This is a genomic window from Rhodanobacter aciditrophus (genome assembly GCF_050026795.1).
In the GTDB taxonomy this organism is placed as follows: domain Bacteria; phylum Pseudomonadota; class Gammaproteobacteria; order Xanthomonadales; family Rhodanobacteraceae; genus Rhodanobacter_A.
This window is the reverse complement of the sequence record NZ_JALBWP010000011.1, coordinates 613,423-667,377: the sequence shown is the minus strand read 5'-3', so window position 1 is coordinate 667,377 and position 53,955 is coordinate 613,423. Positions and strand designations below refer to the sequence as shown.

Here is a 53,955-nt window from a genome sequence, read left to right as displayed (position 1 = left end):
ACACCGCCAAGATCCCTTCGCTGAAGCCCGCCTTCCGCAAGGAGAACGGCACCATCACCGCGGCCAGCTCCTCCAGCATCTCCGACGGCGCCGCGGCGGTGGTGCTGCTGTCGGCCGACGACGCCAAGGCCCGCGGTGTGCAGCCGCTGGCCCGCATCGTGGCCCATGCCACCCATTCGCAGGAGCCGGAATGGTTCACCACCGCCCCGGTGGGTGCGATCCAGAAGCTGCTGGAGAAAACCGGCTGGAAAATCAGCGACGTCGACCTGTTCGAAGTCAATGAGGCTTTTGCGGTGGTGGCCATGGCGCCTATCAGGGAACTCGGCATCCCGCACGCCAAACTCAACGTCAACGGCGGCGCCTGCGCCCTCGGCCACCCGATCGGCGCCAGCGGCGCCCGCCTGGTGGTGACCCTGCTCAATGCCTTGAAAACCCGCGGTCTCAAGCGCGGCATCGCCAGCCTGTGCATCGGCGGCGGCGAGGCCACGGCGATCGCGGTGGAATGCGTCGATTGAATCACGCAGCCGTAACGGCGGCGTCCTGATACTGCCCCGCTGAAAGCGCGTTGAACCGGCTATCAACGGAGTCTGAAGCGACCCCGCGAAAGTTATGGCGCAGAACGCGGGAAAGCGCTATTAATAAACGGCCATTCGGCATTCCACGGCAAAGGAGATCCACCATGAAGTTTACGCGTACCCTACTCGCCTCCGCGCTCGTCGCGCTGCTGGCGGCTTGCAGCAACGGCGCGCAGGATTCCGCGCAGAACGCCCAGCAGTCTGCTGACCAGGCTCAGCAGTCCGCCGACCAGGCCCAGAAGGCTGCCGAGCAGGCCGCCCCGGCCGCTACCGCCGCCGCTCCGGCTTCCACCGCCGCCGCCCCGGCCTCCACCGCCGCTGCCCCGGCCGCCGCCGGCACCGCCGACAACGCGATGGACAAGATGAAGAGCGCCGCCAACAACGCCGCTGACGCCGCCGGTAAGGCTGCCGATGCCGCGAAGGACGCCGCTGGCGCCGCGAAGGACGCCGCGGAAAAGACCAAGGATGCGATGAAGCACTGATCCGCTTTGTCACCGTTCCAGAACGGCCGCCTCGCGCGGCCGTTTTTTTGTGCACGGCCTTGCGTCCATTATTCGCCCCGCGACACAACCGCTATCATCCACGGTTTCATCCCGACGGCAGCCGCGCATGAGTGTCATCGTCTCGCAGATCGATTCGCGTACTTCCGAATTCCAGGCCGGCAGCGCACGCCTGCGCACGCTCGCCGATGAACTGCGCCGCGAACTGTCGCGCACGGCCGAAGGCGGCGGCGCCAAGGCGCGCGAAAAACACACCGCACGCGGCAAGCTGCTGCCGCGCGAGCGCATCCGCGCCCTGCTCGATCCGGGATCGCCGTTCCTGGAGCTCTCGCCACTGGCCGCGCACGGCATGTACGACGATGCCGCGCCGGGCGCCGGCATCGTCACCGGCATCGGCCGCGTGCACGGCACCGAGGTGATGGTGGTCGCCAACGACGCCACCGTGAAGGGCGGCACCTACTTCCCGATGACGGTGAAGAAGCACCTGCGTGCGCAGGAAGTGGCGCTGGAGAACCGCCTGCCCTGCATCTACCTGGTCGATTCCGGCGGCGCCTTCCTGCCGCTGCAGGACGAGGTGTTCCCGGACAAGGAGCACTTCGGCCGCATCTTCTACAACCAGGCGCGGATGTCCGGCCTGGGCATCCCGCAGATCGCCGTGGTGATGGGCAGCTGCACCGCCGGTGGCGCCTACGTGCCGGCGATGAGCGACGAGACCATCATCGTGCGCGAACAGGGCACCATCTTCCTGGGCGGCCCACCGCTGGTGAAGGCCGCCACCGGCGAAGTGGTGGATGCCGAGACGCTGGGCGGCGCGGACGTCCATACGTCCGTCTCGGGCGTGGCCGACCACTACGCCGAGAACGATGCGCACGCGTTGTCCATAGCTCGCGAAGCGGTGGCAAGCCTCAATCGCCGCAAGGTCATGCCGCTGGCACTGAAGACCCCGGTCGAGCCCAGGTACCCGGCCGACGAACTGTACGGCGTGATCCCCGAGGACACCCGCCGCCCGTTCGACATCCGCGAGGTGATCGCACGCATCGTCGACGGCTCGGAGTTCCACGAATTCAAGGCACGCTACGGCAAGACGCTGGTCACCGGCTTCGCGCACATCCATGGCTATCCGGTGGGCATCGTCGCCAACAACGGCATCCTGTTCGCCGAGAGCGCGCTCAAGGGCGCGCACTTCATCGAGCTGTGCAACCAGCGCAACGTGCCGCTGGTGTTCCTGCAGAACATCACCGGCTTCATGGTCGGCAAGAAGTACGAGCAGGCCGGCATCGCCAAGGATGGCGCCAAGATGGTCACCGCGGTGGCCTGCTCGCACGTGCCGAAGTTCACCGTGGTGATCGGCGGCAGCTTCGGCGCCGGCAACTACGCCATGTGCGGCCGCGCCTACGGCGCCCGCTTCCTGTGGATGTGGCCGAACGCGCGCATCAGCGTGATGGGCGGCGAGCAGGCGGCCAGTGTGCTGGCCACCGTGAAGCGCGATGGCCTGGAGGCCGCCGGCAAGGAATGGAGCCGGGAGGACGAAGAAGCCTTCAAGGCGCCGGTCCGCGAGCAGTACGAGCGCCAGGGCCACCCCTACTACGCCAGCGCGCGGCTGTGGGACGACGGCATCATCGACCCGGCCGACACCCGTCGCGTGCTGGGGCTGGCGATCTCCGCATCGATGAACGCACCGATCGAACCGCAACGCTACGGCGTGTTCCGCATGTAGCGCCGCGGCACCGGGCGGCTCAGAAGAACTCGTATTCCAGCTGGGCCAGCCAGGTGCGCCGCGGCGCCGCCGCGTTGATGCCCAGCAGCACGCCGAAACGGTATTCCACGTTGCCGGTGCTGTGCGGCACGTGCCATTCGCCGGCGACGATCGGGCCCGCCTGGTAGGCGTCGTCGTCGGGCCGGCCATAGGCTTCGAGACCTGGGCGGAACGCCCCCGACACCGCGTAGGTGCCCTGGTAGCTGTAGCGGAATTCGGTCTTGGACGCCGCGCCCGCGCCGATCTCCTTCTCCCAGACCAGGTTGACCCGGTGGTCGAAGCGGCCAACCGTCTTTTCGATCAGCGGGCCGAACTCCAGCTCGCCGGGACCGCCACCCTTCGGATGGCCGTAGGATGCGAGCAGGCCGATGTCGGCCCAGTACCGGCCCGGCTCGCTCAGCTGGAACGTGTTCTCGAACTCGTAGCCGACCAGCTTGCCGACCTCGCCCGGCTCGCGCTCATACTCGGCCAGGTACAGCTCGGCCTTCCACCAGCCGTTGAAGGCATGGGCCACGGAGAGTTCGGCGGCGCGCTCGCCGTCGTAGTCGCCGCGGCCGTCGGTAACGCTATATCCACGCAGTTCGATTTCGTTCTGGGTGGCGACGACGTGTGGCGAATACACGATGAAGTCATCCGCCTGCGCGCGCCTGGTAACCGCCAACGCGGCAGCAGCGAGCAACACCAGGCCGGCAGTGCGGCAGCCCCGGATGAGGGAAGTCATGACAGGATTCCTTGGGGTCGGATCGATTTCTCTGGGACGCACCGCGCCGGCTCGCGACAGGACGCCGCGAGGCCTGGGCGACGCGCGTGATTCAGGGTTGCGTCTGCGCCATGCGGGCTGCCGACGCCTCGCCCACGCGGGCTGGCGCCGGGCGCGCGGCCTTGCGCATGCCGCCCAGCAGGAGCAGCAACGTGGCGCCGTAGAACACCAGCTGGATGCCGGCCGGTGAGGCGTCGTAGCCGATCAGCACGCCCAGCGTCTTGCCGGCGAGCGAGCCGTTGGAAAGCAGCCAGGAGCTGTCCCACAGCTGCTCGCCCAGTGCCGGCAACCGGTTGGCCTGCAGCAGGAAACGCGCCGCACTGGACGCCAGCCCCGCCGCCAGCAACACCAGCATCGCGTTGGTGGCGCCGAAGAAGTGCTTGAGCGGGATGCGCAACAGGCCGAAGTACAGTGCGAAACCGAGCAGCACGCCGCCGCCCACGCCGAGCGCGATGCCGCCGGCCAGGCCTGCCGCGCCGATGCCGCCCATCGCCATCGAGTAGAGGAACAGCACCACCTCGGAGCCCTCGCGCAGCACCGCCAGCGCAACCACTGCCAGCAGCAGGGTGAGCGAGCTGGAGCCGGCCTTCACCGCCTGCCCGACCGCACTCATGTGCTTAGCCAGCTCGCGCGCATGGCGCGACATCCACAGCACGTGCCAGCCGATCATCGCCACCGCGGCAAGCAGCACGCCGGCATTGAACAGCTCCTGCCCCGAACCGCTGGCCAGCCGTGCGATGGCACCCGCGCCCAGCGCCACCAGCATCGCACCGGCCAGGCCCAGGCCGATGCCGCCGGCCACGTACGTTCCGCGCCAGCGCACGCCGCGCGTGGCGGCGCAGACGATGGAGACGATCAGTGCCGCCTCCAGCACCTCGCGAAACACCAGCAGTGCTACGCCCGGCATCACATCACTCCACGATCAGCCGGCCCTGGGCCGTGTCCTGGTGGAAGTCGCCGAAAAACCGGTAGCTGCCGGGCTTGAGCGGGCCGATGAAGACATCGGCCGTGCTGTTCGGCAGCACGATCTTCTCGCGGCCGAACTCGGTGCTCTCGAACTCCTCGGGCGCCGCGTCGCGGTTTTCGACCACCAGCTTGAACTTGGTGCCGGCCGGCACCTTGAGCTCCGTCGGCTGGAACGCGTGGCCCTGGATCGCGAGATGAAACTCGGGAACCTCGCCGGCGTACGCAGCGAAGCCCGAGAGCAGCAGGATGGCGAGGATGGCGAGGATGGCGAGGATGGCGGAGCGATTCACGCGGCAAGTCCGGACCGGGAAGATGCGAAAATGATAATTGTTCTCATCCTTCGCCGCAATTTGCCGCCTGCCTCCACGAGGCATTTCGGTCACGCTCCAGATGCGGCGAATCCGCGCAGGGACCTGCATACGGCGCCAAGGACGGCCCTTGTCCACGATCCAGCCGCTCCGCGGGAGGCTCGGCGCAAACACGCGTGTCGCGCCAGAAACGCCGTGGCCGGGGGTCGCCGTCATGCGCCACGCGATGCATGCCGCAAGCATCGCTGCACGCGACGCCTGGCCTACTTCCGGCGGGGGCGGAAACCGAGCGGCATCGGCTCCGCGGCGGTCGACGGATGCGCGGCAGCGGGTGGCTTCGGACCGCAGGCGCCGCAGGTATCGCAGCCGTCGCTGCAGTTGCCGGTGGTCTGTTTCGGTTGCAGCATGCGCGCCAGCGCGCGCTTCCAGACCGGGACATCCGGCCGGTCCAGACGCAAAGCGGCGGCGGCCAGCCAGCGCGCCGTGAGTCGCGGCGCCAGCTTGCGCAGCACCACCAGCAGGCTGACCAGCACGATCAGGCCGACGGTGACGTACTGCAGGACCAGGCCCGTGCTCATGCCAGCGCGCTCGCGATCTGGTAGGTGAGGAACGACGCCGCATAGGCCATCGCGAACATGTAGCCGAACGAGATCGCCACGTTGCGCCACGACGCGGTCTCGCGCCGGATCACCGCCAGCGTGGACATGCACTGCGGCGCATAGGCGAACCACACCAGCAGCGACAGCGCGCTCGCCAGCGAGATCTGGCTTGCCAGCGCATGGGCGAGTCCGCCGCCGGCCGCATCGCCGCCCACCATGTACACCGTGGCCAGCGCAGCCACCGCGGTTTCCCGCGCGGCGAACGCGGGAATCAGCGCGAGGCTCATCTGCCAGTTGAAACCCAGCGGCGCGAACAGGTGGGCCAGCCACTGGCCGATATGACCGGCGAAGCTGTAGTCGATCGCCGGCAGCGTGGCACCCGGCGGCGGCGCAGGGAACGTGGAGATGAACCACATCAGCACGGTCAGCGCGAGGATCACGCCGGTGAGCCGCTTGAGGAAGATCGCGCCGCGCTCGTACAGGCCGATCCCCACGTCGCGCAGCTTCGGCAAACGGTACGAGGGCAGTTCCATCAGCAGCGCATGCTCGCCGCGGTCGCGGCGCAGGTGCTTCATCACCCAGCCCACCGCCATCGCGCCGAGAATACCCGCCAGGTAGAGCGCGAACAGCACCAGGCCCTGCAGGTTGAACAGGTCGAACACGCGGTGCGCCGGAATGAAGGCGGCAATCAGCAGCGCATACACCGGCAATCGTGCCGAGCAGGTCATCAGGGGCGCCACCAGGATGGTGGCGAGGCGGTCGCGCGGATCCTGGATGCTGCGCGTGCCCATGATGCCGGGGATCGCGCAGGCAAAGCTGGAGAGCAACGGAATGAACGAGCGCCCGGTCAGTCCCACCGACAGCATCAGCCGATCCAGCAGGAAGGCCGCGCGCGGCAGGTAGCCGGACTCCTCCAGCGTGAGGATGAAGAAGAACAGCACCAGGATCACCGGCAGGAAGCCGAGCACCGTGCCCAGGCCGCCGAAGATGCCGTCCACCACCAGGCTCTGCAGCGGCCCCGCCGGCAGCAACGCGGCGACATGTCCGCCCAGCCAGCCGAAGCCTTCCCCGATCAGGTCGCTCATTGGCTTGCCGGCGGCGTACACCGCCTGGAACACCAGGAACATCACCAGCGCAAGGATCGCGAGGCCGAACACCGGATGCAGCGCCCAGCGGTCCACCGCGTCGTCCAGCGCCGCGGTCCGTCGCGGCATGCTCACGGTGGCGGCAAGCAGTGCACGCACTTCGGCGTGCAGATCGGCGCGGCTGGCCGCGTCGTCGGCCTGCGCCGGGGCTGGCCGCGGCAGTTCGCCATCCACGCGCTCCACCAGCGCCTGCGCGCCGCCGCGTTTCACCGCCACGGTCTCCACCACCGGCAGGCCCAGCCGGCGCGACAGCTCCGGCACGTCGATCACGATGCCGCGCCGGCGCGCGGCGTCCATCATGTTCAGCGCCAGCACCACCGGGCGGCCCAGCCGCCGTACCTCCAGCAGGAAGCGCAGGTGCAGGCGCAGGTTGGTGGCGTCCGCCACGCAGACGATCAGGTCGGGCGGCGCCTCGCCGGGATAGTTGCCCTCCAGCACGTCGCGGGTGATCTGCTCATCGGGGCTCACCGCATCGAAACTGTAGGCGCCGGGCAGATCGAGGATCTGCAGCACGCGCCCGGACGGCGCCACGAAGCGCCCTTCCTTGCGCTCGATGGTGACGCCGGCATAGTTCGCCACCTTCTGCCGGCCGCCGGTAAGCAGGTTGAACAACGCGGTCTTGCCGCAGTTCGGATTGCCCACCAGGGCGATGCGCAGCGCATCCGCGCTCATGCCGCCACCCCGGACCGGACGGCGACCCGGGCCGCCTCGGCGCGGCGCAGCGCGAAGCGGGTGAAGCCGATCTGGACCAGCAGCGGATCGGCACCCAGCGGCGCACACGCCACCACCCGCACCGCCTCGCCGTCGACAAAGCCGAGGTCGCGCAGGCGCTGCGCGATCGGATCGTTCGCGTGGGCATCGTCCACGCGATCCACCACGGCGGCGGTACCCTTCGGCAAATCGGACAGGCGCACGATCGATCCGGCCACAAATAAGAATTGTTCGCATTGTAGCCGTATTTCGCGCTCCCTGCAGCCGCGCCCGGCCGGCGTTGCGCGACGGTTTAACATGGTGGTTTGCCCCTGCAGGATCCGCCGATGAGTACCGCCGTCCTGACGACCGACCGCGCCGGCGTGCGCACGCTGGCCATGCACCGTCCCGAGGTGCACAACGCCTTCGATGATGCGCTGATCGCCGAGCTCACCATCGCCGTCGAGGCCGCGGGCCGCGATCCGGCGGTGCGCGCACTGGTCCTCACCGGCAGCGGCGCCAGCTTCTCCGCCGGCGCCGACCTGAACTGGATGCGCGGCATGGCCACGGCCAGCGAGCAGGAGAATCTCGACGACTCGCTGCGCCTGGCGCGTCTGATGCGCAGCCTGCAGTTCTGCCCCAAACCCACCCTCGCCCGCGTCAACGGCGCGGCCTACGGCGGCGGCGTGGGCCTGGTCGCCTGCTGCGACATCGCGATCGGCGCGGCCGGCGCGAAGTTCGGCCTCACCGAGGTGAAGCTGGGCCTGGTGCCCGCGGTGATCTCGCCCTACGTGGTCGCCGCGATCGGCCTGCGCCAGGCGCGCAAGCTGTTCCTCACCGGCGAGGTGTTCGACGCCGCCGAGGCGCAGCGCATCGGGCTGCTGCACCAGGTCGTCGCACCGGACGCGCTGGACGAGGCGACGGCGTTCGCGCTGAACCTGCTGGCCAAGGCCGGCCCCGAGGCGCAGCGCGAGGCCAAACTGCTGGCCTTCCGCATGGGCGGCCTCGCCGAGGCCGCGACCGAACGCATCGACCGCGACAACGCCGCGCTGATCGCCCGTTTGCGCGTGTCGCCGGAAGGCCAGGAAGGACTCACTGCCTTCCTCGACAAGCGCGCGCCGGCGTGGATCGCGTCCTGACGCCCACCCGGGCGAGCCGCGCGTTTGCTGCGCTGCGCATCGGCGCGGCGACGCCCATCTGCTAACTTTCCGAGGCTTTGCCCCGGCCCAGGAACCCGCATGTTCGAACGCGTACTGATCGCCAACCGTGGCGAAATCGCCTGCCGCGTGATCCGCACCTGCCGCCGGCTCGGCATCCGCAGCATCGCGGTGTATTCGGAAGCGGACCGCGACGCCCAGCACGTGCGTCTCGCCGACGAGGCCTGGCCGATCGGCGGCGCGCGTCCGTCCGACTCCTACCTGCGCATCGACGCCATCCTCGATGCCGCGAAGAAGAGCGGCGCGCAGGCCATCCATCCCGGCTACGGCTTCCTCTCCGAGAACACCGCGTTCTCGCGTGCCTGCCAGGACGCCGGCATCGTGTTCATCGGCCCCGACCCCGAGAGCATCGAGGCGATGGGCTCGAAGTCGGCAGCCAAGACGCTGATGGCGAAGCACGACGTGCCGCTGGTGCCCGGCTACGGCGGCGACAACCAGGACAACGCCTTCCTCGCCGAACAGGCGCACGCCATCGGCTACCCGCTGATCATCAAGCCCTCCGCCGGCGGCGGCGGCAAGGGCATGCAGATCGTGCGCTCGGACGCCGAATTCCCCGAGGCGCTGGCCACCGCGCAGCGCGTGGCACTGGCCGCGTTCGGCGATGCCAGCATGCTGCTGGAACGCTACGTGGAGCATCCGCGCCACATCGAGTTCCAGATCTTCGGCGACCGCCACGGCCACGTGATCCACCTGGGCGAACGCGAATGCTCGGCACAGCGCCGCTACCAGAAGGTGCTGGAGGAAACGCCCTCGCCCTTCCTCACCCCCGAACGCCGCAAGGCGATGGGCGAAGCCGCCGTCGCCGCGGCGCGCGCGGTGAACTACGTGGGCGCGGGCACGGTGGAATTCATCGTGGGACCGCAGGGCGATTTCCACTTCATGGAGATGAACACGCGCCTGCAGGTCGAGCACCCCGTCACCGAACTCACCCACGGCATCGACCTGGTGGAATGGCAGCTGCGCGTGGCCGACGGCGAGCCGCTGCCGCTGACGCAAGACGGAGTGGTCTCGCACGGCCACGCGATCGAGGTGCGCCTTTACGCGGAAGACCCCGAGCAGAACTTCCTGCCCGGCTCGGGCAAACTGCAGGCGCTGCGCCTGCCCGCGCCGTCGCGCCACGTGCGCCTCGACGGCGGCGTGGCACAAGGCGACACGGTGACGATCTTCTACGACCCGATGATCGCCAAGCTGATCGTGTGGGACGAGGATCGGGCGCAGGCGCTCGAGCGCCTGCGCGAAGCGCTGGCGGAATGCGAGATCGAAGGCCCGAAATCCAACATCGCCTTCCTCGAACGGCTGGTGCGGCATCCCGCGGTCACCGAGGCGCGCATCGACACCGGCTACCTCGACCGCCATCTCGACGAATTCGTCGCCGGCGGCAGCGAACCCGGGGTGCGCACGCTGTTCGCCGCCGCCGCCGCCGCACTGCTCGACGACGAGGCGCGCGTGGCGGCGGATGCCGCCGACCCGCATTCGCCCTGGGCCAGCGCCGACGCCTGGCGCGTGGGTCATGCCGGCAGGCGCGTCGTGGCGTTCACGCGCGGCGCGGCGCGTTTCGAGATCGACGCGCATGGCCACTCCGGGGACTATCGCCTGCGCCTGGGCGACAGCACCTGCGAGGTGCGCGGTGCGCGCCTGGACGACGCTTCGCTCAATGCACGCTTCGACGACGAGGCCGAGCGCTTCAACCTGCGCGCCGATGCGCGCCGCGTGCTGCTGCACGACGCCGCGGGACGCCGCTGGCGCCTCGACCGCGCACCGGCCTATGCCTGGGAAAGCAAGGACACCGCCGGCGGCAGCCAGGTCGTCGCGCCCATGCCCGGCCGCATCGTGCTGGTGAAGGCCGGCCCGGGCGACAGTGTCGAGGAAGGCCAGGAACTGCTGGTGATGGAAGCGATGAAGATGGAACTGGCCTTGAAGGCGCCGCGCGCCGGCACCATCGAACACGTGTCGGCCGCGCAGGGCGATTTCGTCGAGGCCGATGTGGTGCTGGTGCGCTTCGCCAGCTGATCCTGCCGAGGAACCTCGCCGTGGCCGAACTGTTCTACAGCGATCCCTACCTGCGCGCCTGCGAGACGCGGGTATTGCGTCACGACGAGGCCGGACTGGTGCTGGCCGACACGGTCTGCTACCCGGTCGGCGGCGGCCAGCCGGGCGACACCGGCACGCTGCGCCTGGTCGATGGCCGTGCGTGGCCCGTCCTCGACACCCGCCGCGACCGCGAGACACGCGAGATCCTGCACCAGTTGCCGGCCGACGCGCCGCGGCTCGCCCCCGGCACGGCCGTCACCCTGAGGCTGGACTGGGAACGCCGCCACCGCCACATGCGCATGCACACCGGCCTGCACCTGCTGGGTTCGCTGATCAAGGCCGGCGTCACCGGCGGCAACCTCACCGACCGCGGCGGCCGGCTGGACTTCGACCTCGGCGGCCTCGACATCACGCTCGACGCGGACGAGCTCGACGCGGGCCTGCAGCGCCTGGTGGCCGCCGACGCGCCGCTGCGCATCGGCCACATCAGCGGCGCCGAACTGGCCGCGCGGCCGGAGCTGATCCGCACCATGTCGGTCACGCCGCCACTGCACCTGCCGCAGATCCGTCTGGTGGAGATCGAAGGCGTGGACCTGCAGCCCTGCGGCGGCACCCACGTGGCGCGCACCGGCGAAGTCGGCGCGCTGCGCGTGAGCAGGATCGAGAACAAGGGCAGCCACAACAAGCGCGTGGCCGTGACCTTCGCGGATTGAGCCAAGCCATGAACCCAGACCAGCACGTACGCATCGTCGAGGTCGGCGCCCGCGACGGCCTGCAGAACGAGAAGACCCTGCTGCCGGCCGCGGTGAAGATCGCGCTGATCGACCGGCTCTCCTCCACCGGCCTCAAAACCATCGAGGCGACCAGCTTCGTCAGCCCGAAGTGGGTGCCGCAGCTGGCCGACGCGGCCGAGGTGTTCGCCGGCATCCGCAAGGTGCCGGGGGTGAGCTATCCGGTGCTGGTGCCGAACCTGCAGGGCTACGAACGTGCGCGCGAAGTCGGCGCCACGGAGATCGCCGTGTTCACCGCCGCCAGCGAGGCGTTCAACCGCAAGAACGTCAACGCCTCCATCGACGAATCCATCGAGCGCTTCGTGCCGGTGCTGGAGCGCGCCAGGGCCGACGGCGTGGCGGTGCGCGGCTATGTTTCCACCGTGCTCGGCTGCCCCTACCAGGGCGACGTGCCGTTGCGCGACGTGGTGCGCGTGGCCAGCCGCCTGCACGCGCTGGGTTGCCACGAGATCTCGCTGGGCGACACCATCGGCGTGGGCACGCCGGCGAAGGCGCGCGCGATGCTGCACGCGGTGGCCCAGGCCGTGCCGATGAGCGCGCTGGCGGTGCACTTCCACGACACCTACGGCCAGGCGCTGGCGAACATCCTCGCCTGCCTGGAGGAAGGCGTGCGCGTGGTCGACAGCGCCGTCTCCGGCACCGGCGGCTGCCCGTATGCCAAGGGCGCCACCGGCAACGTGGCCAGCGAGGACGTGGTCTACATGCTGCACGGGATGGGCATGGAGACCGGCATCGACCTCGACCTGCTGGTCGCCACCGGCGCCTGGCTCGCCGCGCAGCTGCACAAGGACACCGCCAGCCGGGTCACGCGGGCGCGCACCGCCGCCGGGTGAGCCACCCGGCGGCGCCCGCTATCATCGGCGTCTCCACTGGCGAGGGGACGGAACGATGCGCGCAAGCCCGATGATCCGGCGGACGGTGGCACTCCTGCTGCTCCTGCTTTGCTCGCTGGCAGCGGCCGCCAGCACGCCCAAGGGCGACTGGCTGCTGCTGCCCGATCGCGTGTGGACGGCCGACGGCAACGCCGCGCACGCCGGCTGGGCGGTGCTCGTGCACGACGGCGTGATCGCTGCGGTGGGCCCGCGCGCAGGCATCAACGCGCCCGCCGGCACGCAGCGCATCGAGCTGCCCGGCGCCACGCTCACGCCCGGCCTGGTCGACCTGCACTCGCACCTGTTCCTGCATCCGTACAACGAGACGTCGTGGAACGACCAGGTGCTCACCGAGCCGCTGGCCTACCGCACGCTGGAAGCCGCCGCGCACGCCAGGGCCACGCTGCTGGCCGGGTTCACCGCGCTGCGCGACCTGGGCACCGAGGGCGCCGGCTTCGCCGACGTGTCGATCAAGCACGCCATTGACGAAGGCCTGATCCCCGGCCCGCACATGTTCGTCGCCACCCGCGCCATCGTCGCCACCGCCAGCTACGGTCCGGGGCCGCGCGGCTTTCGTCCCGACCTCGACCTGCCGCAGGGCGCGCAGCCGGTTACCGGCGTGGACGCCGCCGTGGCCGCCGTGCGCGAGCAGGCCGCGCGCGGTGCGGACTGGATCAAGCTTTACGCCGACTACCGCGTGGGCGACCACGGCGAAACCATGCCGACGCTGTCGCCGGCCGAGATCAGGGCGATCGTCGAAGCCGCGCACCAGATCGGCCGCCCGGTCGCCGCGCATGCCGCCAGCGAGGCCGGTGTGCGCAATGCGGTGGAGGCCGGCGTGGACACCATCGAGCACGGCTACGGCGCCAGCGAGGCGACCTTCCGCCTGATGAAGCAGAAGGGCATCGCCTACGAGCCCACGCTCACCGCGGTGGAAGCGACTTCCGAATACTTCCAGCACTACGTGCCCGGAACGTCCGCGCCCACGCCCGCGATGACCGAAGCCGAACACGCCTTCCGTACCGCGCTGAAGCTGGGCGTGACGATCGGCAACGGCAGCGACGTGGGCGTGTTCGCGCACGGCGAGAACTGGCGCGAACCGGCCGCAATGGTGGCCGACGGCATGACGCCGGCGCAGGCATTGCATGCCGCCACCGACGTGGCGGCGAAGATCCTGCGCCAGCAGGCCGTGTTCGGCCGTGTCGCGCCCGGCCTGCACGCCGACCTCGCCGCCTTCGCGGGCGACCCGAGCGTGCACATCGGCGACCTCGCGCATCCGGTGTTCGTGATGAAGGACGGCAGCATCCATCTGCGCCCGGCAACCGGGCAGGAAATCCCTGCGGGTGCGGCGAAGCCGCTCTGACGCGGCCGCGCCGGCACCACGCGGATCCGCTAGGGATGCGCGATGCGCAGGAAGGGCGCCGGCTCGCGCTCCACGAACTCGCGGCGCACGTGCGCCAGCAGCTCGCGCTGGCTGCCGAAGGGCACGAGTCCGGCGGCCGCATCCAGCCGCTCCCAGCGGAACGTCGAGTGCTCGCCGTTGAGGCGCGGCAGCGCGTCTTCGGCCACCCGCGCCACGAACGCCGGCACCAGCTCCACCGCGTCGGCGGAAGCGAGATAGAACTGCTCGCAGAAGCTGGTGGCCCAGAAGCTTTCCGGTACCAGCGCGGTTTCCTCGCGCAGCTCGCGCAAGGCCGCCTGCCAGCCGGTTTCGCCTGCCTCGACGTGGCCGGCGACGTAGCTCCACACGCCATGAAGGTAGCTGCCCGCGCGGCGCGCCAGCAGCATCTGCGTGGCTTCGCCCGCGCCGCGCAGCACCACGATGCTCACCATGCGGCACCGCACCGGCAGCCCCGGCGTGCTCATGCCGCGGCCAGCAGCGCGCGGCTGGCCTCGGCGGCAGGGCGTGCCGCCACGCGCTCGAACCACGGGCCGATGTTCGGCAACGTGCGGTCGAAGGGCTGGTTCACGCCGTTGCCGAAATCCAGCCACACGTAAAGCCAGATGTCCGCCGCCGTGAAGCGCCCGCCGCACAGCCACGGTCCCGCGCCGAACATGCCGTCCAGCCAGGCGAGGCGATCCTGCGCGATGCGCTTCAGGCCGGCGGCCGCCTCCGGTGCCACCGGGATGCGCGACGCGAAGCGCGGCAGGCCCTCGGCGTAGTGGAAGGCGTTGTGGATGAACTCGGTGACGTTGAGCTCTGCCCGCCGCCACCACTGCCGCGTCTGCGCGCGCTCGACGGGCGTGCGGCCGATCAGCGCCGGCTCGGGGTGCAGCTCCTCCAGATACTCGGCAATCGCCACCGCCTCGGCCAGCGTCGAACCGTCGTCGAGCTGCAGTGCCGGCGTCTGGCCGGCCGGATTCACGGCAAGATAGGCCGCCTCGCGGTTCTCGCCCCGCATCACGTCCACCGTCACCGACGGCAGGCGCAGCCCTTTCTCCAGCACGAACATGCGCAGGCTGCGCGGGGCGGGGCTGATGGCATCGTGGAGCAGCATGAAGGGCCTCCCGGATGGTAAAAGGTACCGACACTACACCCGATCGACCACTGCCCCGCCATGACCTGCGACTATCAGATCCGCCCCATCGAACCGCGCGACGACGACGCCGTCGCCGCGATCATCCGCCAGGTGATGCCCGAATTCGGCGCCGGCGGCGAAGGCTTTGCCATCCACGACGCCGAGGTGGACGCGATGAGCGCGGCCTACGCGCAACCGCGCTGCAGCTACTTCGTGGTCGAGCGCGGCGGCGCGGTGGTCGGCGGCGGCGGCGTGGCGCCGCTGGCCGGCGGCGAAGCGGACGTGTGCGAACTGCGCAAGATGTATTTCCTGCCCGCGGCGCGCGGCATCGGTGCCGGCAGCGCGATGATGCAGTGCTGCCTCGATGCGGCGCGCGCACACGGTTTCCGCCGCTGCTACCTGGAAACGCTCACCGGCATGGACGCCGCGCAGGCGCTGTACCGGCGCAGCGGCTTCGCGCCGATCTGCGCGCCGATGGGCGGCACCGGCCACCACGGCTGCGACCGCTGGTTCATCCGCGACCTCTGACAGGCTTCCCGTGACCCATCCCATACGCATCGCCCGCGACGACGACGCCGCCGCCATCCACGCGATCTACGCGCCGCACGTCGAGAGCGGCGCCGCCACTTTCGAGAACACCGTCCCCGGCGCCGACGCCATGCGCGAACGCATCCGCATGCGCCTGCCGCACTACCCGTGGCTGGTGTGGGAGGAAGGTGGCGCGGTGCTCGCGTACGCCTACGCGGGCCGTTTCCGCGAGCGCGCCGCCTACGACTGGATCGCCGAGACCTCGATCTACGTGCATCCCGCCGCGCAGCGCCGCGGCATCGCGCGCCGGCTGTACGGCACCCTGCTCGGCGCGATGCGCCTGCAGGGCCTGACCCAGGCGGTGGGCGTGATCACCCTGCCCGGCGCGGTCAGCGTGGCGCTGCACGAGTCGATGGGCTTCACCCCGGCCGGCGTGTGGCGGCAGGCTGGCTGGAAGCTGGGGCAATGGTGGGACGTGGGCGTGTGGCAGCGGGAACTGCAACCGTCCGCGCCAGCGCCAGCGCCGGTACGGTCGTTCGCCGGGCTGGCGGCCGACCCGGCACTGCGACGGCTGTTCGAGCTCGGCTAGACTTGTCCGCTGGCTTTCCATCCAGCGGACTCCCCATGCAGCTCAATCAGGTCAAGGCGATCATCACCGGCGGCGCCTCCGGTCTCGGCCACGCGGTGGCGCAGCATCTCGTCGCCCACGGCGGCAAGGTGGCGCTGTTCGACGTCAACGAGGAGAAGGGCCAGGCCGCCGCCAGGGCGTTGGGCGAAGCCGCCTGCTTCTACAAGACCGACGTCACCAGCGAGGACGGCGTCGCCGCCAACGTGGCCGCCGCACGCGAGGCGATGGGCGGGCTCAACGTGGTGATGAACTGCGCCGGCATCCTCGGCGCCGGTCGCGTGCTGGGCAAGGAGGGCCCGATGCCGCTCTCCACCTTCGCCAGCGCCGTGATGGTGAACCTGGTCGGCAGCTTCAACGTGGCGAAGGCCGCTGCGGCGCTGATGCAGCACAACGAGGCGGGCGAGGACGGCGAGCGCGGCGTGATCGTCAACACCGCCAGCGTGGCCGCCTACGAGGGCCAGATCGGCCAGGCCGCCTACTCCGCCTCCAAGGGCGGCGTGGTCGGCATGACCCTGCCGATGGCGCGCGAGCTGGCCCGCTTCGGCATCCGCGTGGCGACCATCGCCCCGGGCATCTTCTGGACCCCGATGGTGGGCGGCATGCCGCCGCAGGTGCAGGAGTCGCTGGGCGCCTCGATCCCGTTCCCGTCGCGCCTGGGCAAGCCGGAGGAATTCGCGCAGACCGTGGCCTTCATCCTCGGCAACCGCTACATCAACGGCGAGACGATCCGGCTGGACGGCGCGGTGCGCCTGGCGGCCAAATAAGTGCGCTCCTCCATGCGCGCGAAAATCAAAAAGCGGCCATCCATGTCCGCACTCTTCAAACCAGTGCACCCGTCCATGGGCGCGAAAGTCAAAAAGCGGCCATCCATGGCCGCACTCTTCAAATAGATCGCTACTTCCCGGGCACTTATGAAAGCTTCCGACGTCAAGAAAGGCAACGTGGTCGAACACGAAGGCACCGTCTACCAGGTGCGCGACATCGAGCGCAGCTCGCCCACCGCGCGCGGCGGCAACGTCACCTTCCGCTTCACGCTGTACTCCATTCCGGGCGGGCGCAAGTACGACCTCAGCCTGCGCGCCGACGACGACCTGAAGGAGATGGACCTGGTACGCCGCGCCGCCAACTTCTCCTACAAGGACGGCGACGCCTTCGTGTTCATGGACGCCGAGGACTACACCCAGTACCTGCTCGGCCCGGAACTGGTGGGTGACAACGCCGGCTACATCGTCGAGGACACCGAGGGCTACTACGTGCAGCTGATCGACGACGCGCCGGTGGGTCTGCAGGTGCCCACCAGCGTGGTGCTCACCGTGGTGGACACCGCGCCCGAACTGAAGGGTGCCAGCGCCACCAAGCGCACCAAGCCGGCCAGGCTCAACACCGGCGTGGAGATCCAGGTGCCCGAGTACATCACCAACGACGAGAAGGTGTGGGTGAACACCCTGACGGGCGAGTTCGCCGGCCGCGCCTGACCCGCGCCACCACGGCGGTGCGGGCGGTTTTTGCCATACTCGCCTCTCCCCAGCCATCCGGCGTCGCCCCATGCCCGCCAGCGGTTACTCCCTGCGCGCCCAGCTCGTCGAAAGCCTGACCCTCATCAAGCGGCCGGACGTGCCGCTGTGGGTGGTGCTGCGCAATACCCTCGCGGTGATCCTGCCGCTGGGCGTGGGGTTGGCCACCGGGTATCCGGAAGTCGGCCTGGGCGTGGGCGCCGGTGCGCTGGACACGATGTTCTCCGACCAGCCCGGCCCCTATCGCCAGCGCATGCGCCGGCTGCTGCTGGCGGCGCTCGCGGCGGGGCTGGCGGCACTGCTGGGCTTCACCATCGGCGGCTACTGGTTGCCGATGCTGCTGGCCACTGCCGCGTTCGGCTTCTGCGGCGGCATGCTGGTGGTGTTCGGCGCGGACGCCGCGCGCGTGGGCATGACCAGCATGATCCTGCTGGTGATCGCCGCCGCCACGCCGGTCTCGCCCGGCAACGCCCTGCTCGCTTCCGCGCTGATCGCCGCCGGCGGCCTGCTGCTCACCCTGTTCGCGGTGGCCGCGTGGCCGCTGCAACGCTACCGCCCGGAGCGCCTGGCGCTGGCGGGAGTGTATGCGGGCCTCGCCGCGCTGGCGCGCCAGCCGCACCAGGATGAGCAGGCCAGCCCCGCACTCACCGACGCGATGACCTCGCTGCAGCACACCCTGCTCGGCCGCTACCGCGCGCACGGCCGCGCGATGGAGGCATTCACCGTGCTGCTGGAGCTGGCCGAGCGCATCCGGCTGGAGCTGATGGCGATGTCCGAGCTGCACGCCGACCCCGCGGCGCATGCACGCCACCGCGACGCCGCCGCGCAGGTACTGGAGGCGATCGCGCATGCGCTGGATGCCGGCGAACCGCCGCATTCGGCGGAGCGTGCGCTGGCCGCTTTGCGCGACGGCGCGCAGGACCGCGACCACGGCCCGGCCGCGCACCTGCGCGCGCTGGACGGCCAGCTGGCCGCGGCGGTACGCAACGCGAACTGGGCGGGCGGCCGTGGCGAGCTGCGCGCGGCGGTGGCGGAAACCGAGCTGCCCCGCACACTGCGGAGCGGCTCGGCGCGCGCGATGTTGCGCGCCAACCTCACGCCGCGCTCGGTGGCGTTCCGCCACGCCGTGCGCATGGCGGTCTGCCTCAGCCTCGCGTGGCTGCTTTCGCGCCTGGTCGGGCTGCCGCACGGCTACTGGTTGCCAATGACCACGGCGATCGTGCTGCGTCCGGATTTCGCCGCCACCTTCAACTTCGGCCTGCTGCGCGTGGTCGGCACGGTGCTGGGCCTGGTGCTCACCACCGCGCTGCTGTACCTCACGCCGGCCTCGCCGTGGGCACACCTCGCGCTGATGGCGCTGCTGTGCATGGCGTTCCGCTGGCTGGCCAACGCGCACTACGGCATCGCGGTGGCCGCGCTCACCGGCACCGTGGTGATCCTGCTCGCGTTCGATGGCGTCGACCCCGGCGTGGCGGTGACCGACCGCGTGATCAACACCGCGCTGGGTTGCGGCATGGCGATGCTGGCCTACCTGGCCTGGCCCACCTGGGAGCGCGGCCGCGCGCACGGCGCGCTCGCCGAGATGCTGGACGCCTACGCCGGCTACCTGCGCGCGCTGGCCGCGCCGCAGCAGCGCGAGGCGCAACGCGAGACGCGCAGCCTGGCGCGCACCGCGCGCAGCAATGCGCTGGCCTCGCTGGAGCGCATGCGCGCGGAGCCGGGCACGCCGCAGTCGCTGCTGGAACTGGCGCGCACGCTGTTCGCCAACGGCAACCGCCTCGCGCGCACCGCGATGGCGCTGGAGGCGCTGGGCGAAGCGTCGTCGCCGCGCCCCGCGGCCGTGAACGATTTCGTCGCCACCTGCGCGGACGCCGTCGAGGCCGTCGCGGTTGCCCTGCGCGAGCGGCATGCGCCCGCTGCCCTGCCCGGGCTGCGCGCCATGCAGCAATCGCTGTCCGCCGCGCTGCGATCGGCCGGCGCACGCGCCGACGCCGAACCGCTGATCCGCATCAGCGACCGCCTGACGGACAACATCGACACGCTGGCCCACGTGGTGCGGCGCGCGCATGCCGCCGCCGGGAATCCCTGAGCCCTGCTCAGCCCGCCAGCTCGCGCTGCAGCCAGGCCCGCGCCAGCCGCCATTCGCGCTGCACGGTGCTGGTGGAGATCTCCAGCGCCATCGCGATCTGTTCCGCGCTCATGCCCATGAAGAAGCGCATCGCCACGATGTCCGCCTGGCGACGATCCAGCGTGGCCAGCAGGTCCAGGCATTCGACCAGGGCGCTGTAGTCGACCCCGTCGGACAGCTCCATGGAGATTTCGGTGATCTGCAGGCGGTCGGTCTCGCGCGGCCGCTTGGCGGCGTTGCGGCGGCGCGCCGAATCCACCAGCACCTCGCGCATCGCACGCGCCGCCACGCCCAGCAGGTGCCGGCGGTTCGCCCAGTCCGGCGCCTGGGAGCCCCCGAACACCTTGAGGTAGGCCTCGTTCACCAGCGCGGTGGCGCTCAGCGTGCGCTCCATCTGCTCGTTGCCGAGCTGGGCGCGGGCGATGCCGTGCAGTGCGTCGTACATCTGGCGCAGGGCCTCGTTCAGGGCCACCGGATCGCCAGCCTGGGCGTCGCGCAGCAACCGGGTCACCTCGACCGTATCGTTCAATGCCCTGCTCCTGTTCCCCCGGTCGCCTTCTCGGCGACCACAAGCGCCGCATCGTGACACGGCGGCGCCGGCGAATCGACTGCCGCCGCGGCCGGCATGAGCGCGCCGTCCAGCAGCGGCGATCCGGCGGTGCCGCGGCGACAATCCCGGCTCCACGCCGGGGCCCCCGGCGACGGGCCGGCGGCGGCCGCCCGCACCAGCCCGCCGCGCGCCTGCTGCAGGCGGGTGTCCAGCAGCATCGCATCGAGCGCGCGGGGATCCGTGGGCAGAGCCTTGCTGGTACGGTTGAACTCCGTCAGCCGGGCCAGCCATTGCGCCGCCAGCCCGGGATGACGGTCCAGCAAGGCCGCCTCGCCCAGGCCGGCCAGCGCGCGTCCCCAGGCGTCGGGCATCTCCCGCGCCCCCTGTGCCCCCATCTGCGCCTGCGCCGCACCGAACCGGCCCGCGGCCGACGCCGCGTCGCCGCGGGCCAGCGCCGCCTCGCCCAGCACCACCAGCGCACTGGCGCGATTGTCCCGCGCCCACGGCAGGCCGCTGCGTGCGCGCCGGTCCAGTCGCCCAAGCTGCGGCTGCAGCAGGGCGGCGGCGGCGGCGCTGCGCCCCATCGCCACGTAGACCTTCGCCAGTTCGGTCAGCGTGTACAGCTGGAAATCAGGCGATTCGCGGGCGAAGGAGCGCGTCAGCCTCGCCGAGCGCTCCAGCGCGTCGCGCGCGTCCGGCAGGCTGCCGAGCCGGGTCAGCGCCACGCCGAAATAGGTGAGCAGTCCGGACATGCCGGGACCGACCGCGCCCACCTGCCGGTCGTAGTCGGCGATGGCACGCCGGAACAACTGCACCGAACCGGCGGGGTCCTGCCGCATCGAGACCAGCGCCAGCACGAAGCGGTAGTAGACCAGCGCGGGGTCGTCCTTCACGTACAGCTGCTGCGCTTCGCCCAGCGCTTTCCGAGCGCTGGCGATCGCCTCGGCGTCGTCGTTCATCGAGCCCTGTGCCATCGCCAGCACCGCCTCGGCCTGCAGATGCAACTCGCGATCCGGCACGGCGCGCGCGTCGAGCTGTGCCAGCACCTGGCGCAGCTGGCGCGCGATCGATCCGGCCGTCTCCGCCGAGCCGCCCAGCTCGTCGTACAGCAGGTTGATGCGCACACGCAGGATCTCGTCGGCATGGTCGCCGGGCGCCTGCGCCAGCAGCGCCATCGCCTCGCGGTCGAGCGGGATCGCCGCGGGCAGGTTGATCACCGTCGAATAGGCGCGCCCCAGCGCCGCCAGCACCTGTCCGCGCTCCAGCACGCCGGCAGCGTAGGTAACCTGCAGCGCGCGCGCCTCCCGCAACAGCGGAATCGCCTGGCCGCCCAGCCCCAGCTGGTTGTAGGCGCGCCCCATCGACAGCAGCAGGCTGACCCGCACCGGCGCCGCGATGTCGCGGCGGGACATCAGCGTGGCCGCGCCGCGATCGAGCACTTCGCGCACCGTGACCTTGCTGCCGTGCGCATGGGTCGGGTCGGCGTTCTCGAACAGGTTCTGCAGGAAGCCGGCGATCGCCGCGGTCTTGTCGCGCTCCAGCTCCAGCCGCCGCACCTGCTGCGCCCGCTGCGCCGCGAAGCCCACCAGCATCGCCAGCACCAGCGCCGCCACGCTGGCGCCCACCGCGTGCCGGCGCAGGAACAGCTGCGTGCGATACCAGGCCGCACCGTGCCGGGCACGCACGGGGCGCGCGGCCAGGTAGCGCTGCAGGTCCGCCGCCAGCGCGTCCACGCCCGCGTAGCGCTGGCACGGATCGCGGCGCAATGCCTTCATCACGATGGCGTCGATGTCCGCCGGCACCTCGCGCCGCAGCGACATCGCGCCGGACTTGCGCAGACGCCGGCTCGGCGGCAGCAGCTTGCCGGTGTCGATGGCCTGCGACAGGCTCACCGGGGAGACCTCGTCGCCGTCGCCGAACGGTCGCACGCCGCAGACCAGCTGGTACAGCACCACGCCCAGCGACCACACGTCGGCGCCGGTGCCCAGCGGCCGCCCGCGCAGTTGTTCGGGGCTGGCGTAGGCCAGGGTCAGGCTGCGCATGCCGGTCTGCGTCTGCGTGGCGGCCACGCCGCCGACGTGGTCGAGCAGGCGCGCGATGCCGAAGTCCAGCAGCTTCGGCTCGCCCTCGTCGGTCACCAGGATGTTGCCCGGCTTGAGGTCGCGATGGATCACCAGATGCTGGTGCGCGTAGTGCACCGCCGCGCACACCTTGAGGAAAAGCGCCACCCGCTCGCGCAGGGGCAGCCCCTGGCGCTCGCACCAGCTGTCGATGCGCTCGCCCTGCACGTACTCCAGCGCCAGGAACGAGCGGCCGTCGCTGGTGGTGCCGCCGTCGATCAGGTGGGCGATGTTGGGATGGTTGAGCGTGGCGAGGATGCGCCGCTCCTCCGCGAACCGCCGCGACGGCTCGCGGCCGGGGATGCCGCCGGCATGCAGGAACTTGATCGCCACGTGCTGGCGCAACTCGTCCGGCGTACCCTCGCCCATCGACCGTTCGGCCAGGTAGACCACGCCGCCGCCGCCCTCGCCGAGCCGCCGCAGGATGCGGTAGCCGCTGCTGCCCGTCGCACTGATCGTGCTGCCGACGGCTTCCGTCGCCACCGCCAGCCGCGGCAGGCTGATGCTGCCCACGGTCGCCTCGGCGGCCTCCAGCATCCAGCACACCTCGTTGCGCAGAATTTCGTCGCCGCCGCAAGTCGCGACGACGTAGCGCTCGCGCTCCGCCTCGGCCAGATCCAGCGCCGCCAGTGCAATCGGTTTCGCGCGGAGGTAACGTAATCGACGCTCCTCGTTCACGGCACAGTCCCCCTGTGTGCATCGCTCCCTGACGCGCTTCCGGACTCCCGAGTATAGGCTTGCGCCAGCCTGCCATGCATGTGCCCGGCGCCGCCCTCCCGCACCCGCCAGACCGCCCGCCCCGGCAGGCCGCCGCCCTGCCCGCGGCGTTGTGCGCACGCCACACGACGCTTATGCCGCGAGGTTCTAAACTGCGCGGATGCTCAAGATCGACACCCACGCGCACATCCTGCCCCGCGACTGGCCCAACCTCGCCGCCAAGCATGGCGACGAGCGCTTCCCGGTGATGACCCATACCGACGGCCGCCACCGTATCTACAAGGACGGCAAGTTCTTTCGCGAGGTGTGGGATTCGGCGTTCGACCCGCAGATGCGCATCGACGACTACGCCCGCTTCGGCGTCGACGTGCAGGTGATCTCCACCGTGCCGGTGCTGTTCTCCTACTGGGCACCGGGGCACCAGGCACTGGAACTGCACCGGCACCTCAACGAGCACATGGCCGGTATCTGCCGCGACTTCCCGCGCCACTACGCCGGCATCGGCACGGTGCCGCTGCAGTCGCCGAACCTGGCCGTGCGCGAACTGGAGCGCTGCATCGACGAGCTGGGCCTGCAGGGCGTGCAGATCGGTTCGCACTGCAACGACTGGAACCTCGACGCGCCGGAGCTGTTCCCGTTCTTCGAGGCGGCCGCCGACCTCGGTGCCGCGGTGCTGGTGCACCCCTGGGACATGATGGGCATGGCCAGCATGCCCAAGTACTGGATGCCGTGGCTGGTGGGCATGCCCGCCGAGCAGGCGCGAGCCGCCTGCTGCCTCGCCTTCGGCGGCGTGCTGGAGCGGCTGCCGAAGCTGCGCGTGATGCTGGCCCACGGCGGCGGCAGCTTCCCGTGGACGATCGGCCGCATCGAGCACGGCTTCAAGATGCGTCCCGACCTGGTGGCCACCGACAACCCGCGCAACCCGCGCGAATACCTCCGGCGCTTCTACTTCGACTCGTGCGTGCACGACGACCGCGCGTTGCGCTGGCTGCTGGATGTGACGGGCGTCCGGCAGGTGATGCTGGGCACCGATTATCCTTTCCCGCTGGGCGAACAGGAGCCCGGCAGCGGCATCGAGGCCCTGGGGCTGGACGAGGCCGACCGCGCCCGCCTGTTCCACGGCACCGCGCTGGAATGGCTGGGCCTGCCCAGGCACCGCTTCGCACCCGACACCACCGCCTGAGGACTCTGCATGGCCCATCTGCGCTCCACCGTCATTGCCGCCGCGCTCGCCCTCGGCCTGCTGGCAGCCGCCCCCGCCCCCGCCACCGACGTCAGCATGGCGGGCGGCAGCGTCAGCTTCAGCACGCCCGACGGCTGGCTGGACATCATGGACACGAACGGCGACCCCGAGGTGCGTGCGTTCCAGGTGCCCGATCCCTCGCCCACCGGCCATGCGGTGCTGGCGCGCGTCACCGTGACGGTGAAGCAGGAACCCGACATCAACGGCTTCCACGCCTGGCTCGACCAGGCCACCGCCAAGGCGATGGCGCTGCCCGGCTACCAGGCTGCGGCCAAGGCACCCGCACCGGACAGCTTCAGCTACACCGCACGCGAGGCCGGCGTGGCCTCCAGCTACCGCGAGAAGTACTGGTACAAGGACGGCCATGCGATCCAGCTGCGCTGCGTGCGCCCCGTGCAGAGCCAGGCCGGCGCCGCCTGGACCGCCGCATTCGACCGCGGCTGCGACGCGATCGCCGCGCGGCTGAACTGAACACACGCCGCTCCCCGCCGCGCCGCGGCGAGGCCCCGCTTCCTCGGAATCGCCATGTCCTCCAGCTACCAAGCCACCGCCGCCTGGGCCCAGGCGGCCGATGCCGCCGACCCGCTGCGCGCGTTCCGCGACGAGTTCCTGATCCCGCCGCACGCAGGCCGCGACAGCGCGTACTTCTGCGGCAACTCGCTGGGCCTGCAGCCGCGCGCGGTGCGCGCCGCGCTCGCCGCCGAACTGGACGACTGGGCGCAGCTCGCGGTGGAGGCCCATTTCAAGGGCCGCTCGCCGTGGATGCACTACCACGAGTACGTGCGCGACCACCTGGCCGAAGTGGTGGGCGCGCTGCCGTCCGAGGTGGTGGCGATGAACAGCCTGGGCGTGAACCTGCACCTGATGATGGTGAGCTTCTACCGCCCCACGCCCGCGCGCCCGGCCATCCTGATGGAGGCCGGCGCCTTCCCCACCGACCGCTACGCGCTGGAATCGCAGATCCGCTTCCACGGCTTCGACCCGGCCACCGCACTGGTCGAGCTGGAGGCCGACGAGCCGAACGGCACGCTGTCGATGGCGGCGATCGAACGCGTGCTGGCCGAACATGGCTCGCGCATCGCGCTGGTGCTGCTGCCCGGCGTGCAATACCGCAGCGGCCAGGCCTTTGACCTAAAAGCCATCACCGAACTCGGCCACCGGCACGGTTGCATCGTGGGCTTCGACCTTGCGCATGCCGTGGGCAACCTGCCGATCCAGCTGCACGACAGCGGCGCCGACTTCGCGATCTGGTGCAGCTACAAGTACCTGAACGCCGGCCCCGGCGCGGTGGGCGGCGCCTTCGTGCACGCGCGCCACGCGCGCGCCACGCTGCCGCGCCTCGCCGGCTGGTGGGGCCACGACAAGGCCACCCGCTTCCAGATGGGCCCCGAATTCGTGCCCACGCCCGGAGCCGACGGCTGGCAGCTCAGCAACCCGCCGATCCTCGCGCTGGCGCCACTGCGCGTGTCGCTGGAGATCTTCCACCGCGCCGGCATGGCGCGGCTGCGCGAGAAGTCGGAGCAGCTCACCGGCTATCTGGAATGGCTGGTGCACACGCAGCTCGCCGACGTGCTGGAAGTACTCACGCCCGCCGATCCCGCCCGTCGCGGCGCCCAGCTCTCGATCCGCGTGCGCGGCGGGCGCGAGCGTGGCCGCGCGCTGTTCGACTACCTGACGGAGCACGGCGTGGTCGGCGACTGGCGCGAGCCCGACGTGATCCGCATATCGCCCGCGCCGCTGTACAACCGCCACGCCGACTGCCTCGCCTTCGCGCAGGCGGTGCAGGCATGGCGCGACGCGAACGGCTGAGGCTCAGCGACTCGCCGCCAGCATCGGCGCGACGATCTGCTGCAAGCGCGCTTCCGTCCACTCCGGCTGCCGGTCCTTCCAGCCGTCGTCCACCAGCACGCCATGGCGGTCGATGGTGAAGCTCACCGGCAGATGCCAGATGCGCCCGTAACCCGGCACGTGCGGATCGCCCAGCAGGCCGACCGGGAAGCTAAGCGACTTCGCCACCTCGCGCACCTCACCCAGCTCGTCGGGCGTATCGAGGCTGAAACCCAGCACCACCAGGCCGTCCTTCGCATGCGCCTCGGCGTAGCGCGACAGCAGCGGCAACTCCGCGCGGCACGGCGCGCACCAGGTGGCCCAGAAGGTCAGGATCACCACCTTGCCGCGCAGCGCGGCGAGGCTGATCTGCCCGCCGTCCAGCGTGTGCAGGGTGATCGCCGGCGCCGGCTTGCCGACGACCAGGTCGTTGGCGCGCGCCGGCATCGGCACGGTGGCGAACAGCAGGGCCGCGAGGCACAGGGCGCGGATCGGGCCGTGGAACAGATGCGGTTTCATGCGAACCTCCAGACGGCGCCGCCGGATCGCGGCGAAGCCGTCAACGTCAGAGTTGCAGGCTGAGGCCGAGCGTACCGGTCCAGCCGGGGAACAGTTGGTAGCCCTGCAGATGGCGATAGACCGGCACCTGCACGAAGGCGTAGGCCTGCACCGTGCGCGAGAGGCTGGCGCTGATGCCCGGGCTCAGGTAGGCCACCGTGCCCGCCGTGTTCGGCGCATCGGCCAGCGCGCCCTGGTCGGCCATCTTGTGCAGCCAGTTCAGCTGCAACTGCGGTACCCAGTCCGCATGGGCCTCGTAGCGCAGGCCCACGCTGAGCGAGGCCTGGTTGCCGGGGCGGTAGTCCGCGCCCGCCGCATCCAGCCGCCGGGCGATGGCCGCCTGGAACTGCCCGCTGACGAAGGCGTCGAAATCCTGGCTCACCGGCTGGTAGTAGTACGCACCCACGATCAGGTCGGTGCTGCCGGTGCCCGCCTGCAGGCTGGTGTCCAGCGCCTCGCCCGCCGCGGGCCCGCTGCGGAAGCTCACCGGGTGACCGACCAGCCGGCCGTCCTCGGTCTGCCCGCCGTAGCGGCCGGTCGGCAGCTTCACGCCGAACTGCACGCCGAGGTTGTGCATGGGCAGGAAGCCCTGGTAATCGCCGATCAACTTGATGTCGCCCAGCCCCGCCACGCGCGCGCCGCTGACCTGGTCGGGCGCGGTCATGGACGGCGCATAGGGCTGCATCTGCATGCCGTAGGTGGTGTGGTCGCGCCGCACCCACGGCACGGAAAGGCTCACGCCCCAGTCCGCGTCGAAGCGGTACGCCACGCCGAGGGTGAGGTAGCGGTTGATGGTGTCCTTCTCGATCTCGCCGCCGCCCATCGCCGGATCGGAAGGCCGGTCGACCACCTGCGCCGGCGTGGCGCGGCCGCTGCCATGGCGCAGCTGGTCCTGGTCGAGGTAGGTGTCCTCGAGATTGAGGCGCCAGCCCGCCATGGTCGAATAGCCGGTCGCCGCATCGGTGCTGAGCGTGCAGCCGCAGGTGGCACAGGCCCGCGCCGATGGCGAGCAGGTGCCGACCAGCAGCAGGCCGGCCAGCACGCCGGCCAGGCGGCGCGGCGGCATGGCGCGGGAAACGGGCGGCCGCTGGCGGCCGGCCGGGGGACGCACGACGGGCGTGCGCAAGCTGTCGAGGAGTCGCATGAAAAGCTCCGTGCATGGCCATCCGGACGGCGATGCCCGGAAACCTGGGCATGCCACGCTCGGACGGCTGGCCCGCCGCACGGGCATGCGCAGGCGCACGCCACGATGCATTGGGCTGTCGGCTGGGGCACCGTCGCAGCCCCATGGCGCGACGGCGAGTCGGACCCGTCAGGCCGGCAGCGGTGGCCCGCGCGCAGGCGCGCTCCACGAGGGCTGCACGCGCACGGCGACGATCCGCGCCACGGGCGGCGCGGACGGCATCGGGATGGGCGACAGCAATGGCGCAACCGCGGCGGCACCCAGCGCGGGGCTGTGCGCCAGCAGCACGCAATACGCGCAGCGCTGCAGGGGATCGTCGGGATGACCGGGGGCGTGCGGCTGGTGCGCCGCGTCGCGCAGCCCGTGGTCCGCGGCATCCATGCCGGGCATCGCGGTGGCCATCGGCAGCACGCGCGAGATCGACGGCAACGCGGTGACGAAGGCCATGGCCAGCAGGGCCAGCCAGGCCAGTCGCCGATGCATGGCGTGCCGCGCAAACACCCTCACCGCACCACTCCTGCGCACGAAACGTGCTGTTGGTGCATTTTCGCACGCGCGGCCATGCACGGCGCCGCGCCATGTGCAAAGCAGGCGCTGCAGGCATGCGGCACGTTGTCACGCGCGTGCCGCGGCGGCGCTTTCAGCGGCGGCTCGTCGCGTGCCGCACCTGCCCTTCCCCACGCACCACGAAGCGTTCGATGGTGAGCGACTCGGCGCCCATCGGGCCGTAGGCATGCAGGCGCGTGGTGGAGATGCCGATCTCGGCCCCGAGGCCGAGTTCGCCGCCGTCGCTGAAGCGGGACGAGGCGTTGACCATCACCACCGCCGAGCGTATCGCCTGCACGAAGCGCTGCGCGGCGGCCTCGTCGCGGGTGGCGATCACTTCGGTGTGGTCGGATCCGTAGCGGCGGATGTGGGCGATGGCATCGTCCAGGCCGTCCACCACGCGCACGGCGAGGATCAGGTCGAGGAACTCGGCGGCGTAGTCGTCGTCGGTCGCCGTGCGCATGCCGGGCACCAGCGCGCGGCTGCGCTCGTCGCCGCGCAACTCGACGCCACGTTCGCGCAGCGCCTGCGCCGCCTGCGGCAGGAACGCCTCGGCGACGTCGCGGTGCACCAGCAGCGTTTCCAGCGCGTTGCACACGCCGGGACGCGAGGTCTTGCCGTCGATCAGCAGGTTCAGCGCGAGCGCGGGATCGGCGCTGCGGTCCACGTAGAGATGGCACACGCCCTTGTAGTGCTTGATGACCGGCACGCGCGCGTGCTCGGCGACGAAACGGATCAGGCCTTCGCCGCCGCGCGGGATGGCGAGGTCGACGATGTCGACCAGTTGCAGCAGTTCGACCATGGTTTCGCGGCGCAGGTCCTCCACCAGCGTGACCGCCGCTTCCGGCAGACCGTGCGCGCGCAACGCCGCATGCAGCGAAGCGGCGATGGCGGTGTTGGAATGGATGGCCTCGGAGCCGCCGCGCAGGATCACCGCGTTGCCTGCCTTGAGGCACAGCGCGGCGGCATCCGCGGTGACGTTGGGGCGCGCCTCGTAGATCATCGCCACCACGCCGAGCGGAATGCGCACGCGCTCCACCACGAGGCCGTTCGGGCGCGTCTCGCGGCGCGTCACCCGGCCCACCGGGTCGGGCAGCTCCGCCACTTCCCGCAACGCCTGGGCGATGCCCGCCACGCGCGCCTCGTCCAGGCGCAGGCGATCCAGCATGGCGCCCTGCACGCCCTTCGCCGCAGCCTGCGCCATGTCACGCGCATTCGCGGCGAGCACGTCGGCGCAGCGCGCTTCCAGCGCCGCCGCCATGTCGCGCAGCAGCGCGGCCTTGCGGGTGTCGTCCAGCGCAGCGATGGAAGGCACCGCATCGCGGCAGGCCAGTGCCATGGAACGGATGTCGCTCATGCCTCGAGGCCTCCCGCGGTGTCGACGGTGGACAGGGTGACCAGGTCGTCGCGATGCACGATCTCGTGGCCGTAGGTGTAGCCGAGCACCGCCTCGATGTCGCGGCTGTGCCGCCCCGCGAGCCGGCGCACTTCGCCCGCGGCGTACTGGCAAAGCCCGCGCGCCACGGCCTTGCCGTCGGCATCCGCGATCTCCACCAGGTCGCCGCGCTGGAACTCGCCCTGCGCGGCGGCCACGCCACCCGGCAGCAGCGAGGCGCGGCCGCCGGCCAGCGCGCGCGCCGCCCCCGCATCCACGACGATGCGCCCCGTCGCGGCCGGCGCGTGACGCAACCAGTACTTGCGCGCCTGCATGCGGGTGGCGGCGGCATCGATCAGGGTGCCGCGCAGGCGGTCGTGGCGCAATGCTTCCACCGCCGCCGCATCGCGCCCGCTGAACAGCGCGGTGGGAATGCCCGCCGCAGCTGCCTTGCCCGCCGCCTCCAGCTTGGTGCGCATGCCGCCGGTGCCGACCGTGCTGCCGCTGCCGCCGGCCATCGCCAGCACCGCAGGCGTGAGCGATTCGACGCGGCCGATCGGTGCCGCCTGAGGATCGCGCCGCGGATCGGCGCTGTACAGCGCATCCACGTCGGATGCGATCAGCAGCAGGTCGGCGTCGACCAACGCGGCGACGATCGCGGCGAGGTTGTCGTTGTCGCCGAGCTTCAGCTCGTCCACCGCCACGGTATCGTTCTCGTTGATCACCGGCAGCACGCACAGCGCCAACAGCCCGCGCAGCGTCGCGCGCGCGTTGAGGTAGCGCCGGCGGTTGCGCAGGTCGTCGTGGGTGAGCAGCACCTGCGCCACCGGCCGTGCGGACAGCGACTGCCACAGCGCGATCATCGGTGCCTGGCCCAGCGCCGCCAGTGCCTGCCGCGCGGCGAGGTCGCCCGCGGCCGGGGCATGCTCGCGCAGCAACGCGCGGCCCGCCGCCACCGCGCCGGACGAGACCAGCACCACCTGCCGCCCCGCAGCGTGGCTGGCGTCCACGAAACCGGCCAGCGCCGCGGCGTGGCGGCTGGTGAGCCCGCCACCGTCGGCTGCCAGCAGGTTGCTGCCAACCTTGAGCACGGCGCGGCGCCAGGGCCGCAGCGGCTGGACGGGCGGCATGCGTCCGGGCAGCGCCGCGCTCATGCGCCGGTATCCGCCGGCGCGGCGACGCGGTCGCCGTGGCTCCTCGGCGCCGATACCACCAGGAAGCGGCTGTCGGCGCCGCTGTCGTTGCGCATCTGATGCGCCGCGCCGGGCGGCACGTGCAGACCCTCGCCGCGGTGCAGGCAATGCGGCGTACCGTCCACCTCCAGCACGGCCTCGCCTTCCAGCACGTAGAAGAACTGGCGCGCGCGCACGTGGCGATGGCGCTGCTCGGTGGCGCCGGCCGACATGCGTTCCTCGATGATGCTGAGGTCGTCGGCGGCCAGCAGGTGCCAGCCGTCGCAGTCCCGTCCCCAGTGGTAGTGTTCGGCGTTCCCCGCACTCACCGCAGTCATGGAGCCCTCCGTTTAGCCGTCCAGACGTCCGAGTCTAGCGCGCAATTCGTCCAGGCGCAGGCCGTGTCCGGCCCCCGGCGACACGCGCTGCGCCAGGCTATCCTCGGGCGTGCGCCCCGCGCCCGCGGAGGCCGCCGCCTCGGCGGCGGCGCGGTAGGCGTCGCGGAATGGCACGCCGGCCGCGGCCTGCTCGATCGCCACGTCGGTGGCGTACATTGCCGGCTCGATCGCCGCGCGCATCGCCGCCTCGTTCCACTCTAGGCGCGCCAGCAGGTCGGGCACCAGTTCCAGCGCCATCAGGCCGTGGCGTACGCCGTGGAAGATCGAGCCCTTGGAGAACTGCAGGTCGCGCTGGTAGCCCGAGGGCAGCGAGAGCAGTTGCTCGATCTCGGTACGCGCCGCCGCCACGCTGGCGTAGCTGGCGCGCAGCAGTTCCACCACGTCGGGGTTGCGCTTGTTCGGCATGATCGAGCTGCCGGTGGTGTACTCGGCCGGCAGCGTCACGAAGCCGAACTCGGCGGTGGTGAACAGCGACAGATCCCAGGCCATGCGGCGCAGGTCCAGCATCGCCGCGCCGATCGCTTCCAGCACCGCCATCTCGTACTTGCCGCGCGAGAGCTGGGCGTAGACCGGCGACACCTGCATGCGCGAAAAACCCAACGCCGCGGTGGTGTGCGTGCGGTCGAGCGGAAGATTCACGCCATAGCCGGCGGCCGTACCCAACGGGTTGGCGTCGATCAGTTCGCGCGTGCCGCGGGCGCGGAACGCGTTGTCGATGAAACCTTCGGCGAAGCCGGCGAACCACATCGCCGTGGACGAAACCACCGCACGCTGCAGGTGGGTGTAGCCCGGCAGCGGAATCGCCGCCTGCGCAGCGCGTTCCAGGCACACGCCGGCGATGGTGCGGCAGTGCGCTTCCAGCGCCTCGAGCTTTTCCTTCAGCCACAGCCGCGTGGCCACCAGGATCTGGTCGTTGCGGCTGCGCCCGGTGTGCACGCGGCGGCCGGCGTCGCCCAGCCGCTCGGTAAGGCGTGCCTCGATGGCGGAGTGGCCATCCTCGTAGCGCTCGTCCAGCACGAAGGCGCCGCTTTTGAAATCCGTGGCCAGCGCGTCCAGCTCGCGCTTCAGCGCGGCGGCCTCGTCGGTGCTGACCACCCCGATGTTCGCCAGCCCCTCCACGTGCGCCTTGCTGGCGGCAATGTCGTGCAGGAAGAACTCGCGATCGAGGATCACGTCGTCGCCGGCGAGGAAGCGCATGATGCGCTCGTTGGTCGCGACGCCCGCTTTCTGCCACAGAAGATCGCTCATGGTGATGGCCTGCCTGTCCGGTTCGTATCGAGGGGTTGTTCGGCGCCCAGCACCTGCAGCGCCGCGTCGACGCCGAGTTCGCGGCGCTCGCCGCTGGCGCGGTGCTTCAGCTCGACGGTGCCGGCCTCCAGACCGCGCGGCCCCACGATCAGCTGCCAGGGCAGTCCGATCAGGTCCATCCGCGCGAACTTGGCGCCGGGGCGCTCGTCGGTGTCGTCGTACAGCGTCTCGATGCCAGCCTGCGCCAGGCGCGCCTCGAGCATCGCGCAAGCAGCGTCGGTACGTTCGTCGCCTGCCTTTAGGTTGACCAACCCCACCCGGTACGGCGCCACCGCCTCGGGCCAGGCGATACCCTGCTCGTCGTGGCAGGCCTCAATGATTGCGCCCAGCAGGCGCGACACGCCCACGCCGTAGCAGCCGCCGTGGATCGGCCGCTCGGCGCCGTCCGGGCCGGTCACCTGCGCCTTCATCGGCAGCGAGTACTTGGTGCCGTAGTAGAAGATCTGGCCGACCTCGATGCCTCGCGCCAGTACGCGCCGCCCAGCCGGAACCTCGCGCTCGAAGCACGCCGCGTCATGCACGTCCTCGGTAGCCGCGTAGGGCGCGGTCCACTGCGCGATCAGCGGCGACAGGTCGCCAGCGTAATCCACGTCCTCGCCGGGCACCGGCAGCTGCAGCAGCGCGTCGTCGCAGAACACTGCCGACTCGCCGGTCTGCGCCAGCACGATGAACTCGTGCGACAGGTCGCCGCCGATCGGTCCGGTCTCGGCGCGCATCGGGATCGCGCGCAGGCCCATGCGCGCGAACATGCGCAGGTAGGCCACGAACATGCGCTGGTAGGAACGCCGCGCGGACCCCTCGTCGAGGTCGAACGAATAAGCGTCCTTCATCAGGAACTCGCGGCCACGCATCACGCCGAAGCGCGGCCGCTGCTCGTCGCGGAACTTCCACTGCACCTGGTACAGGGTCAGCGGCAGGCTGCGGTACGAGTGCACGTAGCCCCGGAAGATCTCCGTCACCATTTCCTCGTTGGTGGGCCCGTACAGCAGCTCGCGCTCGTGCCGGTCGCGGATGCGCAGCATCTCCGGTCCGTAGGCGTCGTAGCGGCCGCTCTCGCGCCACAGCTCGGCCAACTGCAGCGTTGGCATCAGCAGCTCGACCGCGCCGGCGCGATCCATCTCCTCGCGTACGATGCGCTCGACCTTGCGCAGCACGCGCAGGCCCAGCGGCAGCCAGGCATAGATGCCAGCGGCTTCCTGCCGGATCAGGCCGGCGCGCAGCATCAGCCGATGCGAGGCGATCTGCGCCTCCGCGGGGTTTTCCTTGAGGGTGGGCAGCAGGTAGTTCGAAAGACGCATGGAAGTGGCTCCGGCGGGACTGCGGGGACGACGGTGGAAGCGGTGCGGAATCGCTTCACGGTCGTGCGTCGCCGTTCGGAATGCCGGCGAACTCCGGATAGCCGAGCGCGCGGTTGATGTTCTGCATCGCCTGGGTGGCCGCGCCCTTGAGCAGGTTGTCCAGCGTGGCGACCACCACCACGCGCTTGCCGTCGGCCGACAGCGCGAAGCCGCCGATCTCGGCATGGTGCTTGTGCGCGATGCGGCTCACCCACGGCGCCTCGTCCAGCACCTCCACCAGCGGCTCGGCGTCGTAGGCGGCATGGAAGCGCGCCAGCACGTCCGCGCGCTTCACTGGCCGCGACAGGTACAGGTTGGTGGTGACGGTGAGGCCGCGGAAGTGCGGCGCCACGTGCGGCATGAACTCCACCGGCAGGCCAAGCTGGAAGCTCGCCTCCTTCTCGTGCATGTGGCCGGTGAGCGCGTAAGGCATCAGGTTGTCGCGCAGCTTCTCCGGATCGTTCTTGTCCGACGGCGTGGTGCCCGCGCCGGAATAGCCGGACACACCGAAGCACACCGGCGGCGCGGCAAGCAGATCCTTCAGCGGCGCGATGGAGAGTTCCATCGCGGTGGCATAGCAGCCCGGGTTGCTGATGCGCTTCTCGCCGCGCCACTTGTTGCGCGCAAGTTCGGGCAGGCCGTAGTACCACGCCTTGTCGAAACGGTAGTCGGCCGAGAGGTCGACAATGAGCGTGTCCGGCGCGGTCGCGTCGATCGCCGCCACGTAGGGCGCGGCCTTGCCGTTGGGCAGCGCCAGGATCACCACGTCGGCGCGCTTGGCGGCCACCGCGGCGGGATCGAGGTTCTCGTAGCGCAGCGCGCCCGCGTAGGCGTCGCTGTGCGCGCTGACGCATTGGCCATCCAGTTCGCGCGAGGACACGAAGGCCAGTTCCAGCAGCGGATGCGCCGCGATCAGTCGGATCAGCTCCGCGCCGGTGTGGCCGCGTGCGCCGACGATGCCGATGGTTTTCGTGTTCATGCCGATGCGTTTCCGTGCTGCTGCAGCTTCGCCTGCAGGTTGCGTTTCACGTCGGGCCATTCGCCGTCGATGATCGAGTACATCACCGTGTCGCGCGGGCTGCCGTCGGCGTGGCGCTTGTGGTGGCGGAGGATGCCGTCCTGCTTCGCACCCAGCCGCTCGATGGCGGCGCGCGAGCGCGCGTTGAGCGTGCTGGTCTCCAGGTTCACGCAGATGCAGCCCAGCGTCTCGAACGCATGGCCGAGCAGAAGCAGCTTGGTCTCGGTGTTGGCACCAGTGCGCTGCACGCGCGGCGCATACCAGGTGTAGCCGATGCTGATCCGCGGCACCGACGGCTCCAGGCCGTAGAAGCGCGTGGTGCCCACCACTTCACCGTGCGCGTCCAGCACGGCGAACGGCAGCACCCTGCCCTCGTCGCGCGCCTGCAGCGCGGCAGCCAGGTAGGACGCCACGCCGTCCACCGAGGGTGTGTTGGTGAACCACAGGCCATCGAGGCCAACGTGGTCGCGCGCCTTGCGCAGGCCGTCGAGGTGCGTCGCGTCCAACGGGACGAGGGAGACGTGGCGTCCCGCCAGCACGGGGGTGCCGCGCCAGGCGGGCGGCAGGTCGGTATCGGTCGTCATGGGTCCACCAGGGTGGGTTGGCGCTGCGCGCAATGCGCCACGCAGCGGGCGATGGTGTCGAAGTGGCCATCGAGGCCGTACCAGAACACCTTCCACTTCGGCTGCTTGAGGCAACCGTCGGACTCGGCGTAGTAGAAGATGTTGACCGGGTTGCCGTGGCGGGAGCGCCAGAACAGCTGCGGGTTCTCCTCGCGCATCACCTGCCACACGGCGCGGCCCAGGCCTTCGCCCTGCGCGTCGTCGAGCACGGCGAACTTGTCCAGATAGGGAAGGCCGTCCTCCATGGTGAGGATCATCGCGGCGCGATAGTTCTCGCTCACGTAGATGCGGTACGGCGTGGTGCGCTCGAAGTAGTCCGGCACTAGGGTACGGCCGAAGCTGGATTCGATCAGCGTGCGCATGCGGGCCCGGTCGATGCCGTCCCACGAATCGAAACGGAGCACCTTCTCGCCCCGCCGCACCAGCGTGCCGGAGCCCTTGTGGGTGAACAGCTCCTTGGCCAGTTCCGCCGGCCGCGTGATCGACACCGAGGAGGCGAGCGGCAGGCCGTTCAGCAGGTCCGCGATCTGCTCGATCTTCAGGCGCATGCCGCCGTTGATCCACGGCTGCGCCATCAGGTGCTCGTACTCGGTGCTGAGGTTGATCGAGTCGATCACCTTGCCTTCGCCGTCGAGCAGGCCGCCGGTGCCGGTGAGGAACACGATCTTGTACGGCTGCAGGACGCGCACCAGCTCGTTGGCGGCCACGTCGGCGTTGACGTTGAGGATCTGGCCCTCGTCGGTCTCGCCCAGGCTGGCGATCACCGGGATCGAGTTCGCGCGCAGGCCGGCCTCGATCGGCGCGAGGTTGATGCTCTCCACCTTGCCGACCATGCCCAGCGCATCGCGGTCGAGGTAGCCGGCCATGAACACGCCGGAGGCCACCGAGGTGGCGCGCGTATCCATTGCCTGCAGCGCCTCGACCAGCTTGAGGTTCTGCTGCTGGAACACGCGGCGCACGATGCCAAGCGCCTTCGGCGAGGTGACGCGCAGGCCGTTCACCGTCTTCTTCTCGATGCCGGCGGCGGACAACTCTTCGTCCAGCTGCGGACCGGCGCCGTGCAGCACGATGGGCGTGAGGCCCACCTGCTGCAGGAAGGTCAGCGAGGAAGCGAGGTCCTGCAGTTCGTCGCGCAGCACCGCGCCGCCCACCTTCACCACGGCGAAGCGCTTGGCGTCCAGCTCGGAGAATCGCTTGAGGTACTGCTGGATTTCCTTCGCGCTGCCCATCGCCGAGAGCAGGCGCACGATGGTCTTGCGGGTGTGCTTGTGCGTTTCCATGATCGTGTTTTCCTGTGCGTTCATCCCTGAACGCGGGAGTCGAAAGGCGACCCTTCACGGCCGCACTTGTGAGTGTTTATTGCGTTCATCCCTGAACGCGAGGATCAAGAAGCGGCGATCCGTGGCCGCACTTTTCAATAAGGCGAAAAACCGTTTCGGTGTAATGCTGCAACTGGTCGAGCGCCACCCACTCGTCGGCGGTGTGCGCCTGGGCGATGTCGCCGGGGCCGTAGACGAAGGCGGTGTAGCCGGCGGCGGAGAACAGCGAGGCTTCGGTCCAGAAGTCCACCGCGTTGCCCACCGGGATCTCCAGCTCGTCGGCGAGGTCGCGCGCGGCCAGCCGGCGCGCCTCGGCGGTGGCGGTGTCGCCCGCCGGCAGCGAGGGGCCACGGAAGGTCTCGGCGAACTCGGCCGGCATGGGTTCGACCAGGTTGCGGAAGCGTTCGAGCAAGCCGTCGGGATGCATCGTCGGCAGCGGCCGCATGCCGAAGCGCAGCTCGGCGCTGGGCGCGATCATGTTCGCCTTGATGCCGCCCTCGATGCGACCGATGTTGAAGCGCAGCCCGGTGAGCCCGCCGAAGCGCTCGTGCGCCTGCCCCGCCACGAAATCCAGCGCGGCGTCGCCCCAGCGCACCGCCTGGTGCAGCGCGCTGTCGCCGGGTTGCTGCTCGCCCGAGGCATGCCCGGCGTGCCCGGCGAAACGCATCAGCACCGACTGGATGCCGCGGTGAGCCAGCACCGCCTCGCCTCGGGTGGGCTCGGCCACGATCACCGCTTCATAGCCCCTCTCCCCCCGGGAGAGGGGTTGGGGTGAGGGTTCGGCAACGCCACCACGCCCCGCTTCGCCCGCACCCTCACCCCGCCCCTCTCTCAGAGGGAGAGGGGGGAAATCGCGGAGGAAACCGGCGATGCAACGCGGGTCGTTCGCCTCCTCGTCGGTGGTGAACAGCAGCGCCATGTCGCCGCCGCTGGCGTTCGCCACCGCCAGCAGCGCCGCCGCCGCCCCCTTGATGTCGCAGGCGCCGAGGCCGATGGCGCGGTCTTTCGTCACGCGCAGCGTGTGCGGATCGGCGCTCCACGCCGGCGAGTCCGGCACGGTGTCGAGATGCACGTTGAACAGCAGCTTCGGCTGGCCGCGCACTGCGTGCAGGCTCACCGCGCCGGCACCGTGGTCGGTCACCGTGACGTCGAAGCCGGGCAGCCGCGCGCGGAGGTAGTCGAAGATGCCGCCCGTGCCGATCGCGCGCGGCGGGTTGCGCGTGTCGAAACCGACCAGCGCCTCGAGATGTTCCAGGGTGGATGCGAGCAACGCGTTCATGGCGTGCCTGATACCCTCGTGTAGACGTCCGGATCGAGCTTTTCCATCAGGGTCTGCGGCCGCGCGGGCGCCGCGAAACCGAAGCCGGCGTACAGCCCGTGCGCGTCGCTGGTGGCCAGGCTGAAGCGGCGCAGGCCCTGCAGCCGCGGATGCGCCATCACCACCGCCATCAGCGCCTTGGAATAACCTTGCCCGCGGTGCTCCGGCAGCACAAACACGTCCGCCAGGTAGCCGAAGGTGGCGCCGTCGGTGACCACGCGCGCGAACGCCACCTGCCGCCCGTCGACATAGCCGCCGAAGCACAGCGAGCCGGCGATCGCCCGCTCCACCGTCGCGCGCGGGATGTCGCGGCTCCAGTACGCCTCGGTGGCGAGGAAACGATGGATCAGCCCGATGTCGAGCCTATCCTTGTCGGTACTGACCTGCAGGGCGCCCATGCGATCAGCCCTTGCCTGCCGAGCGGTTGACCTCGGCCCACAGCGTGCTGCTCATGCCGAACAGCTTGATGAAGCCCTCGGCCTCCGCCACGCCCCAGTCGGCCGACTGCGCGTAGGTGGCGCCCTTGGCGTTGAGGATGTGCTTCGACTCGATCGCCACCGCGTCGACCGTGCCGCCGTTCGTCTCCAGCGTGACTTCGCCGTTGACGGTGGACTGGCTGGAGGCGAGGAAGGCCTCCAGGTCGGCCTTCAGCGGATCGTGGAAGAAGCCCTCGTACACCACCTCCACCCATTTGCGCGCCACCTCGGGCTTGAAGCGGTTCTGCTGCTTGCTGAGCACCGCTTCCTCCAGTGCGCGGTGCGCGGTGAGCAGCGAGATCAGGCCCGGCGCCTCGAAGATGATGCGGCCCTTGAGGCCGATGGTGGTATCGCCGGTGTAGAGGCCGCGGCCCACGCCGTAGGGCGCGAACAGCGCGTTGAGCTTTGCCAGCAGCTTGTGGCCGGCCAGCTTCTCGCCGTCCAGCGACACCGCTTCGCCGTTCACGAAACCGATTTTCACCTGCAGCGGATTGGACGGCCATTCGGCGCGTGGCTTGCACCACGCGCGCGCGCCCTCGCCCGGCGCCTGCCATTTGTCGATCTCGCCGCCGGACATGGTGACGCCGAGCAGGTTCTCGTTGATGGTGTAGGCCTGCTGCTTCGCACGCACGCCGAAGCCGCGCTCCTCGAGGAATTTCTGCTCGTAGGCGCGCGTCTGCGTGTGCTCCTTCTGGATCTCGCGGATCGGCGCCACGATCTCGTAGTCGCCCAGCGACTTCACGGCCAGGTCGAAGCGCACCTGGTCGTTGCCCATGCCGGTGCAGCCGTGCGCGATCGCGCGCGTGCCCAGCTCGGCGGCGCGCTTCAGCGCGGCCTCCACGATCAGGTAGCGGTCGGACACCAAGAGTGGGTACTGGCCCTGGTAGCCCTCGCCCGCCCACACGAACGGTTTCACGAAGCCCGCCCAGATCGCCGGACCGCCGTCCACCGTGACATGACTGGCCACGCCCAGCTCCTCCGCGCGGTGCTCGATGAACGCGCGCTCCTCGGCGTCCACGCCGCCGGTGTCGGCGAACACGGTGTGCACGGCCCAGCCGCGCTCCTTGAGGTAGGGCACGCAGAAGCTGGTGTCGAGACCGCCGGAGAAGGCGAGGACGATGTCTTTGCTCATGGCTTGCGAATCCTGGTCGGGGAAGATGTCAGTCGGAGGAAACGACGATGCGCGGCTCGCAGCGCACCGGGAAATTCACGGAGTTGGCGATGAAGCAGGCGTGGTGCGCGTCATCGTGCGCGGCCCGCGCCTTGCCGGGATCGCTGTCTGCGCGGATGGTCACCACCGGGCGCAGCACGACCTCGGTGAAACGGCCGCCGTCGCCTTCGGTGACCATCGTGCCCTCGGCGCTGTCGTCGTAGGCGACCACCACCACGCCGGCCACGGTGGCCATGTGCAGGTAGGACAGCATGTGGCAGGTGGAAAGCGCGGCCACCAGCATGTCCTCCGGGTTGTGCCGGGTGGCGTCGCCGCGGAAGGTGGGATCGGACGAACCGGCCAGGTCCGGCTTGCCGGGTATGCGGATCACGTGGTTGCGACTGTAGTTGCGGTAGCCGTCGGTGCCGCTGCCGCGGTTGCCGGTCCACTCCACGTCGACGCGATAACGGTGCGGGTGATTCACGGGCTCGACTCCTCTTGCAGGGCCATCAGCGTGGCCAGTTCGGTGTCGCCATCGCCGTCACGGCGACGCAGTCCGGCGATCACGCCGCGGCGGTTGCGCTCGGGGTGGTTCTGGCTGAGCTTGAACTTGCCTTCGATGCGCTCGATGCCGATCTCGATGCCGACGATGGCGCGCAGCGACTTCTCGATGTGGTCGTCCGGCGCGTCACCGACGTGCCAGGGCCGCGGCTCGGCGGCTTCGTGGCGGTCGGTGAGGCGCTCCAGCAGGGCGCGCAGCCAGGCCGCGTCCTCGATCACCTTCAGCCGCCCGTGCACGTGCGCCACCGCGTAGTTCCAGGTGGGCACCTCGCGGTGCGTCTCCTGCTTGGTCGGGTACCAGTTCGGGCTGATGTAGCCGTCCGGGCCGCGGAAGATCGCCAGCACCTCGGCGCCATCCAGCCGCGCCAGTTCGTTGCCGCGCGCCACGTGGCCATGCAGCGCATTGCCCACCAGCTCGAACGGCAGGTGGTTGGCGGCCAGGCCGCCCGCCGTGTTCGCCACCAGGGTGGCGAACGGGCAGTCGCGGATCAGCCCATGCAGGATGTCGACACGCGTTTCGGCAAAATGCTTCGGCATGTACATGGGCGGCTCAACCCTGTCCCGCCAGCGCGGCCATCACTGCCTTCTGCACATGCAGGCGGTTCTCGGCCTCGTCGATGGCGATGCAGTACGACGCGTCCATCACCGCGTCGGTGGCCTTGACGTTGCGGCGCAGCGGCAGGCAGTGGCTGAACAGGCCGTGGTTGGTCAGCGCCATCTTGGCCTCGTCCACGATGAAGTGCCTGTGCGCGTCACGGATGGGCTTCTCCTTTTCCCACTGGCCGAAGTACGGCAACGCACCCCAGCTCTTGGCGTAGACCACGTCGGCGCCGCGGTAGGCCTCCTCGATGTCGTGGCTGACGGTGAGCGAGCCGCCGTTCTGCGCGGCGTTCAGGCGGCCGAACTCCATGTAGCGCTCGTCCAGCACATACTCGGGCGTGGGGCACAGCAGGGTCACGTCCATGCCCATCTTGGTCGCGATCAGCAATGCGGAGTTGGCCACCGCGGTGTTGAGCGGCTTGGGGTGGTAGGTCCAGGTGAGCACGTACTTCTTCTTCGCGAGATCACCCAGGCGCTCGCGCATGGCCAGCGCATGGGCCAGTTCCTGGCAGGGATGGGTGATCGTCTCCATGTTGATCACCGGCACCGTGGCGTACTTGGCGAACGCCTTGATGACCTTGTCCTCGCGGTCCACCGACCAGTCCTGGAACTTCGGGAAGGCGCGCACGCAGATCAGGTCCACGTAGCGCGACAACACGCGCGCCACCTCGGCCACGTGCTCCTCGGTGTCGCCGTCCATCACCGTGCCCGCCTCGAACTCGATCGGCCAGGCGTCCTTGCCCGGCGCCAGCACCACCGCGTGGCCGCCCAGCTGGAACGCGCCCAGCTCGAAGCTGGTGCGTGTGCGCATCGAGGGGTTGAAGAACAAGAGCGCCACCGACTTGCCGGCCAGCTGCGTACCGGCCGGCGAGCGCTTGAACGCGGCGGCCTGTTCCAGCAGCGCGTCGATCTCGGCGCGGCTCCAGTCCTGGGTGGTGAGGAAGTGGCGGATGGTCATGGGTCGAATCGCCTCGATGGGATCGCTCTTGGTGAGTAGTCCGGCCATGGATGGCCGCTTTTGCTTTTCGCGGATGGAGCCGCGTGAAGTACAGCCAAAAACAAAAAAACCCGGCACGCTGGCCGGGTTTTTCGTCGATACGTGATGCAGCAGCGCGCGACAGCCTACCCGGCCGGATGTTCGTCCAGCGGTCGGCGCGCACGCGAGGTCATGCCGGCGGCCATGCGGGCGCTGGTCAGGACATTGGCGGTATAGACGGCTGTGGACATGGGGGCTCCAGTCGGGCGAGCCGCCATCATGACGGGATTCTCGCTGCCATGCAACATGCCATTGAAAGCGCGGCCGTGGATGGCCGCCCATTCGATCTTCGCGATCTAGGATGATCGCAAAGGCAGGGGCAAAATCGCCGCCCGAAGGCGGCGGCGGGTCGTCAGTCGGCGGGAGTCACGCTCACCCGCACGCGCAGGCGTTCGCCGGGATCGTAGTTGAGGCGCGACTCGTAGACCTCGCCGCGATAGCGGTATTCCACGTCGTAGCCCATGATCTGGCGCTGCTCGCTCACCGTGCTGACTTCGCGGCAACGGGTCTGGGTGGTCTCGTAGCTGCCGCCGTGGTCGGAAGCGCGGTTGCCCACCGCGCCGCCGGCGACCGCGCCGACCACCGTCGCCGCGCGACGACCGTCGCCCTTGCCGATGGTGTTGCCCAGCACGCCACCCACCACCGCGCCAAGGATGGTGCCGGCCGTGCTGTTGCCGCGATCCTGGTGCACCACCTGCTCGTCGTAGCACTGCTGGCGCGGCACCGTGGTCTGGGTGACGCCGTAGACCGGGTCGACCCGCAGCACGTCGGCCCAGCCGTAGTGGGCGTTGTCGTCCGGATTCGGGCTCTGGTTCGGATAGCGCGCATCCTGCGCCTGGGTGCCAGTGGCAACCAGCGCCAGCATCAGCGTGGCAAGTAGGAACTTGGGCATCTCACGGACTCCGGGCGACGTTTCGGGCGCAACTTCGGCGCATGACCGATTGCAGCAAATGGACACTGAATCGCGGCTTAGAATTCCACGGGTGCGACCCCGCGCCACCTCGCCACTCACACCTTGTTAAGATGAACGGCTGGCCTGCTTCCGCAGCCACCACCGGACCCCGACGATGCCGATTTCGCTCCACAACAGCCTGACCCGCCGCACCGAGCCGTTCGTGCCGCTCGACCCGAACCGGGTGACGATGTACCTGTGCGGCCCCACCGTCTACAACTACGTGCACATCGGCAACGCGCGCGGCCCGGTGGTGTTCGACGTGCTGGCCAAGCTGCTGCGCCGGCACTATCCCAACGTGGTCTACGCCCGCAACATCACCGACGTGGACGACAAGATCAACGCCGCCGCGCTGGAACAGGGCGTGGGCATCGAGGCGATCACCGGCAAGTTCACCGACGCGTACCGCGAGGACATGGCCAGGCTCGGCATCGCGCCACCCGACGTGGAACCCTGCGCCACCGCGCACATCGGCCCGATCATCGCGATGATCGAACGGCTGATCGCCGACGGCCACGCCTATGCGGCGGAGGGCCATGTGCTGTTCGACGTGGGCTCGTTCCCCGCTTACGGCCGGCTCTCCGGCCGCGACACCGAGGAACTGATCGCCGGCGCCCGCGTCGAAGTGGCCCCGTACAAGAAGTCGCCCGGCGACTTCGTGCTGTGGAAGCCGTCCACGCCCGAGCTGCCCGGCTGGGACAGCCCCTGGGGCCGCGGCCGGCCCGGTTGGCACATCGAGTGCTCGGCGATGGCCGAGAAGCACCTGGGCGAGACCATCGACATCCACGCCGGCGGCAACGACCTGCTGTTCCCCCACCACGAGAACGAGATCGCGCAATCCACCTGCGCCCACGGCGGCAAGACCTTCGCGCGCCAGTGGCTGCACAACGGCATGCTCACCTTCGACGGCCGCAAGATGTCCAAGTCGCTGGGCAACGTGCTGCAGCTGCACGAGATGCTCAAGCACCACCCGGCCGAGGCGCTGCGCCTGCGCCTGCTGAGCGGCCACTACCGCCAGCCGCTGGACTGGTCCGACGCCGCGATCGCGCAATCGGTGAGCACGCTGGACGGCTGGTACCGCGTGCTGCGCGACCTCGCCGACGTCCCCGTGGACTCCGCGCCGCTGCCGGTGCCGGAAGCGATCGAGGCCGCGCTGTGCGACGACCTCAACACGCCGCAGGCGCTCGCCGAACTGGCCGTGCTCGCGGATGCCGCGCGCGTGCAGGGCACGCCGGAAGCCAAGGCCGCCCTGCTTGGCGGCGGCGCCCTGCTCGGCCTGCTGCAGCAGGATCCGGAAGCCTGGTTCAAGCGGGTCGACGGCAGCGCGGTCGACGCCGCCCGGGTGGAGGCGCTGATCGAACAGCGCCAGGCCGCCCGCGCCGCCCGCGATTTCGCCCGCGCCGATGCGATCCGTGCCGAGCTCGCCACGATGGGCGTGGCGATCGAGGATGGCCCGCAGGGCACGCGCTGGAGCGTGGCCAAGGCGTGACCGCGGCGTGGGGGCATTTCGCGCATCGCCATCATGCGCGCGATAATGCGCACATGAACGACACCGCCATGAGCACCACCACCAACAGCGCCGACGAGGCGCAGCGCGAGATCGCCGACGAGTTTGCCTACTTCAGCGAGTGGAGCGAGCGCTACCAGTACCTGATCGACCTCGGCCGGCAGCTGCCGCCGCTCCCGGAGGAGTACAAGACCGAGGCTTTCCGCGTGCACGGCTGCCAGTCGATGGTGTGGCTGGTACCGAGCGGCGACGCCTCGCGCATGCACTTCGAGGCCGCCAGCGATTCGGCCATCGTCTCGGGCCTGATCGCCCTGGTGCTGCGCGTGTATTCCGACCGTCCCGCCGCCGAGATCGTGGCCACCGAACCGGACTTCATCCAGTCCATCGGCCTCGCCAAGCATCTCTCGCCCACCCGTTCGAACGGACTGGCAGCCATGCTGGCCAAGCTCAAGGGCTATGCCGCTGCGGCCGCGGGTAGCAAGGAATAAGAAAAGAACGGCTTTTCCGTTTGCCGCTCACAAAGACCGCCGGGAGCGATTTTTGACATCGCTCCAGCGATGGCCCACAGGATGGCGGTCAAGGGTGGCAGTCACAAAAAGCCCCGCTCGAAGCGGGGCCTTTTGTGAGGAGTCCGGCATGGGCGCCGGTTTGATCTTTGCGCCCATGGAAGAGCGCAAAGTACCGCCCTCAGTCCCCCATCTGCTTCTGCAGGTGCTCGCGACGCTCCTGCGCATCCAGCGACAGCGTGGCGATCGGACGCGCGTCGAGGCGCTCGACGCCGATCTCCTCGTCGGTTTCCTCGCAGTAGCCGTAGCTGCCCTCCTCGATGCGGCGCAGCGCCTTGTCGATCTTGGAGATCAGTTTGCGGTAACGATCGCGGGTGCGCAGTTCCAGCGAGTTCTCGGTCTCGCGGGTGGCGCGCTCGGCTTCGTCACCGACGTCGCGTACCTCGTCGCGCAGGTTGTCCATGGTCTGGCGCGACTCCTCGACCAGCTGGTCGCGCCAGTCGCGCAGCTTGTTGCGGAAGTAGGCCAGGTGCATCGGGTTCATGTACTCCTCCTTGCTGGAGGGGCGGTAACCCTTGGGCAATGCGATCTGGGTGGTGGCGGGCAAGGCGTAGCGCCCGTCTTCGCGGGTAACGCCGTTGTCGAGGATCTTTGCGGCCTGCTTGTTCATTGGGGGCGATGCGTTTTTCGATGGCTTGTGGGATGCGTGAACCGTGGCGCTCGCGGTACGCGGCAGCACCATGGCCGTGGCGCTCGCCACCTTGCCCTTCAGCGGCGAGGCGGCGGGCGGGGAGGGTTTGCTTTCGACAGGCGTTGCCTTGACCGGCGCGACTGCCGGCCGGGGAGCGGCAGGCTTGCCCTTGGCGGATTTGGCGACGGCCGCCGGTTTGGCGACAACCTTCTTCGCCACCGGCTTGGCCGCGGGCTTCACGGCCTTCTTCGCGACTGGCTTCGGCGCGGGCTTGGCGGCCACCTTGCGCGCGACCGCCGGCTTGGCAGCCGGCTTCTTCGCCGCTTGTGTGGCCACCTTCTTCACGGCCGGCTTCACGACCTTCCTGGCGACCGGCTTGCGTGCGGGCACGGGCTTCTTCGCCGGAGCCTTCTTGGCTGCGGGCTTCTTCGCCGCCGGCTTCTTCGCGGCGGGCTTGGCCGTCTTCCTGGCAGCGGCCGTCTTTGCGGAAGCTTTCGCGACGGGCTTCGATGCCCGCGCGCCGGCGGCTTTCGCCCTGGCCGGCGCGGCATCACGCGCCCGGGCCGGTGCCTTCCCCTTGGTAGCCTTGGCGGTGGTCGAACTGCGCGTGGTTTTCGCCATATTCCTTCACCATTTTTGGCCTTGGCGGCCGGCTGTTATAGCCCATGTGTCCTAGCCCGGCAAGCAGGTTTCCGGGATACTTGCCACGTTACCGGCGGCAAGCTGTTCCAGCAACGTGAATGTCCTGACCCGATTCCTGCTGCTCCTGCTGCGCCTCTACAAGCGATGGCTCAGCCCCCTGTTGGGACAGCGTTGTCGTTTCTACCCCAGTTGCTCGGATTATGCACGGGTCGCAGTCACGCGCTTCGGCCCTTGGCGCGGCTGCCTGCTCACCGCCTGGCGCCTGCTGCGCTGCCAGCCGCTGTGCGAGGGCGGCGAGGATCCGGTGCCCGAGCGCTTCCGCTTCCGGCCCTGCCGGACGCATGGGGGCCGTCACGCGCATTGAGGGCTCGCGGCGGCGCACTCGCCGCGGGGAGCGGTGATCAGGGCGAGCCGAAGCCGCCGGGCACGCCCTTGCTGGCATAGGCCACGGCATCGTGCGGATGCAGGCTTTCCTGATGTTCCACGCGCACGTGGAAATCGGCGAGGCGCTCGTCGGCGTCCAGCGCAAGCTGGATGCGGCGTGCGGCATCCTCACAGAACATCAGGTTGCCGCCGTTGGCGAGCGCAAAGGCCTGTTCGTCCTCGCGCTTCACCGCAGTCTGCACCGGCGTGCCGAGTGCCTGCTCCACGCGGTCGAGGGTGTCGATGAGATCGAACGGCACGCCTTCGTTCAACCGCACCAGCAGCCTTGCCACGCTGCGCTGTGCATGCGGGGTGGCGACGATGCCCCGCTCGCTGCCCAGCCAGGCCAGCACCGCGGCATGTTCCACGGCTTGCGCCGCGTCGAAGTCCTTCGCGAACTGTTCCTGGATCAGCTGGCGCGACAAGGCGGCCGATGCGGGACAGGTGGAGGAATACACCACCTCGGTGCCCAACTCCAGCCGGAAGCCGTCCGGACCCAGGCTGGCCTCGACCGACACCGGGTAGCTGCGCCAGCCGCTGTGGCCGCTGCGCAGGGCATGGCGGCGCACCAGCGCGTCGAAGCGGATACTGAGGCGTGCGCGGTCGGACAGGCCGGCATGCGATTCGAGGAAGGCGTGCAGCAACTTCTCCAGCATCGCCGCACCCAGCGGCTGGGCGTCGAGATGGCGGTCGACCAGCAGGTACAGGCGCGACATGTGGATGCCGCGCTTGTCGGGGTGCGTGAGGTTGACGAAGGCGCCGACCTGGGCGTTGGCGCGTTGCACCTCGCCGTCGCCGGCGTCGAAGCGCACCGGCACCTCAATGCCATCCATCCCCACCCAGTCCAGCGCGCCGCGCAGATGCGGCTGCGCCTGCGCGGCGACATCGGGCATCAGGCGACTGGTGTTTTCGTGGCTGTGCATGGGGACTCTCGTGAAGCGCAGCGGCGTGGCCGCCGTCGAAGCCGTCTATTTTGGGCCAGCCTGACGCATTGCAACAGCAGGCGTCCGGGAAACGCTGCGTTGCGCCGCGATCAACCCGCCGCGCCCGCTCCCCGCCAGCGGCGTGCCGCTCGCCAGGCAGCGAAGGTCGTGCCGAAGCCGCCCTGCCCCCCCTGCTGCAGCACGGCCAGCGGATTGCCCGCACCGCGGGCGCGACGCAGCAGACGTTCGCCCTCGCGCGACTCCAGCGCACGGAACACGCTGAGCGGTCCCGGCAGGCGCGCCGCCTCGCGCCAGCTCGACTGCAGGTCGGCCAGTTGCGCCTTGACCGCCTCGTCGCGTGCCGCGCCGTGCTGGCGCAAGGCGGTGCGGGCAAGGCCGAAGCGCGCCAGCCGCGCCATCGGCACCGGCAGGCGATCGCGCTCGGCATCGTCCTCCAGCCGGCGCAGGGCATGCAGCAGATGGCTGAGCACAGCCACGCGCGCGGCACGTTCCGGCACCGCTCCCGGGCCGTACCACCATGCGGTCTCCAGCGCCGCCAATGCGCCGTGCAAGCGCTCGGCGGCCGCGAGCTGGGCGGGGAAATCCGCCGCGGTGCCCTCTTCCAGTTGTGCCATCGCGGCCAGCACCGGTGCCAGCCAGCATTCGGCCGGAATGGCCTCGGCGCGCCCGTCGTCGAACAGCACCTGGGTCAGCGGGTGCCGACCGCCGCTGGCGGCGGCACCGGACAGCTCCTCGGCCCACCAGTTGAGCTTGCCCAGCGCCACGTGCGGCTCGCGGATGCCGTAGGCGGCGGAAAGCAGCTCCTGTTCCAGCGCGGCCAACGCGATGTGGCCGGGATACTTCGCCGGATCGACGAAGACCAGCGCCACCCGTTGCGCGGGCTGCACCGCCAGCCACTTGTCGACGTAGCTCTGCAGCGCGCCTTGCGGGATCGCCAGTCCGCTCATGCCGTCACCGGCAGTTTCAGCAGTCCGGCCAGCTGCCGCGGATGCTCGAGCACGGCGTCGGCGCCCCAGCTTTCCGGGTCGCCGCCGTCGAGATAACCCCAGCGCACCGCCACCGTGTACAGGCCGGCGGCGCGGCCGGCTTCCACGTCGCGCGCGTCGTCGCCCACGAAGACGCAACTGGCCGGTTCGACCTGCGCATGCTCGCAGGCCAGCAGCACCGGCGCGGGGTCGGGCTTCTTCACCGGCAGGGTGTCGCCGCAGATCACCGCGCTGGCGCGCAGATCCCAGTCCATGCGCTGGATCAGCTCCTCGGTGAGGAAACCGGGCTTGTTGGTGACGATGCCCCAGCGCAGTTCCTGCGCCTCGATCGCCTCCAGCAGCTGTGCAATGCCGTCGAATGGACGCGTGTGCGTGGCCAGCATGCCCTGGTAGATCTCGAGGTAGCGCGGCATGCGCGCCAGCAGTGCCCCATCATCCTCGGCGAATGCGCAACGCAGGATCGCCCGGCTGCCACGCGACACCACCTCGCGCATGACGGCATAGTCCGGCACGGCCGCACCGACCTCCGCGCAATAGGCCGCCAGCGCGGCGTGGAGGTCGGGCGCACTGTCGAGCAGGGTGCCATCGAGGTCGAACAGCACGCCCTCGACCTTCGCAGGCAGCGGTTTCATGCAGGCTTCCTTGCGCAGAGGATGTAGTTCACCGCGGTGCTGCGGCTCAGCCATGCCTTGCGGCCGAACGGGTTGTAGGCCAGGCCGCTGACGTCCTCCAGCTCCAGCCCCGCCCCGCGCAACAGGCGCGCCAGCTCGGAAGGCTTGAGGAACTGCGCGTAGTGGTGGGTGCCACGCGGCAGCAGGCGCATCAGGTATTCCGCGCCGAGGATGGCCGCACCGAACGCGGCCGGCGTGCGGTTGAGCGTGGACAGGAACAGGCGGCCGCCGGGCTTGAGCATGGCCGCGAGGTCATGCACCAGGGCGGCGGGGTCGGGCACGTGCTCGACCAGCTCCATGCAGCACACCGCGTCGTACGCCTCCGGCTCGGCCGCGGCCAGCTCGGCCGAGGACTGCCTGCGGTAGTCGACCTTGAGGCCGGATTCGTACAGGTGCAGGCGCGCGATCTCGATCACCTTGAGGCCCATGTCGATGCCGGTGACCCGGGCGCCCGCGCGCGCCAGCGCCTCGCTGAGCAAGCCGCCGCCGCACCCCACGTCGGCCAGCTTCGCGCCGCGCAGCTCGATGCGCGCGGCGATGTAGTCGGCGCGCACGGGGTTGAGGTCATGCAGCGGGCGCGACTCGCCGTCCGGATCCCACCAGCGCGCGGCCAGCTGGTCGAAGCGGGCGATCTCGGCGGGGCTGACGTTGGCGGCAGTCATGTTCGTGTCCACGGTGAGCGTGCCAGTCTATTTTAAAAGTGCAGCCATGGACGCCTTCTGATCCTCGCACTCATGGATGAGTGCACAAGTTCAAGCAGGTGCGACCGGGGATGGCTGCTTCTTGATCGTCGCGATCGCGGACGAGCGCAAAGACTAGACCGCCGGCCATTCGCGCACCGTGATGTCCCAGCCCCCGCTGGCGTGGCAGGGATCACGATGGGCGATCGCCACCGCCTCGTCGAGCGACGCGGCACGCAGCAGGTAGGCGCCGCCGCTCTTGTCGCCGAACGGGCCGGACAGCTCGTTGCGACCTTGCGCGCGCAGGGCTTCGAGGAATTCGCGGTGCAGCGGCACCACCGCCGGGTCGAACTGCGGCCGGCGCATGACGAGGACGAGGTAGCGGTTCATCGTGGCTGTCTGTTGAAGGATGGAAAGGTGGATAGCCGTTGCTGCGCCTCGCGCTCGCGGCCGGCCACGGATTCAATACATCGCGATGCGTTCGCGCCAGGACCGCGCGCGAGCGAGAGTGGCGCCGATATCCATGTCCACCAGCTCGCGCGCCGCGAGCTTGCGGCGGCCGGCAATCCACACGTCGCTGACCTGGTGGCGGCTGGCGGCATAGGCCAGTTGCGAGGCCACGTGGAACAGCGGCTGGGTTTCCAGGTCCGACAGGCGCACCGCGGCGAGATCGGCCTGCTTGCCCGCCTCGATCGACCCGACCTGCGCGTCCAGGCCCATCGCCTTCGCGCTGCCCAGCGTGGCCGCACGCAACGCGCTGGCGGCATCGAACGCGGCTGCGTCCTGCGCCACCGCCTTGGCCAGCAGCGCCGCGGTGCGCAATTCGCCGAACATGTCGAGATCGTTGTTGGAGGCGCAGCCGTCGGTGCCGATGGCAAGGTTCACGCCGGCCTTGCGCAGCTTCTCCGCCGGACAGAAGCCGGAGGCCAGCTTGAGGTTGGATTCGGGGCAATGGACCACCGACACGCCAGCCTCGGCGCAGGCGGCGATCTCGCCGTCGGTGAGCTGGGTCATGTGCACGGCGATCAGGCGGTCGTTGACCAGGCCCAGCTTCTGCAGGCGCTGGAACGGACGCAGGCCGCTCTTCTGCTTCTCTTCCTCGACCTCGTGCGTGGTCTCGTGCAGGTGCAGGTGCACCGGGATGTCGAGCTGGTCGGCCAGCAGGCGGATGCGTTCGAAGCTTTCGTCGGAAACGGTGTACGGCGCATGCGGCGCGAACGCGGTGGACACCAGCGCGTCGCCGCGGAAGCTGTCGTGCACTTCGCTGGCGCGCTCGAAGTACTCGTCCTGCGACTTCGCCCAGGCGGTGGGGAATTCGATCACCGGCAGGCCGACCACCGCGCGGAAACCCAGCTTGCGGTAGGTGGCGCCGATGGCGTCGGGGAAGAAGTAGTTCTCGTTGGCGCAGGTGGTGCCGCCGCGCAGCATCTCGGCCACCGCCAGCTCCACGCCGTCGCGCACGAACTCGGGGCCGATCACCTTGGCCTCGGCCGGCCAGATGTGCTGCTGCAGCCACACCATCAGCGGCAGGTCGTCGGCCAGCCCGCGCAGCAGGGTCATCGGGTTGTGCGTGTGGGCGTTGACCAGGCCGGGGATCAGCGCGTGCTCGGCCAGGTGCACTGCTTCGCGTGGCGCGTAGGCCGCACGCGCCGCAGCGACGGGAAGCAGCGCGACGATGCGGCCGCCGTCCACTGCTACCGCGTGGTCTTCCAGCACCACGCCGTGCGGCTCCACCGGAACCACCCAGCGGGCTTCGATCAGGAGGTCGACGGGACGGGGCTGGGTTTCGCTCATGGCTTGGAAGTTCCGTGGCTCGGATACGCGAGGGGCGGCCCGCCTTGCGGCGCCGCCCCTCGCTCGTTCGTCATCCCGGCTTGCGCCGGTTCGTCACTTGCCGACGCGGCTGACGTATTCGCCGGTGCGGGTGTCGACCTTGATCACCTCGTCCTGGCCCACGAACAGCGGCACGCGCACCACGGCGCCGGTTTCCAGCGTGGCCGGCTTGCCGCCGCCACCGGAGGTGTCGCCGCGCACGCCGGGGTCGGTCTCGACGATCTTCAGCTCGACGAAGTTCGGCGGCTGCACCGCGATGATCTCGCCGTTGAACAGCGTGACCACGCACTCTTCCTCACCCTTCAGCCACTTCGCCGCGTCGCCCACGCCGGCCTTGCCGGCCTGGTGCTGCTCGAAGTTTTCCTGGTGCATGAAGTGCCAGAACTCGCCGTCGGAGTACAGGTACTGCATGTCGGTGTCGGTGACGTCGGCGACCTCGAAGGAGTCGCTGGACTTCATCGTCTGCTCGGTGGTGCGGCCGGTCTTCAGGTTGCGGATGAAGATGCGGGTGAATGCCTGGCCCTTGCCGGGCTTGATGAACTCGGCTTCGGTGATGATCCACGGATCGTTGTTGTGAAGGATCTTCATGCCCTTCTTGACGTCGTTGAGACCGGCGGTGGCCATGCGGTGAACTCCAGGATGTGAATGGTCGGGGCCCGAACGGCCCCCGCGCCGCCGCGGGCGGCTAGAATGGACGACTCGAGGGTCCGGTACGGCCCGGACAAGGCCACACATGATAACCGCAAGCCCCGGCGCACGCATTACACCCACTCCTGGCGCGCCTGCCGGCGACTGGCGGCAGCTGTGGCGCGAGGCCGTCACAGACGCACCCGAGCTGCTCGCGCTGGTGGGCCTGCCGCATCTCGCCGCGAAACTGCCGCCGGCGGACGCCGGCTTCGCGCTGCGCGTGCCGCGCGGCTTCGTGGCGCGGATGCGCCAGGGCGATGCGCGCGATCCGCTGCTGCTGCAGGTGCTGCCGCAGCTGGCCGAACTGGACGTGGTACCCGGCTTCGTCACCGACGCCGTGGGCGACCTCGCCGCGCGCGAGGCGCAGGGCGTGCTGCACAAGTACCACGGCCGCGCCCTGCTGATCGCCAGCGGCAGCTGCGCGGTGAACTGCCGCTACTGCTTCCGCCGGCACTTTCCCTACGGCGAGGAAATGGCCGCCGCCGGCCAGTGGCGCAAGGCGCTGGAGCACCTGCGCGAGGACGCGTCGATCAGCGAGCTGATCCTCTCCGGTGGCGACCCGCTGGCGCTATCCACTTCCAAGCTGGAAGAACTGTCGTACGGCCTCGCCGACATCCCGCATGTCACGCGCCTGCGCATCCACAGCCGGTTGCCGGTCGTGCTGCCCGAGCGCATCGACGACGCCTTCACCGCCTGGCTGGCCGCCCTGCCGCTGCAGAAGGTGGTGGTGCTGCACGCGAACCACGCGAACGAGTTCGACGCCGGCGTGGATGCCGCCTGCGCGCGCCTGCGCGCCGCCGGCGCCACGCTGCTGAACCAGTCGGTGCTGCTGCGCGGCGTCAACGACGACGCCGCGGCGCTGGCCGCGCTCTCCGAGCGGATGTTCGCCGCCGGCGTGCTGCCCTATTACCTGCACCAGCTCGACCGCGTGCAGGGCACTGCGCACTTCGAGGTGGACGACGCCCGCGCGCTGGCGCTGGTGGATGCGATCCGCGCCCGCCTGCCCGGCTACCTGGTGCCGAAGCTGGTGCGCGAGGTCGGCGGAGAGCCGTCCAAACGGCCGCTGTAAACTGGCAGCCGGTCACGCCCGTTCGGCCACTCGCTGGCGGTTCCGCCGGCAATCCGCTACAACCGGATCCAGCGGACCGCTTCGCCCGCAGGGCAAGCGGCCTCTCCATGCCTTCCGCGACACCGGCACCCCATGAAAAAAGACTTCGTCATCAGGATCCTCTTCGTCGAGCACTCGGTCGAGGAGGCGGAGCAGATCATCAGCCTGCTGCGCAACACCGGCATCGCGGTGCGGCCGGCGCGTGCCACCGCCGCGGACCAGGTGCAGGCCGCGCTGACCGAGCTTGAGCCGGACCTGGTGATGTTCGACCCGGCCAACGGCGCCATCACCTTGCCGGAGGTGGTGCGCATGCTCGACGCCCACGGCAGCGACTACTCCCTGCTCGGCCTGGTCGGCTCGCTG

58 protein-coding genes (2 of these 58 cut by a window edge) are annotated in these 53,955 nt (G+C 70.1%); 22 read left to right on the top strand and 36 right to left on the bottom strand.

The genetic code is table 11. From position 1 onward, the window contains the following. The 3 genes from ACQGNW_RS11870 to ACQGNW_RS11860 all read left to right on the top strand — a co-directional run. Nucleotides 1-515, top strand: partial view of a thiolase family protein gene (locus tag ACQGNW_RS11870; protein ID WP_426663380.1) — the end only. The gene continues 670 nt to the left of window position 1, outside the view; 515 of the gene's 1,185 nt are visible here — the last part of the coding sequence; its start codon lies off the left edge, out of view; it ends in the stop codon at nt 513-515. A gap of 164 nt (nt 516-679) precedes the next feature. Beyond that, on the top strand, nt 680-1,057 hold the full coding sequence (locus ACQGNW_RS11865) for a hypothetical protein (protein WP_426663379.1): 378 nt from the start codon (nt 680-682) through the stop codon (nt 1,055-1,057). Between the two features lie 127 nt (nt 1,058-1,184). Next, nucleotides 1,185-2,792: a carboxyl transferase domain-containing protein gene (locus ACQGNW_RS11860; protein WP_426663378.1), complete on the top strand. Its 1,608-nt coding sequence runs from the start codon at nt 1,185-1,187 to the stop codon at nt 2,790-2,792. A gap of 19 nt (nt 2,793-2,811) precedes the next feature. Here the strand turns inward: ACQGNW_RS11860 and ACQGNW_RS11855 are convergent, their stop codons facing one another. From ACQGNW_RS11855 to ACQGNW_RS11830, 6 genes are all read right to left on the bottom strand, one after another. Further along, entirely contained in the window at nt 2,812-3,552 is a 741-nt protein-coding gene (locus ACQGNW_RS11855) for a hypothetical protein (RefSeq protein WP_426663377.1), read from the bottom strand. A 91-nt stretch (nt 3,553-3,643) separates the two neighbouring features. After that, nucleotides 3,644-4,498 carry an FTR1 family iron permease gene (locus ACQGNW_RS11850; RefSeq protein WP_426663376.1) on the bottom strand — a complete coding sequence of 285 codons (855 nt, stop codon included), beginning with the start codon at nt 4,496-4,498 and terminating at the stop codon, nt 3,644-3,646. 4 nt (nt 4,499-4,502) lie between these two features. Next, nucleotides 4,503-5,081, bottom strand: a complete 579-nt coding sequence (locus ACQGNW_RS11845; protein ID WP_426663375.1) for a cupredoxin domain-containing protein — start codon at nt 5,079-5,081, stop codon at nt 4,503-4,505. A 47-nt stretch (nt 5,082-5,128) separates the two neighbouring features. Further along, nucleotides 5,129-5,443 (bottom strand): DUF6587 family protein, encoded by a 315-nt coding sequence (locus tag ACQGNW_RS11840; RefSeq protein WP_426663374.1) that lies wholly within the window; start codon nt 5,441-5,443, stop codon nt 5,129-5,131. Then, complete coding sequence (feoB, locus tag ACQGNW_RS11835; protein WP_426663373.1) at nt 5,440-7,281, bottom strand: ferrous iron transporter B; 1,842 nt, start codon at nt 7,279-7,281, stop codon at nt 5,440-5,442. Before feoB ends, ACQGNW_RS11840 begins: the two co-directional genes overlap by 4 nt. Then, entirely contained in the window at nt 7,278-7,523 is a 246-nt protein-coding gene (locus ACQGNW_RS11830) for a FeoA family protein (protein ID WP_426663653.1), read from the bottom strand. Before ACQGNW_RS11830 ends, feoB begins: the two co-directional genes overlap by 4 nt. Before the next feature lie 123 nt (nt 7,524-7,646). Between ACQGNW_RS11830 and ACQGNW_RS11825 the strand changes: the two genes are divergently transcribed. The 5 genes from ACQGNW_RS11825 (at nt 7,647) to ACQGNW_RS11805 (ending at nt 13,573) form a co-directional block, all read left to right on the top strand. Next, entirely contained in the window at nt 7,647-8,438 is a 792-nt protein-coding gene (locus ACQGNW_RS11825) for an enoyl-CoA hydratase-related protein (RefSeq protein ID WP_426663372.1), read from the top strand. Between the two features lie 99 nt (nt 8,439-8,537). Next, nucleotides 8,538-10,526, top strand: a complete 1,989-nt coding sequence (locus ACQGNW_RS11820; RefSeq protein ID WP_426663371.1) for an acetyl/propionyl/methylcrotonyl-CoA carboxylase subunit alpha — start codon at nt 8,538-8,540, stop codon at nt 10,524-10,526. Between the two features lie 20 nt (nt 10,527-10,546). Then, nucleotides 10,547-11,260: an alanyl-tRNA editing protein gene (locus ACQGNW_RS11815; protein ID WP_426663370.1), complete on the top strand. Its 714-nt coding sequence runs from the start codon at nt 10,547-10,549 to the stop codon at nt 11,258-11,260. Between the two features lie 8 nt (nt 11,261-11,268). Beyond that, complete coding sequence (locus ACQGNW_RS11810; protein WP_426663369.1) at nt 11,269-12,171, top strand: hydroxymethylglutaryl-CoA lyase; 903 nt, start codon at nt 11,269-11,271, stop codon at nt 12,169-12,171. Nucleotides 12,172-12,226: 55 nt separating this feature from the next. Then, nucleotides 12,227-13,573 carry a metal-dependent hydrolase family protein gene (locus ACQGNW_RS11805; protein ID WP_426663368.1) on the top strand — a complete coding sequence of 449 codons (1,347 nt, stop codon included), beginning with the start codon at nt 12,227-12,229 and terminating at the stop codon, nt 13,571-13,573. 29 nt (nt 13,574-13,602) lie between these two features. Here the strand turns inward: ACQGNW_RS11805 and ACQGNW_RS11800 are convergent, their stop codons facing one another. Then, a complete protein-coding gene (locus ACQGNW_RS11800; RefSeq protein ID WP_426663367.1) occupies nt 13,603-14,076 on the bottom strand; it encodes an NUDIX hydrolase in 474 nt (157 codons plus the stop codon). Next, nucleotides 14,073-14,708 (bottom strand): glutathione S-transferase family protein, encoded by a 636-nt coding sequence (locus ACQGNW_RS11795; protein WP_426663366.1) that lies wholly within the window; start codon nt 14,706-14,708, stop codon nt 14,073-14,075. Before ACQGNW_RS11795 ends, ACQGNW_RS11800 begins: the two co-directional genes overlap by 4 nt. A 60-nt stretch (nt 14,709-14,768) precedes the next feature. Between ACQGNW_RS11795 and ACQGNW_RS11790 the strand changes: the two genes are divergently transcribed. From ACQGNW_RS11790 to ACQGNW_RS11770, 5 genes are all read left to right on the top strand, one after another. Further along, nucleotides 14,769-15,257, top strand: coding sequence for a GNAT family N-acetyltransferase (locus ACQGNW_RS11790; RefSeq protein WP_426663365.1), 489 nt, complete (start codon nt 14,769-14,771; stop codon nt 15,255-15,257). 10 nt (nt 15,258-15,267) lie between these two features. Next, nucleotides 15,268-15,846, top strand: coding sequence for a GNAT family N-acetyltransferase (locus ACQGNW_RS11785; protein ID WP_426663364.1), 579 nt, complete (start codon nt 15,268-15,270; stop codon nt 15,844-15,846). A 35-nt stretch (nt 15,847-15,881) separates the two neighbouring features. After that, a complete protein-coding gene (locus tag ACQGNW_RS11780; RefSeq protein ID WP_426663363.1) occupies nt 15,882-16,649 on the top strand; it encodes an SDR family NAD(P)-dependent oxidoreductase in 768 nt (255 codons plus the stop codon). A 147-nt stretch (nt 16,650-16,796) separates the two neighbouring features. Then, nucleotides 16,797-17,360: an elongation factor P-like protein EfpL gene (efpL, locus tag ACQGNW_RS11775; RefSeq protein ID WP_426663362.1), complete on the top strand. Its 564-nt coding sequence runs from the start codon at nt 16,797-16,799 to the stop codon at nt 17,358-17,360. A 70-nt stretch (nt 17,361-17,430) separates the two neighbouring features. After that, nucleotides 17,431-19,488 (top strand): FUSC family protein, encoded by a 2,058-nt coding sequence (locus ACQGNW_RS11770; RefSeq protein ID WP_426663361.1) that lies wholly within the window; start codon nt 17,431-17,433, stop codon nt 19,486-19,488. A gap of 7 nt (nt 19,489-19,495) precedes the next feature. Here the strand turns inward: ACQGNW_RS11770 and ACQGNW_RS11765 are convergent, their stop codons facing one another. Continuing rightward, nucleotides 19,496-20,056, bottom strand: a complete 561-nt coding sequence (locus tag ACQGNW_RS11765; RefSeq protein WP_426663360.1) for an ECF-type sigma factor — start codon at nt 20,054-20,056, stop codon at nt 19,496-19,498. After that, complete coding sequence (locus tag ACQGNW_RS11760; RefSeq protein WP_426663358.1) at nt 20,053-22,875, bottom strand: serine/threonine-protein kinase; 2,823 nt, start codon at nt 22,873-22,875, stop codon at nt 20,053-20,055. Before ACQGNW_RS11760 ends, ACQGNW_RS11765 begins: the two co-directional genes overlap by 4 nt. Nucleotides 22,876-23,074: 199 nt before the next feature. Here ACQGNW_RS11760 and ACQGNW_RS11755 point away from each other — a divergent pair, with 199 nt between their 5' ends. From ACQGNW_RS11755 to kynU, 3 genes are read left to right on the top strand one after another with little or no spacing between them, the layout of a single operon-like run. Next, entirely contained in the window at nt 23,075-24,097 is a 1,023-nt protein-coding gene (locus ACQGNW_RS11755; protein ID WP_426663357.1) for an amidohydrolase family protein, read from the top strand. Nucleotides 24,098-24,106: 9 nt separating this feature from the next. Beyond that, nucleotides 24,107-24,628 carry a hypothetical protein gene (locus tag ACQGNW_RS11750; RefSeq protein ID WP_426663356.1) on the top strand — a complete coding sequence of 174 codons (522 nt, stop codon included), beginning with the start codon at nt 24,107-24,109 and terminating at the stop codon, nt 24,626-24,628. Between the two features lie 54 nt (nt 24,629-24,682). After that, nucleotides 24,683-25,966, top strand: coding sequence for a kynureninase (kynU, locus tag ACQGNW_RS11745; protein WP_426663355.1), 1,284 nt, complete (start codon nt 24,683-24,685; stop codon nt 25,964-25,966). Between the two features lie 3 nt (nt 25,967-25,969). Here the strand turns inward: kynU and ACQGNW_RS11740 are convergent, their stop codons facing one another. The 17 genes from ACQGNW_RS11740 to ACQGNW_RS11660 form a co-directional block, all read right to left on the bottom strand. Next, nucleotides 25,970-26,503 (bottom strand): peroxiredoxin family protein, encoded by a 534-nt coding sequence (locus ACQGNW_RS11740; RefSeq protein ID WP_426663353.1) that lies wholly within the window; start codon nt 26,501-26,503, stop codon nt 25,970-25,972. A 46-nt stretch (nt 26,504-26,549) separates the two neighbouring features. Beyond that, nucleotides 26,550-27,686, bottom strand: a complete 1,137-nt coding sequence (locus tag ACQGNW_RS11735; protein ID WP_426663352.1) for a transporter — start codon at nt 27,684-27,686, stop codon at nt 26,550-26,552. A 168-nt stretch (nt 27,687-27,854) separates the two neighbouring features. Next, nucleotides 27,855-28,232: a DUF2946 domain-containing protein gene (locus ACQGNW_RS11730; protein ID WP_426663350.1), complete on the bottom strand. Its 378-nt coding sequence runs from the start codon at nt 28,230-28,232 to the stop codon at nt 27,855-27,857. Nucleotides 28,233-28,365: 133 nt separating this feature from the next. After that, on the bottom strand, nt 28,366-29,628 hold the full coding sequence (locus ACQGNW_RS11725; protein WP_426663349.1) for a glutamate-5-semialdehyde dehydrogenase: 1,263 nt from the start codon (nt 29,626-29,628) through the stop codon (nt 28,366-28,368). Continuing rightward, the gene (gene proB / locus ACQGNW_RS11720) at nt 29,625-30,800 is read right to left on the bottom strand and encodes a glutamate 5-kinase (protein WP_426663348.1); all 1,176 of its coding nucleotides are present in this window, start codon (nt 30,798-30,800) and stop codon (nt 29,625-29,627) included. The genes ACQGNW_RS11725 and proB overlap by 4 nt, the downstream gene beginning before the upstream one ends. After that, complete coding sequence (locus ACQGNW_RS11715) at nt 30,797-31,156, bottom strand: cupin domain-containing protein (RefSeq protein WP_426663346.1); 360 nt, start codon at nt 31,154-31,156, stop codon at nt 30,797-30,799. The genes proB and ACQGNW_RS11715 overlap by 4 nt, the downstream gene beginning before the upstream one ends. 12 nt (nt 31,157-31,168) lie before the next feature. Next, entirely contained in the window at nt 31,169-32,464 is a 1,296-nt protein-coding gene (argH, locus tag ACQGNW_RS11710; RefSeq protein ID WP_426663345.1) for an argininosuccinate lyase, read from the bottom strand. Next, on the bottom strand, nt 32,461-33,822 hold the full coding sequence (proS, locus tag ACQGNW_RS11705) for a proline--tRNA ligase (protein WP_426663344.1): 1,362 nt from the start codon (nt 33,820-33,822) through the stop codon (nt 32,461-32,463). Before proS ends, argH begins: the two co-directional genes overlap by 4 nt. Nucleotides 33,823-33,877: 55 nt before the next feature. Next, nucleotides 33,878-34,840, bottom strand: coding sequence for an N-acetyl-gamma-glutamyl-phosphate reductase (gene argC, locus ACQGNW_RS11700; protein ID WP_426663343.1), 963 nt, complete (start codon nt 34,838-34,840; stop codon nt 33,878-33,880). After that, nucleotides 34,837-35,463, bottom strand: a complete 627-nt coding sequence (locus ACQGNW_RS11695) for a GNAT family N-acetyltransferase (RefSeq protein WP_426663342.1) — start codon at nt 35,461-35,463, stop codon at nt 34,837-34,839. The genes argC and ACQGNW_RS11695 overlap by 4 nt, the downstream gene beginning before the upstream one ends. After that, a complete protein-coding gene (locus ACQGNW_RS11690) occupies nt 35,460-36,782 on the bottom strand; it encodes an acetylglutamate kinase (RefSeq protein ID WP_426663341.1) in 1,323 nt (440 codons plus the stop codon). The genes ACQGNW_RS11695 and ACQGNW_RS11690 overlap by 4 nt, the downstream gene beginning before the upstream one ends. 85 nt (nt 36,783-36,867) lie before the next feature. After that, entirely contained in the window at nt 36,868-38,100 is a 1,233-nt protein-coding gene (locus ACQGNW_RS11685; RefSeq protein ID WP_426663340.1) for an acetylornithine deacetylase, read from the bottom strand. Further along, on the bottom strand, nt 38,097-38,537 hold the full coding sequence (locus ACQGNW_RS11680) for a GNAT family N-acetyltransferase (protein ID WP_426663339.1): 441 nt from the start codon (nt 38,535-38,537) through the stop codon (nt 38,097-38,099). Before ACQGNW_RS11680 ends, ACQGNW_RS11685 begins: the two co-directional genes overlap by 4 nt. 4 nt (nt 38,538-38,541) lie before the next feature. Further along, entirely contained in the window at nt 38,542-39,747 is a 1,206-nt protein-coding gene (locus tag ACQGNW_RS11675; protein WP_426663338.1) for an argininosuccinate synthase, read from the bottom strand. Nucleotides 39,748-39,775: 28 nt separating this feature from the next. After that, nucleotides 39,776-40,249, bottom strand: coding sequence for an OsmC family protein (locus tag ACQGNW_RS11670; RefSeq protein ID WP_426663337.1), 474 nt, complete (start codon nt 40,247-40,249; stop codon nt 39,776-39,778). After that, nucleotides 40,246-40,869 (bottom strand): FMN-binding negative transcriptional regulator, encoded by a 624-nt coding sequence (locus ACQGNW_RS11665; RefSeq protein WP_426663336.1) that lies wholly within the window; start codon nt 40,867-40,869, stop codon nt 40,246-40,248. Before ACQGNW_RS11665 ends, ACQGNW_RS11670 begins: the two co-directional genes overlap by 4 nt. Before the next feature lie 7 nt (nt 40,870-40,876). After that, a complete protein-coding gene (locus ACQGNW_RS11660; RefSeq protein ID WP_426663335.1) occupies nt 40,877-41,884 on the bottom strand; it encodes an N-acetylornithine carbamoyltransferase in 1,008 nt (335 codons plus the stop codon). Here ACQGNW_RS11660 and ACQGNW_RS11655 point away from each other — a divergent pair. Then, on the top strand, nt 41,883-42,029 hold the full coding sequence (locus ACQGNW_RS11655; RefSeq protein WP_426663334.1) for a hypothetical protein: 147 nt from the start codon (nt 41,883-41,885) through the stop codon (nt 42,027-42,029). The two genes, ACQGNW_RS11660 and ACQGNW_RS11655, sit on opposite strands and share 2 nt — an antisense overlap. Nucleotides 42,030-42,314: 285 nt before the next feature. On the opposite strand, the gene ACQGNW_RS11650 is transcribed toward ACQGNW_RS11655, so the two are convergent. After that, nucleotides 42,315-42,854: a glycine zipper 2TM domain-containing protein gene (locus ACQGNW_RS11650; RefSeq protein ID WP_426663333.1), complete on the bottom strand. Its 540-nt coding sequence runs from the start codon at nt 42,852-42,854 to the stop codon at nt 42,315-42,317. Nucleotides 42,855-43,029: 175 nt separating this feature from the next. On the opposite strand from ACQGNW_RS11650, the gene cysS reads away from it, so the two are divergent. Next, the gene (cysS, locus tag ACQGNW_RS11645) at nt 43,030-44,403 is read left to right on the top strand and encodes a cysteine--tRNA ligase (RefSeq protein WP_426663332.1); all 1,374 of its coding nucleotides are present in this window, start codon (nt 43,030-43,032) and stop codon (nt 44,401-44,403) included. A gap of 53 nt (nt 44,404-44,456) precedes the next feature. Further along, a complete protein-coding gene (locus ACQGNW_RS11640; protein ID WP_426663331.1) occupies nt 44,457-44,909 on the top strand; it encodes a SufE family protein in 453 nt (150 codons plus the stop codon). A 199-nt stretch (nt 44,910-45,108) separates the two neighbouring features. Here ACQGNW_RS11640 and dksA read toward each other — a convergent pair whose 3' ends face one another. Further along, nucleotides 45,109-46,239 (bottom strand): RNA polymerase-binding protein DksA, encoded by a 1,131-nt coding sequence (gene dksA, locus ACQGNW_RS11635; RefSeq protein ID WP_426663330.1) that lies wholly within the window; start codon nt 46,237-46,239, stop codon nt 45,109-45,111. Between the two features lie 115 nt (nt 46,240-46,354). On the opposite strand from dksA, the gene yidD reads away from it, so the two are divergent. Continuing rightward, a complete protein-coding gene (gene yidD / locus ACQGNW_RS11630; protein ID WP_426663329.1) occupies nt 46,355-46,624 on the top strand; it encodes a membrane protein insertion efficiency factor YidD in 270 nt (89 codons plus the stop codon). Between the two features lie 37 nt (nt 46,625-46,661). On the opposite strand, the gene folE2 is transcribed toward yidD, so the two are convergent. The 7 genes from folE2 to efp all read right to left on the bottom strand — a co-directional run bounded on the left by folE2 (nt 46,662) and on the right by efp (nt 52,421). Continuing rightward, on the bottom strand, nt 46,662-47,606 hold the full coding sequence (folE2, locus tag ACQGNW_RS11625; protein ID WP_426663328.1) for a GTP cyclohydrolase FolE2: 945 nt from the start codon (nt 47,604-47,606) through the stop codon (nt 46,662-46,664). A gap of 110 nt (nt 47,607-47,716) precedes the next feature. Then, complete coding sequence (locus tag ACQGNW_RS11620; RefSeq protein WP_426663327.1) at nt 47,717-48,574, bottom strand: squalene/phytoene synthase family protein; 858 nt, start codon at nt 48,572-48,574, stop codon at nt 47,717-47,719. Then, nucleotides 48,571-49,245: a phosphoglycolate phosphatase gene (gene gph / locus ACQGNW_RS11615; RefSeq protein WP_426663326.1), complete on the bottom strand. Its 675-nt coding sequence runs from the start codon at nt 49,243-49,245 to the stop codon at nt 48,571-48,573. Before gph ends, ACQGNW_RS11620 begins: the two co-directional genes overlap by 4 nt. Next, nucleotides 49,242-49,946, bottom strand: coding sequence for a bifunctional 2-polyprenyl-6-hydroxyphenol methylase/3-demethylubiquinol 3-O-methyltransferase UbiG (gene ubiG / locus ACQGNW_RS11610; protein WP_426663325.1), 705 nt, complete (start codon nt 49,944-49,946; stop codon nt 49,242-49,244). The genes gph and ubiG overlap by 4 nt, the downstream gene beginning before the upstream one ends. Nucleotides 49,947-50,099: 153 nt before the next feature. Continuing rightward, complete coding sequence (locus ACQGNW_RS11605) at nt 50,100-50,354, bottom strand: YciI family protein (protein ID WP_426663324.1); 255 nt, start codon at nt 50,352-50,354, stop codon at nt 50,100-50,102. Nucleotides 50,355-50,426: 72 nt separating this feature from the next. Continuing rightward, entirely contained in the window at nt 50,427-51,758 is a 1,332-nt protein-coding gene (locus tag ACQGNW_RS11600; RefSeq protein WP_426663323.1) for a TRZ/ATZ family hydrolase, read from the bottom strand. A gap of 93 nt (nt 51,759-51,851) precedes the next feature. Further along, a complete protein-coding gene (gene efp, locus ACQGNW_RS11595) occupies nt 51,852-52,421 on the bottom strand; it encodes an elongation factor P (RefSeq protein ID WP_426663322.1) in 570 nt (189 codons plus the stop codon). A 109-nt stretch (nt 52,422-52,530) separates the two neighbouring features. Between efp and epmB the strand changes: the two genes are divergently transcribed. Next, a complete protein-coding gene (gene epmB / locus ACQGNW_RS11590) occupies nt 52,531-53,553 on the top strand; it encodes an EF-P beta-lysylation protein EpmB (protein WP_426663321.1) in 1,023 nt (340 codons plus the stop codon). Between the two features lie 132 nt (nt 53,554-53,685). Then, nucleotides 53,686-53,955, top strand: the 5' portion of a protein-coding gene (locus tag ACQGNW_RS11585; protein ID WP_426663320.1) for an EAL domain-containing response regulator. 1,773 nt of this gene lie beyond the right edge of the window; the window shows 270 of its 2,043 coding nt (coding positions 1-270); the start codon lies at nt 53,686-53,688; its stop codon lies beyond the right edge, outside the window.

Bases quoted from the DNA above. Each gene is read 5' to 3' on its own strand.
- efpL (WP_426663362.1), top strand. From the start codon at position 16,797: ATGAAAGCTTCCGACGTCAAGAAAGGCAACGTGGTCGAACACGAAGGC.
- dksA (WP_426663330.1), bottom strand. From the start codon at position 46,239: ATGGCGAAAACCACGCGCAGTTCGACCACCGCCAAGGCTACCAAGGGG.
- epmB (WP_426663321.1), top strand. From the start codon at position 52,531: ATGATAACCGCAAGCCCCGGCGCACGCATTACACCCACTCCTGGCGCG.
- ACQGNW_RS11800 (WP_426663367.1), bottom strand. From the start codon at position 14,076: ATGAGCACGCCGGGGCTGCCGGTGCGGTGCCGCATGGTGAGCATCGTG.
- ACQGNW_RS11605 (WP_426663324.1), bottom strand. From the start codon at position 50,354: ATGAACCGCTACCTCGTCCTCGTCATGCGCCGGCCGCAGTTCGACCCG.
- ACQGNW_RS11655 (WP_426663334.1), top strand. From the start codon at position 41,883: ATGGGTCGAATCGCCTCGATGGGATCGCTCTTGGTGAGTAGTCCGGCC.
- gph (WP_426663326.1), bottom strand. From the start codon at position 49,245: ATGAAACCGCTGCCTGCGAAGGTCGAGGGCGTGCTGTTCGACCTCGAT.
- ACQGNW_RS11690 (WP_426663341.1), bottom strand. From the start codon at position 36,782: ATGGAAACGCACAAGCACACCCGCAAGACCATCGTGCGCCTGCTCTCG.
- ACQGNW_RS11735 (WP_426663352.1), bottom strand. From the start codon at position 27,686: ATGCGACTCCTCGACAGCTTGCGCACGCCCGTCGTGCGTCCCCCGGCC.
- ACQGNW_RS11860 (WP_426663378.1), top strand. From the start codon at position 1,185: ATGAGTGTCATCGTCTCGCAGATCGATTCGCGTACTTCCGAATTCCAG.
- ACQGNW_RS11680 (WP_426663339.1), bottom strand. From the start codon at position 38,537: ATGGGCGCCCTGCAGGTCAGTACCGACAAGGATAGGCTCGACATCGGG.
- ACQGNW_RS11640 (WP_426663331.1), top strand. From the start codon at position 44,457: ATGAACGACACCGCCATGAGCACCACCACCAACAGCGCCGACGAGGCG.
- ACQGNW_RS11600 (WP_426663323.1), bottom strand. From the start codon at position 51,758: ATGAGCGAAACCCAGCCCCGTCCCGTCGACCTCCTGATCGAAGCCCGC.
- ACQGNW_RS11770 (WP_426663361.1), top strand. From the start codon at position 17,431: ATGCCCGCCAGCGGTTACTCCCTGCGCGCCCAGCTCGTCGAAAGCCTG.
- argC (WP_426663343.1), bottom strand. From the start codon at position 34,840: ATGAACACGAAAACCATCGGCATCGTCGGCGCACGCGGCCACACCGGC.
- ACQGNW_RS11850 (WP_426663376.1), bottom strand. From the start codon at position 4,498: ATGCCGGGCGTAGCACTGCTGGTGTTTCGCGAGGTGCTGGAGGCGGCA.
- ACQGNW_RS11665 (WP_426663336.1), bottom strand. From the start codon at position 40,869: ATGTACATGCCGAAGCATTTTGCCGAAACGCGTGTCGACATCCTGCAT.
- argH (WP_426663345.1), bottom strand. From the start codon at position 32,464: ATGAGCGATCTTCTGTGGCAGAAAGCGGGCGTCGCGACCAACGAGCGC.
- ACQGNW_RS11660 (WP_426663335.1), bottom strand. From the start codon at position 41,884: ATGACCATCCGCCACTTCCTCACCACCCAGGACTGGAGCCGCGCCGAG.
- ACQGNW_RS11715 (WP_426663346.1), bottom strand. From the start codon at position 31,156: ATGACTGCGGTGAGTGCGGGGAACGCCGAACACTACCACTGGGGACGG.
- ACQGNW_RS11675 (WP_426663338.1), bottom strand. From the start codon at position 39,747: ATGAGCAAAGACATCGTCCTCGCCTTCTCCGGCGGTCTCGACACCAGC.
- ACQGNW_RS11685 (WP_426663340.1), bottom strand. From the start codon at position 38,100: ATGAACGCGTTGCTCGCATCCACCCTGGAACATCTCGAGGCGCTGGTC.
- efp (WP_426663322.1), bottom strand. From the start codon at position 52,421: ATGGCCACCGCCGGTCTCAACGACGTCAAGAAGGGCATGAAGATCCTT.
- cysS (WP_426663332.1), top strand. From the start codon at position 43,030: ATGCCGATTTCGCTCCACAACAGCCTGACCCGCCGCACCGAGCCGTTC.
- ACQGNW_RS11650 (WP_426663333.1), bottom strand. From the start codon at position 42,854: ATGCCCAAGTTCCTACTTGCCACGCTGATGCTGGCGCTGGTTGCCACT.
- ACQGNW_RS11810 (WP_426663369.1), top strand. From the start codon at position 11,269: ATGAACCCAGACCAGCACGTACGCATCGTCGAGGTCGGCGCCCGCGAC.
- ACQGNW_RS11780 (WP_426663363.1), top strand. From the start codon at position 15,882: ATGCAGCTCAATCAGGTCAAGGCGATCATCACCGGCGGCGCCTCCGGT.
- ACQGNW_RS11865 (WP_426663379.1), top strand. From the start codon at position 680: ATGAAGTTTACGCGTACCCTACTCGCCTCCGCGCTCGTCGCGCTGCTG.
- ACQGNW_RS11840 (WP_426663374.1), bottom strand. From the start codon at position 5,443: ATGAGCACGGGCCTGGTCCTGCAGTACGTCACCGTCGGCCTGATCGTG.
- proS (WP_426663344.1), bottom strand. From the start codon at position 33,822: ATGCGTCTTTCGAACTACCTGCTGCCCACCCTCAAGGAAAACCCCGCG.
- ACQGNW_RS11855 (WP_426663377.1), bottom strand. From the start codon at position 3,552: ATGACTTCCCTCATCCGGGGCTGCCGCACTGCCGGCCTGGTGTTGCTC.
- ACQGNW_RS11820 (WP_426663371.1), top strand. From the start codon at position 8,538: ATGTTCGAACGCGTACTGATCGCCAACCGTGGCGAAATCGCCTGCCGC.
- ACQGNW_RS11755 (WP_426663357.1), top strand. From the start codon at position 23,075: ATGCTCAAGATCGACACCCACGCGCACATCCTGCCCCGCGACTGGCCC.
- ACQGNW_RS11805 (WP_426663368.1), top strand. From the start codon at position 12,227: ATGCGCGCAAGCCCGATGATCCGGCGGACGGTGGCACTCCTGCTGCTC.
- kynU (WP_426663355.1), top strand. From the start codon at position 24,683: ATGTCCTCCAGCTACCAAGCCACCGCCGCCTGGGCCCAGGCGGCCGAT.
- ACQGNW_RS11825 (WP_426663372.1), top strand. From the start codon at position 7,647: ATGAGTACCGCCGTCCTGACGACCGACCGCGCCGGCGTGCGCACGCTG.
- folE2 (WP_426663328.1), bottom strand. From the start codon at position 47,606: ATGCACAGCCACGAAAACACCAGTCGCCTGATGCCCGATGTCGCCGCG.
- ACQGNW_RS11750 (WP_426663356.1), top strand. From the start codon at position 24,107: ATGGCCCATCTGCGCTCCACCGTCATTGCCGCCGCGCTCGCCCTCGGC.
- ACQGNW_RS11620 (WP_426663327.1), bottom strand. From the start codon at position 48,574: ATGAGCGGACTGGCGATCCCGCAAGGCGCGCTGCAGAGCTACGTCGAC.
- ACQGNW_RS11790 (WP_426663365.1), top strand. From the start codon at position 14,769: ATGACCTGCGACTATCAGATCCGCCCCATCGAACCGCGCGACGACGAC.
- ACQGNW_RS11695 (WP_426663342.1), bottom strand. From the start codon at position 35,463: ATGACGACCGATACCGACCTGCCGCCCGCCTGGCGCGGCACCCCCGTG.
- ACQGNW_RS11795 (WP_426663366.1), bottom strand. From the start codon at position 14,708: ATGCTGCTCCACGATGCCATCAGCCCCGCCCCGCGCAGCCTGCGCATG.
- ubiG (WP_426663325.1), bottom strand. From the start codon at position 49,946: ATGACTGCCGCCAACGTCAGCCCCGCCGAGATCGCCCGCTTCGACCAG.
- ACQGNW_RS11725 (WP_426663349.1), bottom strand. From the start codon at position 29,628: ATGAGCGACATCCGTTCCATGGCACTGGCCTGCCGCGATGCGGTGCCT.
- proB (WP_426663348.1), bottom strand. From the start codon at position 30,800: ATGAGCGCGGCGCTGCCCGGACGCATGCCGCCCGTCCAGCCGCTGCGG.
- feoB (WP_426663373.1), bottom strand. From the start codon at position 7,281: ATGAGCGCGGATGCGCTGCGCATCGCCCTGGTGGGCAATCCGAACTGC.
- ACQGNW_RS11740 (WP_426663353.1), bottom strand. From the start codon at position 26,503: ATGAAACCGCATCTGTTCCACGGCCCGATCCGCGCCCTGTGCCTCGCG.
- ACQGNW_RS11845 (WP_426663375.1), bottom strand. From the start codon at position 5,081: ATGACGGCGACCCCCGGCCACGGCGTTTCTGGCGCGACACGCGTGTTT.